At 58.0% G+C, this 42,909-nt stretch carries 42 protein-coding genes, 1 tRNA gene and 1 pseudogene; 24 read left to right on the top strand and 20 right to left on the bottom strand.

The window, feature by feature from the left end; all coding sequences use genetic code 11:
* The 8 genes from ACIP1X_RS16410 to ACIP1X_RS16375 form a co-directional block, all read left to right on the top strand.
* The coding region (locus ACIP1X_RS16410; protein ID WP_400753578.1) for an ABC transporter ATP-binding protein at positions 1-680 on the top strand (680 nt) is incomplete at its 5' end.
* Between the two features lie 13 nt (positions 681-693).
* Complete coding sequence (locus ACIP1X_RS16405) at positions 694-1,443, top strand: ABC transporter substrate-binding protein (RefSeq protein WP_053116574.1); 750 nt, start codon at positions 694-696, stop codon at positions 1,441-1,443.
* 78 nt (positions 1,444-1,521) lie between these two features.
* On the top strand, positions 1,522-2,214 hold the full coding sequence (locus ACIP1X_RS16400; RefSeq protein WP_007909165.1) for an ABC transporter permease: 693 nt from the start codon (positions 1,522-1,524) through the stop codon (positions 2,212-2,214).
* Complete coding sequence (locus tag ACIP1X_RS16395) at positions 2,215-2,904, top strand: ABC transporter permease (protein ID WP_159815479.1); 690 nt, start codon at positions 2,215-2,217, stop codon at positions 2,902-2,904.
* On the top strand, positions 2,885-4,120 hold the full coding sequence (locus ACIP1X_RS16390; RefSeq protein WP_400753576.1) for a methyltransferase: 1,236 nt from the start codon (positions 2,885-2,887) through the stop codon (positions 4,118-4,120). The genes ACIP1X_RS16395 and ACIP1X_RS16390 overlap by 20 nt, the downstream gene beginning before the upstream one ends.
* Positions 4,121-4,464: 344 nt before the next feature.
* Complete coding sequence (locus tag ACIP1X_RS16385) at positions 4,465-5,301, top strand: FkbM family methyltransferase (RefSeq protein ID WP_400753574.1); 837 nt, start codon at positions 4,465-4,467, stop codon at positions 5,299-5,301.
* A gap of 76 nt (positions 5,302-5,377) precedes the next feature.
* A tRNA-Thr gene (locus ACIP1X_RS16380) sits at positions 5,378-5,453 on the top strand.
* A 281-nt stretch (positions 5,454-5,734) separates the two neighbouring features.
* Positions 5,735-6,724, top strand: coding sequence for an Abi family protein (locus ACIP1X_RS16375; RefSeq protein ID WP_400753571.1), 990 nt, complete (start codon positions 5,735-5,737; stop codon positions 6,722-6,724).
* Positions 6,725-6,809: 85 nt separating this feature from the next.
* Here the strand turns inward: ACIP1X_RS16375 and ACIP1X_RS16370 are convergent.
* Positions 6,810-6,920: pseudogene (locus ACIP1X_RS16370) on the bottom strand (transcriptional regulator); the annotation flags it as partial.
* A 472-nt stretch (positions 6,921-7,392) separates the two neighbouring features.
* Between ACIP1X_RS16370 and ACIP1X_RS16365 the strand changes: the two are divergent.
* Positions 7,393-7,674, top strand: coding sequence for a DUF3077 domain-containing protein (locus tag ACIP1X_RS16365; protein WP_400753569.1), 282 nt, complete (start codon positions 7,393-7,395; stop codon positions 7,672-7,674).
* 43 nt (positions 7,675-7,717) lie between these two features.
* On the opposite strand, the gene ACIP1X_RS16360 is transcribed toward ACIP1X_RS16365, so the two are convergent.
* Entirely contained in the window at positions 7,718-8,383 is a 666-nt protein-coding gene (locus ACIP1X_RS16360) for an RES family NAD+ phosphorylase (protein WP_400753580.1), read from the bottom strand.
* Positions 8,384-8,394: 11 nt separating this feature from the next.
* Positions 8,395-8,802 carry an antitoxin Xre-like helix-turn-helix domain-containing protein gene (locus tag ACIP1X_RS16355; RefSeq protein ID WP_400753566.1) on the bottom strand — a complete coding sequence of 136 codons (408 nt, stop codon included), beginning with the start codon at positions 8,800-8,802 and terminating at the stop codon, positions 8,395-8,397.
* Between the two features lie 859 nt (positions 8,803-9,661).
* On the opposite strand from ACIP1X_RS16355, the gene ACIP1X_RS16350 reads away from it, so the two are divergent.
* On the top strand, positions 9,662-10,588 hold the full coding sequence (locus tag ACIP1X_RS16350; RefSeq protein WP_053116561.1) for a LysR family transcriptional regulator: 927 nt from the start codon (positions 9,662-9,664) through the stop codon (positions 10,586-10,588).
* On the opposite strand, the gene ACIP1X_RS16345 is transcribed toward ACIP1X_RS16350, so the two are convergent.
* The 5 genes from ACIP1X_RS16345 to ACIP1X_RS16325 all read right to left on the bottom strand — a co-directional run bounded on the left by ACIP1X_RS16345 (position 10,505) and on the right by ACIP1X_RS16325 (position 14,235).
* Positions 10,505-10,822, bottom strand: coding sequence for an AzlD domain-containing protein (locus ACIP1X_RS16345; protein WP_053116560.1), 318 nt, complete (start codon positions 10,820-10,822; stop codon positions 10,505-10,507). The genes ACIP1X_RS16350 and ACIP1X_RS16345 overlap by 84 nt on opposite strands.
* On the bottom strand, positions 10,801-11,517 hold the full coding sequence (locus tag ACIP1X_RS16340; protein WP_400753564.1) for an AzlC family ABC transporter permease: 717 nt from the start codon (positions 11,515-11,517) through the stop codon (positions 10,801-10,803). The genes ACIP1X_RS16345 and ACIP1X_RS16340 overlap by 22 nt, the downstream gene beginning before the upstream one ends.
* Complete coding sequence (locus ACIP1X_RS16335) at positions 11,514-11,891, bottom strand: GNAT family N-acetyltransferase (RefSeq protein ID WP_053116558.1); 378 nt, start codon at positions 11,889-11,891, stop codon at positions 11,514-11,516. Before ACIP1X_RS16335 ends, ACIP1X_RS16340 begins: the two co-directional genes overlap by 4 nt.
* Positions 11,892-11,970: 79 nt before the next feature.
* Positions 11,971-12,717 (bottom strand): 2OG-Fe dioxygenase family protein, encoded by a 747-nt coding sequence (locus tag ACIP1X_RS16330; protein ID WP_400753561.1) that lies wholly within the window; start codon positions 12,715-12,717, stop codon positions 11,971-11,973.
* Between the two features lie 231 nt (positions 12,718-12,948).
* The gene (locus tag ACIP1X_RS16325) at positions 12,949-14,235 is read right to left on the bottom strand and encodes an OprD family porin (RefSeq protein ID WP_053116556.1); all 1,287 of its coding nucleotides are present in this window, start codon (positions 14,233-14,235) and stop codon (positions 12,949-12,951) included.
* Positions 14,236-14,743: 508 nt separating this feature from the next.
* Here ACIP1X_RS16325 and ACIP1X_RS16320 point away from each other — a divergent pair.
* Positions 14,744-16,840: a TonB-dependent receptor gene (locus ACIP1X_RS16320; RefSeq protein ID WP_400753559.1), complete on the top strand. Its 2,097-nt coding sequence runs from the start codon at positions 14,744-14,746 to the stop codon at positions 16,838-16,840.
* A 97-nt stretch (positions 16,841-16,937) separates the two neighbouring features.
* Here ACIP1X_RS16320 and ACIP1X_RS16315 read toward each other — a convergent pair whose 3' ends face one another.
* From ACIP1X_RS16315 to ACIP1X_RS16295, 5 genes are all read right to left on the bottom strand, one after another.
* Positions 16,938-17,147 carry a hypothetical protein gene (locus ACIP1X_RS16315; protein ID WP_400753558.1) on the bottom strand — a complete coding sequence of 70 codons (210 nt, stop codon included), beginning with the start codon at positions 17,145-17,147 and terminating at the stop codon, positions 16,938-16,940.
* A gap of 264 nt (positions 17,148-17,411) precedes the next feature.
* The gene (locus ACIP1X_RS16310; RefSeq protein WP_053116553.1) at positions 17,412-17,624 is read right to left on the bottom strand and encodes a hypothetical protein; all 213 of its coding nucleotides are present in this window, start codon (positions 17,622-17,624) and stop codon (positions 17,412-17,414) included.
* Between the two features lie 247 nt (positions 17,625-17,871).
* Positions 17,872-18,978, bottom strand: a complete 1,107-nt coding sequence (gene aguA, locus ACIP1X_RS16305; protein WP_400753555.1) for an agmatine deiminase — start codon at positions 18,976-18,978, stop codon at positions 17,872-17,874.
* Between the two features lie 5 nt (positions 18,979-18,983).
* Entirely contained in the window at positions 18,984-19,862 is an 879-nt protein-coding gene (gene aguB / locus ACIP1X_RS16300; protein WP_400753552.1) for an N-carbamoylputrescine amidase, read from the bottom strand.
* A 305-nt stretch (positions 19,863-20,167) separates the two neighbouring features.
* Positions 20,168-23,080: an aminotransferase gene (locus ACIP1X_RS16295; RefSeq protein WP_400753550.1), complete on the bottom strand. Its 2,913-nt coding sequence runs from the start codon at positions 23,078-23,080 to the stop codon at positions 20,168-20,170.
* Between the two features lie 171 nt (positions 23,081-23,251).
* Here ACIP1X_RS16295 and rfbC point away from each other — a divergent pair, with 171 nt between their 5' ends.
* Genes rfbC through ACIP1X_RS16275 form a run of 4 tightly spaced genes read left to right on the top strand, consistent with a single transcriptional unit; the run spans position 23,252 to position 27,481 of the window.
* Positions 23,252-23,797 (top strand): dTDP-4-dehydrorhamnose 3,5-epimerase, encoded by a 546-nt coding sequence (gene rfbC, locus ACIP1X_RS16290; protein ID WP_400753547.1) that lies wholly within the window; start codon positions 23,252-23,254, stop codon positions 23,795-23,797.
* Positions 23,798-23,838: 41 nt separating this feature from the next.
* On the top strand, positions 23,839-25,647 hold the full coding sequence (locus ACIP1X_RS16285) for an ATP-binding protein (RefSeq protein WP_159812021.1): 1,809 nt from the start codon (positions 23,839-23,841) through the stop codon (positions 25,645-25,647).
* Complete coding sequence (locus tag ACIP1X_RS16280; protein ID WP_400753545.1) at positions 25,644-27,029, top strand: sigma-54-dependent transcriptional regulator; 1,386 nt, start codon at positions 25,644-25,646, stop codon at positions 27,027-27,029. The genes ACIP1X_RS16285 and ACIP1X_RS16280 overlap by 4 nt, the downstream gene beginning before the upstream one ends.
* A complete protein-coding gene (locus tag ACIP1X_RS16275; protein WP_400753544.1) occupies positions 27,026-27,481 on the top strand; it encodes a YiiD C-terminal domain-containing protein in 456 nt (151 codons plus the stop codon). Before ACIP1X_RS16280 ends, ACIP1X_RS16275 begins: the two co-directional genes overlap by 4 nt.
* A 278-nt stretch (positions 27,482-27,759) precedes the next feature.
* Here ACIP1X_RS16275 and cysQ read toward each other — a convergent pair whose 3' ends face one another.
* Both cysQ and nudE read right to left on the bottom strand, forming a co-directional pair.
* Complete coding sequence (gene cysQ / locus ACIP1X_RS16270) at positions 27,760-28,593, bottom strand: 3'(2'),5'-bisphosphate nucleotidase CysQ (protein ID WP_400753541.1); 834 nt, start codon at positions 28,591-28,593, stop codon at positions 27,760-27,762.
* Between the two features lie 5 nt (positions 28,594-28,598).
* Complete coding sequence (nudE, locus tag ACIP1X_RS16265; protein ID WP_053116546.1) at positions 28,599-29,165, bottom strand: ADP compounds hydrolase NudE; 567 nt, start codon at positions 29,163-29,165, stop codon at positions 28,599-28,601.
* An 88-nt stretch (positions 29,166-29,253) separates the two neighbouring features.
* Between nudE and yrfG the strand changes: the two genes are divergently transcribed.
* Complete coding sequence (gene yrfG / locus ACIP1X_RS16260) at positions 29,254-29,916, top strand: GMP/IMP nucleotidase (RefSeq protein ID WP_212544767.1); 663 nt, start codon at positions 29,254-29,256, stop codon at positions 29,914-29,916.
* Between the two features lie 114 nt (positions 29,917-30,030).
* On the opposite strand, the gene lysM is transcribed toward yrfG, so the two are convergent.
* Positions 30,031-30,471: a peptidoglycan-binding protein LysM gene (gene lysM / locus ACIP1X_RS16255; protein ID WP_064388966.1), complete on the bottom strand. Its 441-nt coding sequence runs from the start codon at positions 30,469-30,471 to the stop codon at positions 30,031-30,033.
* A gap of 208 nt (positions 30,472-30,679) precedes the next feature.
* Here lysM and fdhD point away from each other — a divergent pair, with 208 nt between their 5' ends.
* From fdhD to ACIP1X_RS16240, 3 genes are all read left to right on the top strand, one after another.
* Complete coding sequence (gene fdhD / locus ACIP1X_RS16250; protein ID WP_212544766.1) at positions 30,680-31,519, top strand: formate dehydrogenase accessory sulfurtransferase FdhD; 840 nt, start codon at positions 30,680-30,682, stop codon at positions 31,517-31,519.
* Positions 31,516-33,864 (top strand): FdhF/YdeP family oxidoreductase, encoded by a 2,349-nt coding sequence (locus tag ACIP1X_RS16245; RefSeq protein WP_400753538.1) that lies wholly within the window; start codon positions 31,516-31,518, stop codon positions 33,862-33,864. The genes fdhD and ACIP1X_RS16245 overlap by 4 nt, the downstream gene beginning before the upstream one ends.
* A gap of 328 nt (positions 33,865-34,192) precedes the next feature.
* Positions 34,193-34,675 carry a glycine zipper domain-containing protein gene (locus ACIP1X_RS16240; protein ID WP_053116541.1) on the top strand — a complete coding sequence of 161 codons (483 nt, stop codon included), beginning with the start codon at positions 34,193-34,195 and terminating at the stop codon, positions 34,673-34,675.
* Between the two features lie 96 nt (positions 34,676-34,771).
* Here ACIP1X_RS16240 and ACIP1X_RS16235 read toward each other — a convergent pair whose 3' ends face one another.
* The 3 genes from ACIP1X_RS16235 to ACIP1X_RS16225 all read right to left on the bottom strand — a co-directional run bounded on the left by ACIP1X_RS16235 (position 34,772) and on the right by ACIP1X_RS16225 (position 38,727).
* Positions 34,772-35,206, bottom strand: coding sequence for an acyl-CoA thioesterase (locus tag ACIP1X_RS16235; protein WP_400753535.1), 435 nt, complete (start codon positions 35,204-35,206; stop codon positions 34,772-34,774).
* 143 nt (positions 35,207-35,349) lie between these two features.
* The gene (locus tag ACIP1X_RS16230) at positions 35,350-36,576 is read right to left on the bottom strand and encodes a 3-hydroxyacyl-CoA dehydrogenase NAD-binding domain-containing protein (RefSeq protein ID WP_400753533.1); all 1,227 of its coding nucleotides are present in this window, start codon (positions 36,574-36,576) and stop codon (positions 35,350-35,352) included.
* Positions 36,577-36,789: 213 nt separating this feature from the next.
* Positions 36,790-38,727 (bottom strand): ATP-dependent DNA helicase RecQ, encoded by a 1,938-nt coding sequence (locus ACIP1X_RS16225; RefSeq protein WP_400753530.1) that lies wholly within the window; start codon positions 38,725-38,727, stop codon positions 36,790-36,792.
* Positions 38,728-39,165: 438 nt separating this feature from the next.
* On the opposite strand from ACIP1X_RS16225, the gene ACIP1X_RS16220 reads away from it, so the two are divergent.
* The 5 genes from ACIP1X_RS16220 (at position 39,166) to nadS (ending at position 41,776) form a co-directional block, all read left to right on the top strand.
* On the top strand, positions 39,166-39,426 hold the full coding sequence (locus ACIP1X_RS16220) for a hypothetical protein (RefSeq protein ID WP_400753528.1): 261 nt from the start codon (positions 39,166-39,168) through the stop codon (positions 39,424-39,426).
* Positions 39,427-39,531: 105 nt separating this feature from the next.
* Positions 39,532-40,674, top strand: a complete 1,143-nt coding sequence (locus ACIP1X_RS16215; protein WP_400753525.1) for a hypothetical protein — start codon at positions 39,532-39,534, stop codon at positions 40,672-40,674.
* A gap of 45 nt (positions 40,675-40,719) precedes the next feature.
* Entirely contained in the window at positions 40,720-40,905 is a 186-nt protein-coding gene (locus ACIP1X_RS16210) for a hypothetical protein (protein ID WP_400753522.1), read from the top strand.
* A gap of 266 nt (positions 40,906-41,171) precedes the next feature.
* Positions 41,172-41,492 carry a type II toxin-antitoxin system RelE/ParE family toxin gene (locus ACIP1X_RS16205; protein ID WP_400753519.1) on the top strand — a complete coding sequence of 107 codons (321 nt, stop codon included), beginning with the start codon at positions 41,172-41,174 and terminating at the stop codon, positions 41,490-41,492.
* A complete protein-coding gene (nadS, locus tag ACIP1X_RS16200; RefSeq protein WP_212549983.1) occupies positions 41,489-41,776 on the top strand; it encodes a NadS family protein in 288 nt (95 codons plus the stop codon). The genes ACIP1X_RS16205 and nadS overlap by 4 nt, the downstream gene beginning before the upstream one ends.
* Positions 41,777-41,936: 160 nt before the next feature.
* Here the strand turns inward: nadS and ACIP1X_RS16195 are convergent.
* A partial coding sequence (locus ACIP1X_RS16195; RefSeq protein ID WP_400753515.1) for a phosphoenolpyruvate carboxykinase (ATP) occupies positions 41,937-42,909 on the bottom strand: 973 nt, incomplete at its 5' end.

Genomic DNA, 42,909 nt, shown 5'->3' with positions numbered 1-42,909 from the left:
ACGGCGATGTGATCTCGATCCTCGGTTCCTCCGGTTCCGGCAACTCCACCGTCCTGCGTTGCATCAACCTGCTGGAAAACCCGCACCAGGGCCAGATTCTGGTGGCCGGTGAAGAACTCAAGCTCAAGGCCGCCAAGAATGGCGAACTGGTTGCCGCCGACGGCAAACAGATCAACCGCCTGCGCTCCGAGATTGGTTTTGTGTTTCAAAACTTTAATCTGTGGCCGCACATGAGCATCCTCGACAACATCATCGAGGCCCCGCGTCGCGTGCTCGGTCAGAGCAAAGCTGAAGCGATCGAAGTCGCCGAAGCGCTGCTGGCCAAGGTCGGCATCTCCGACAAACGCCATGCATACCCGGCGCAATTGTCCGGCGGTCAGCAACAACGCGCGGCGATTGCCCGCACGCTGGCGATGCAACCGAAGGTGATCCTGTTCGACGAGCCCACCTCGGCGCTTGACCCGGAAATGGTTCAGGAAGTACTTAGTGTCATCCGCGCATTGGCCGAAGAAGGCCGCACCATGCTGCTCGTGACCCACGAAATGGGCTTCGCCCGTCAGGTCTCCAGCGAAGTGGTGTTCCTTCACCAAGGCCTTATAGAAGAGCAAGGATCGCCACAGCAGGTGTTCGAAAACCCGCTTTCGGCGCGCTGCAAACAATTCATGTCCAGCAACCGCTAACGGAGCAACATGCATGCAGAACTATAAAAAGGTCTTCCTGGCCGCCGCCGTCACCCTCGCGTTCAGCGCCGGTGCCATGGCTGAAACCCTGAAGATGGGCATCGAAGCGGCCTACCCGCCGTTCAACAACAAAGACGCCAGCGGCAACGTAGTCGGCTTCGACAAAGACATCGGCGACGCCCTGTGCGCGAAGATGAAAGTCGAGTGCAGCGTGGTCACGTCCGACTGGGACGGCATCATTCCGGCCCTGAACGCGAAGAAGTTCGACTTCCTGATCTCCTCGCTGTCGATCACCGAAGAGCGCAAAGGCGCGGTCGATTTCACCGACCCGTACTACTCGAACAAGCTGCAGTTCATCGCACCGAAAAACGTCGACTTCAAAACCGACAAGGACTCGCTGAAAGGCAAGACCATCGGTACCCAGCGTGCAACCCTGGCCGGTACCTGGCTGGAAGACACCTACGCCGATGACATCAAAGTCAGCCTCTACGACACCCAGGAAAACGCCTACCTCGACCTGACCTCCGGTCGTGTCGACGCGATCCTCGCCGACAAGTATGCCAACTATGACTGGCTGAAAAGCGACGCTGGCAAGAACTACGAGTTCAAAGGTGACCCGGTCGTAGAAAGCGACAAGATCGGCATCGCTGTGCGCAAAGGCGACCCACTGCGTGAGAAGTTGAACGCTGCACTGAAGGAAATCGTCGCCGACGGTACCTACAAGAAGATCAACGACAAGTACTTCCCGTTCAGCATCTACTGATCCTGACCTGTGGGACTGGCGCCGTGATGCAACGGCGCCGGCTCCCGACTTTGCCTGCCGCAATTTGAACAGAATTCCATGATTATCGACCTCTACGGATTCGGCCCGGCCCTCGCTGCCGGCGCGCTGATGACCGTCCAACTGGCCCTCACGGCCCTGTGCCTGGGACTGGTGCTCGGTCTGCTCGGCGCCTTGGCCAAGACTTCCCCGTACAAGCCGCTGCAATGGCTTGGCGGCACTTATTCGACCCTCGTGCGTGGCGTCCCGGAATTGCTCTGGGTGCTGTTGATCTACTTCGGTACGGTCAACCTGATGCGCGCCCTCGGTGAGTTTTTCGGCAACCCCGACCTGCAACTCAACGCCTTCGCCGCTGGCGTGATCGCCCTCGGCCTGTGCTTCGGCGCCTACGCCACGGAAGTGTTCCGCGGTGCGATCCTCGCCATTCCCAAAGGCCACCGTGAGGCCGGCCAGGCCCTGGGCCTGTCGAAATGGCGGATCTTCACCCGGTTGATCATGCCGCAGATGTGGCGCATCGCCCTGCCCGGTCTGGGCAATCTGTTCATGATTCTGATGAAAGACACCGCGCTGGTCTCGGTGATCGGCCTGGAAGAAATCATGCGTCACGCGCAAATCGGCGTGACCGTGTCGAAACAACCGTTCACCTTCTATATGGTCGCCGCGATCATGTACCTGGGCCTGACCGTGCTGGCGATGACCGGCATGCACTTCCTGGAAAAACGCGCCGCTCGCGGCTTTGCGAGGAGCGCTTAAATGAACTGGGAAGTCATCATCAAATGGCTGCCGAAACTGGCGCAGGGCGCGACCCTGACTCTGGAACTGGTGGCCATCGCTGTCATCGCCGGTTTGCTGCTGGCGATTCCGCTAGGCATCGCCCGCTCCTCCAAGCTCTGGTACGTGCGCTCGCTGCCTTACGCCTACATCTTCTTTTTCCGTGGCACGCCACTTTTGGTTCAGCTGTTTCTGGTTTATTACGGTTTGGCGCAGTTCGACGCGGTGCGCGCAAGTGCGTTGTGGCCGTACCTGCGCGATCCGTTCTGGTGCGCCACGGTGACCATGACCCTGCACACGGCGGCGTACATCGCCGAGATTCTGCGCGGGGCGATTCAGGCGATTCCTCCGGGCGAAATCGAAGCGGCGCGAGCCTTGGGCATGTCCAAGCCGAAAGCGATGTTCTACATCATCCTCCCGCGCGCAGCGCGCATCGGCCTGCCGGCCTACAGCAACGAAGTGATCCTGATGCTCAAGGCCAGTGCGCTGGCCAGCACCGTGACCTTGCTGGAACTGACCGGCATGGCGCGCACGATCATTGCGCGCACCTATCTGCCGGTAGAAATCTTCTTCGCGGCGGGGGTGTTCTATCTGCTGATGGCTTACGTGCTCGTGCGCGGCTTCAAGCTGCTGGAGCGCTGGCTGCGCGTCGATGCCTGCCAAGGGCGTTGATTCTTCCTACGTGCTGACGGGCGAGGACTTACTCGCCCGCTTCACCGCGCTGGATGCTTTTTTGATTGAGCATCAAGCGCTGTGGAAACCTCGACCGTTCACCCATCTTTCGCTCGCTTGGGAAGCGTCCTACCCGGAGCTAGCCTTGTGGCTACGCGGACGGTCGCTGGAAGACGCGGAAAACGCTCACAACCAACCTGCAGATCTTGTTGATGCGCCGGAGCCGTTTGCTTCACTGGCCGCGTTGTCGGCTGAGTTGAGCGCGGTGGGTGAGCTGCCGGGGCATACGCTGGACGCTGCGGGGCATCGGTTGAATGTCGATGTGCCGGGGCGCAAGTGGCAGCAGATCGAGGCGTTTGCCAGTCGTTTGGCTTTTGCCTCGCAGCCGACGCATTGGCTGGATTGGTGTTCGGGCAAGGGGCATTTGGGGCGGCGCTTGTTGGGATCGGGGCAGCAACTGACTTGCGTTGAATACGATCCTCTGTTGGTCGCCAGCGGACAGGCGTTAAGTCAGCGTCATCACTTGCACGCTTTGCATGTGGAACAGGATGTACTGGCGGCGAACGCCTCTGCTGTATTGAGCGCGAATCACACGCCCGTCGCCCTCCACGCGTGTGGCGATCTGCATGTGCGGTTAATGCAACTGGCCAGCGCCGCAGGTTGCCTGCACATGGCGATCGCGCCCTGCTGCTACAACCGCATCAGTCGTAGCGAGTATCAGGCCTTGTCCTCCGCAGGATCGGCATCGTTCCTACAACTCTCGCTGGAAGATCTCGCTCTGCCGATGAGTGAAACCGTTACCGCCGGTGCACGCGTCCGACGTCAGCGCGACACCTCGATGGCCCGTCGCCTCGCTTTCGACCTGTTGCAACGGCAAGTGCGCGGCGTCGACGAATACTTGCCAACGCCCTCCCTGCCCAGCGCTTGGCTGGACAAACCGTTCGCCGATTACTGCCGCGATCTGGCCGATCTCAAAGAGTTATCCACAGTCGGCACGCCAGATTGGGCCGCACTGGAAGCGGCGGGATGGCAACGACTGGCCGAAGTGCGCAATCTGGAACTGCTGCGCGGATTATTCCGACGACCACTGGAGCTTTGGCTGAACCTCGATCGGGCACTTTTCCTCACCGAACAGGGATACGCCGTACGCCTCGGCACCTTCTGCGAATCAGCGCTGACCCCGCGCAATTTTCTGTTGTTGGCCGAACGCGAATAAACCACCGCCAGCCTGTGGATAACTCTGTTGATGGATTTTACTCGGATCCAATATCCACGCCTGTTTCGGTACTGAAACAGCTCTGGTCATTTTTTGTTCACATAAAGAAAAAACCAATAAAACAGGGATTTGCGAACAAAATGAGAACGCGTCCACAAAAACCGGCCTAAGCACGTCTTCACGGTGCTCGGTTGTGCATAAGCCGCCAATCAAAACGACATAACCGCCGAAAATCAGCAGCGCCCAGGGAATAATTGCAGCAGCTTTCCACCCTTGCTATACAGGTCACAGCGCGCCGGCAGCGCACATTCAAACAAGAAAAATCTGACCGACAGGAAGCGACCGTGACGTTCATTTCTTACGCACAGAATTTTGAAGACGTCCGCCTCTGGCGCGCACTCAAACAGTTCGAGCACGGCTTCTACATCGATGTCGGCGCCAACGACCCGAGCCACGACTCCGTCACCAAAGCCTTCTACGATCACGGCTGGCGCGGCGTTAACGTCGAACCGATGCAAAATTATTACGACGCGCTGTGCCAGGCGCGACCACGCGACGCGACGGTGCAATGCGTCGCCAGCGACCAGCCCGGCGAAATGACCTTCTACGGCATTCCCGGCACCGGCCTCTCCACCGCCGACCCCGCCGTCGCCCAGCAACGCAAAGACCTCGGCATGGACGTGCGCAGCCTTACCGTCAAAGCGCGCACACTGACCTCGATCTGCGAACAATACGCCGCCGACCGACCGATCCATTTCCTCAAAATCGACGTTGAAGGCCACGAGGAAACCGTCCTGCGCGGCATGGACTTCAGCCGCTTCCGCCCATGGATCATCGTCATCGAAACCCCATGGCAACGCGACCACACGTGGGAACACCTGGTCACCGACGCCGGCTACCAGTCGATCCTGTTCGACGGCCTCAACACCTGGTTCCTCGCCGACGAACACCTGAGCCTCAAACCCGCCTTCGACATCCCACCGTGCAACCTCGACAACTTCCAGCTCTGCCAAGGCCACGCCCTCGCCCACCCACTGAGCCCCCGCGAACTCGACACCGCCCAACAACTCGTCGACGCCCTGCACCGCGCCGAGCAGGCCGAAGCGCAGTTGTTGGCCCTGCAAAACAGCCGCACTGTGAAGGCAGTGCAAACGCTGCGAAATGTACTGAGAAAGGCTTGATTTGCAGAGATGCAAAAATAGTCTGAATTCAGGGGTTTACAGAAATTATCCAGTCGCTATAATCGTCGCCCACAACGCCGGTATAGCTCAGTTGGTAGAGCAACTGACTTGTAATCAGTAGGTCCCGGGTTCGACTCCTGGTGCCGGCACCATACAAAACAAAGCCCCTGCAGAAATGCGGGGGCTTTGTTGTTTCTGGCGTTTGGAACTCCTGAGGAGCTTCCACATTGCTGCGACAAAACCACGACGCCTTATCTCAATCACCAGACCGAACTCCGCCCTCCGCACCTCGACCCGTTACAATTTCACATCAGCCCAACATTGACGGGCTCTTGCACCTACCTATAATGCACCCCAACACACCCGCCAAGCCTAGGTTGACCCAGTCAGCAAGCTCAAATCGTGCGGGTTTTTTTTGCCTGGAGAAAACTACATGAGGCCCTTCGACAAGCCGGCCCTCAGCGTAGAACAGCAATTGGAACTGCTAAAGCAACGAGGCCTGCAAGTCGTAAACGACGACCGCGCCATGCGTTTCCTGGAAGTGGTCACGCTGTTCCGCCTGAGTCCCTACATGCGCCCTTTTCAGGAAACAAACCCTGAACACACCTTCAAGCCTGGTAGCACTCTGAAAGCAGTCGTCGACATCTACCGCTTCGATGGCTCGTTGCGACGCATAACCATGGATGCTATCGAACGTGTCGAAGTCGCCATACGAGCGACGATCAGCAATCACATGTGCCCAAAGTACGGGCCTGACTGGCTAGCTGATGCGTCAATCTTCTCCTCCTCATATTCACATGGCGATTTATTGCGGCCCCTGCGAGATCAATTGAGCAAGGAACGCAACAAACTTGGACGTGAGATTGATCGCATAAAAAAGAGCAGCCGAGCAGATCAGGTTCAGCAGCAGCGAATTGAAAATCGCACGCGTGATAACTATTTTCGATTCTACGGATCGACCTATTCCCACCCCGAATTGCCGCCCGCCTGGGCTGTTCTGGAAGAACTCAGCCTTGGAACGGTGTCCACCCTGTTCAATGCCATAGGCAAAAGCGTCGACAAAAAATCGATCGCGAGCAGATTCAATCTCCCCTTCGAAGTGCTGGCCTCCTGGCTCCACACTCTGACCTTCATTCGAAACTGCTGCGCCCACCACTCACGACTATGGAACCGAGAACTCTCGATTCGACCCTCCTTACCTAAAGAATGGGTCATCCAAAATGCGCCTGGCGACCGGCCTCAGCCCAAGCAGCGGCTATATATAGTGTTAACGATGCTGGCGTATCTGACCGATTTGATCAGCCCGGACAGCCAGTGGAAATTTCACCTGGCCGAAATGATGGACGAGAGGGAGCAAGGTTATTTGAAACTTATGGGATTTCCAGATGACTGGAAACGGCAACCGCAATGGTGTTTGGGTTAAGCAGCACTTCTCAGTGCCCTGGGCTGGCGGGCTCGATAGAAATCAGGTTTCCCAATCCAATATCGCTTGATCATCCGATGCTTGGTTCCTCCACCGCAGAGAGCGTCACTTGAGTCACGCGTGCAGCCTTTCCAGCCCTCATCTGACGTACAGATTCCAGCAAGTCCTGCTGGAATTGCTGCAGTTCATCGACCATCGCTGATCTCCTCGTTCTGTTGTTGAATAAAGGTCAAATGCAAGTCGCGACTGAGAATACTTGGCGCGAAATCCTGAGAAATCTGCTGTAACGAGAAGGAAGGCAAGCCACTACTGGCCACGATTGCGCGCCTGCTGCTCCCCAAGCTACCGTCAAACCCGTCGCTGCCAATTCAGCGACCGGGCCTGAGAACCCGCGTAAGATGCAGGCGCACCAGCGCCCCAACTCACGATTGCTGACGCTTTTTTTAGTGTCAGCGTTCACGTGCAATGGCGGCTGTGCGTGGGAGACCTTCGGGTCTGCCGGGTTCCTGTATCTCCGGTTTATCAGCCCGCGCATAGCTGCCACCCATTCGTCTGATAACGAATCGGCAGCTCTCATTTGATACAGGGAGTTCACAAATGAAAGCCATTGATCCGTCAGTAACCCCGGTCACTTCACGCCGCCCTTCTCGAACTGCAGGTGAAGCGAAATGACCCATTCTCAAGATCTGAAAACACTCGGCCTCACCCACTTTTCATTTCAATCCAATCAAGCGATGTTCCGCACCAACCGTGGTGTGCCGGTAATCGCCGCGCTTTCCCACGCATCCCATTTGCTTTACATCTCACGTTTGCTCACTGCGGACACTTCAATCTCGCGAGACCCTGATCTTCACGCTTATGCCTCGCAATATCTGCAGGAGTTAAGCAAAGCGCTGATCGATGATGTAGTGAAAGTGATGGATGCGCCGTCGGACAAGCCGTTGATGTAAACACCGGTGTAAGGCCCTCGCTGATGCGAGGGCTTTTTGCGTTTCAGACCTGACTGATCTCAAGCACAAACGAAATCTTCTGCTGACTCGCACTCCACACATAGCGCAAATGCTTGCCCTGCTTCGGAATCGATACCGCTGGCGGCCGAAACGCGGCGACGCATTCATGGCCCGGCGATCGAACGCTGTTATAGAGCAGTCCCCATGACTCGGTTTCGCGCAGTTGCCGGGCGAAAACCTGAGACGGCCCATAAGCCTCAGGATCCGGATTGTGCAGTTCGGGATGATCGTGACGAATGTCGTGTAACGGTTTAACCACCCGATTGACGTAAGTGCGCATGGTCAACTCAAGATCCGCTTCCTGGGTCGCCGCCAGAAATCGCTCCTGGTGATAACAGGTCTCGGCGATGGCAGCCGCCTGACTGCTTGCGGCGTAGTAAACGCCGAAGGTGCCGTCGCAGAAACGGCTGCGTTTGCCGATATGAGTAAACGCAGCCATCACCGGAGTCGATCCGGGGCCGGAGAGTCGATCTTCGGGACGCACTCGGGCGAGAACCCCGGCCTGCTCTATCAATCGATCATTGGTCAGCGCCTCAATCGCGTAGGCAATTTCCAGGTCTTCGGGATCGAGCACATCTTCAAACAGCGCAATCGGCGGGAAGCTGCTGTTGACGATCCGGTAGGCTCGCGGCCACGGCACATCAACCAAATCGGGCGCCTTCAACCGCGCACCCCATCGAGGTAGCGGCGCACATCGGCGATATCGACCACGCGTCCGGCCAGCATGTAATCCAGCGCCGTTTGCCCATTGAACGGCGCCGCCGTGTTAGGGCTGCTGACCCACGTGTAAGCGCGCTCGCGGCTGTTGCTGAAGATGATGCTCAACGCCTTGTGAATACCCATCAGGTAGGAGATGCGCTCAAGGGTGTCGTTAGGCAGACGTATGTTCGGCAGATGTTTGTATTTGTAAAACGTGGTGTTACCAACGCCGCCGAGTAATGTGCGTTGCTGCTCAGCGCTGCAGCCCCAGCACTCCATGAGGTTGAAGAAGAACTTCAACGCGACGCGACCGGCTTCGGGGGCGTCGAGTTGTTCGCGTGGGGTGAAGGCTTGGGATGAGGTAGTCATTGCGCCTCTCCTGATTTGTCTTGCTTTGATACTAGTACAGATATGAACCAAACTATAAATGTGATTCGCAAGCGTAGAAACAATGACCTGGCTTCTAATTGACAGTTTTACTCGCGATGCCGAGAATCGGCCCAAGAGCGCGAAACCGACTGCCATCAGGTGGCGTTAGTCGGCGTTAGGAACCCCACTGATGACCTGAAGATCAGCGTCCGGGTGAGACCTCTTTCCCTATCTGGGGAGCAAAAAAAGACCGACAGCGATGTCGGTTTTTTATTGCCTGGATTATTTGAGCACTCCGTCGGCTGACTCGAATCGCTGCAAAATAGTTAGTGCTTCCAACATCGCTTGAGCAGTCTTCTCCGAAGGGATTCGTGCAACGGAAGGCCGCTCTCGAATCTCCATAACCTGGTACTGCCGGGTGCCATTTGGGCAGTCCAGATCAACCGCTTCTTGTGATGCACTCACTTCGCTTACCTCATTCAGATCCGCAGCCACATAGGCTTGATGCCTTCCCACTGCTACTTCATCTGCTTTGACGAGTCACCGCAATCAGCTCCATCGCAATTTCGCTTAAGACGCATCCACGTATTTCGCAGGCCAAAACCACTAACGTTGTCAGCCTTTTCCCACTGAAAAATCACTGCCTTGCACCAAAACCAAGCACTTTTTTTGACCCCCATCACCCCCCTCCCCCCAAAAACCCCGATCCTGTGTCAGCCTCCAGCCATCGGCGGGGACATCAATTCGCTACTAAACCCGCGACAACTATGCTCAGGTACAGGAATATACCCAGCATATGGCCGCCGAACCGGCAGTCTCGTAAACAACAATACCCAGCCCACTTTAGAGGGCATTACCCATGGATAGCAGAACCTTACGCAACCTGATGCGCATCGTGCAGACCGGCTCTTTGTCGGCCGCAGCCGAGCATTCGTGCCTGACTGTGCAGGCGTTGGCCGCGCAGTTGAACAAGGTCGAAGAGCAGTTCGGTTTCCGCTTGTTTCGTCGTTCCAACAAAGGGCTGACGCTGACGCCGCAAGGCACTGAGCTGACGCCGTATATGGACAAAGTGCTGATTGCCACGCGACAGATGGAAGAAAAGGTCGAGGCGCTGAAGGTGCCGGGCCAGCGGACGTTGAAGGTTGCGTTGAACAACACGTTGTCGACTGACTTCAACCGGCGAATGATCGGGCGCCTGATCGAGGTGTTTCCCGATTATCAGATGGAATTCAGCTACGCCGAGTCGATGGAAAATCTCAGCAAGCTGAAGAACGAAGACTTTGATCTTGCGGTGCTGATCGGCCCGCAGCGTCCGGGTTTGCCGAGCATTGTCTTGCCCGAAGTGCAGGTGCAGGTGGTCGGCGCGCATTGCGGGCAGGAGAACGATCCGCTGACGTTACTGGGCAACAAGTTTCAGGTACGTCCTGCAGAAGATTGTCCTTATTCCCACAGCTTTTTGCGTTTTCTCGACGCCGGGCTGGGCAATCACGAGAACGGTCAGCGCATGGTCTATTCATGCAGCGAGACGCTGACGTTGTCGTTGATCACGCAGATGGACGCGGTCGGCATGGTCTCGCGTGAAGCTGCGCAGAAAAACGGCCTGACGATTTTCCCGGGGTTCGAGGACTTCCTCGAAGTGCGCCTGGCGGTGAACAACTCGGAGTTGTCGCGCCAGGCACTCAGCGATGTTGTCGATCTGCCGTTACATGAACGAGCCGAGCGCAATGTACGCAGCCGTCCCAACCGCCACACTGAGAAAGAGGTTTTTGCTGAAATACGCACATAACAACGTCGGAATCGCGGCATAGAATTCCGGGCGATCGAGCTGTATGTGCTGATCCTTGATCAACAAGGGAGTCAGGCTGATCGCAGCGACGATCGCCACCGGCAAGTATTCCAGCGCCCGCGCGACAAACGGCGGCCAGTGCTCGGTGTTGATTTGCAGCGGCAAGGCGCGCGGCAGGAAGGTCACGGCCATCATCAGCACCACTACCAGAATCAGGAACGTTTGGTCAGGCATACACCCACTCCGCAGCCCACAAACGTGGCGATAAACACATTAAACGGCGAGCCGCCGACCAGGCTCAGGGCGCCCATGCAGATCACCGCAGCCGCAGCGGCGATCAGTTTGTTGCGCGTGTTGCACAGCGACACCAGCACGTAGAGCATCATCGCCGTCAGTGCGTAGTCGAGCTGATATTTGATCAGGTGCGCCGCGTACTGGGCACACACCGCGCCGAGCAATCCGCCGAGCACCCACGAGGTGTGGCAGAACAGGTTGAAGCCGATCAGATAGCGCACGTTAACCGGCGCGCCGGTGCCGAGTTTCACACTGTGGAAGGCGAAGGATTCATCAGTCAGGCCGCCGGCGTAAGCCCAACGCTCCATGCGGCTCAAACCGAGCGCGCGCAGGGCTTTGGCCATGTACACCGACATCAACATGTGCCGCGCGTTGATCAAAAAAGTGGTCAGCACAATGGTGGTCAGCGACGCGCCGCTGGAGATCAGCGCCAGCGCGGCGAATTGCGAAGCGCCGGCATAGACGAACAGGCACATCGCCACCGGCAGCCACATCGGCAACCCGGCGTTGACGGCCATCAGCCCGAACACAAACGACACCGTGAAGTAGCCGGCGACCACCGGGCTGGCTTCGGCAAATGTGCGCGATGGCTGATGGGTGACCATCAGCGGCGCACTGCCGGACCGTTCATTCATAGATCCCTCTCAAATGTCCGTTCGCCGTGGGGCTCGCAAAAACCCTGGGCAGTCCAAAAACGCTTGCCCGCGAGGTTAGCATCGTCGACGAACAGAAACATCCGCAACACGCCGACACGCTTCATGTCGGACGACGCCGCTTCAACCAGACGCTGACCGACACCCTGGCTGCGATAGCGCGGGCTGACGGCCAGATGATTGATGGTGCCGCGACTGCCGAGCATGCCGCCAAGCACCGCGCCGACGATTTCGCCGGCGACGTCGAAGGCGAGATACGACGTGGTGGTTTTCTGAATCAGCACGCCGCGCAGGCATTTGGCGTCCTGCCATTCGCAGAAAGACACTTCGTCGAACTGGCGGAAGAAGCGCTCCATGCGCTGCGCATCCTTGGCCGTGGCGCGTCGCAGCACCACAGGCGTCGAGCACTCGACGCCATCGATTGGGGTGATCTGATTAGCGAACAATGTCGAAAGCGGTCCCGGGCCGCGAGAAAGAAATCGCCAGAATCTGCCGATACGCCATGGCATGGGTGTGGCTGTTGCGCGCCGGGGTCACGTAGTGGCGCATGTCGCGGTCGAGGAAATAAGTGGTGTCGAGAATTTCCTTGTAAGTGGTCGACGCCAGTTGATGCTCGTGGATGTCGTACAGACGACTCTCGGCACCCTCGACGTTGTTGCGGCCCCAGAAGTGCACACCGCTGAACGGGTAACCGTCGCAGTGAATCCCTTCCGGAGTGATTTCCAGTTGTTTGCCGGGTTTGATCTCGATACGGATCTGATGGATCTGGCACTGCCAGATTTCATCGTGCAGCTCTTCCGGCAACACGCTTTTGTACACTTCGAAATCGGTGTCGATCAGGCTGCGCATTACCGGCGAAGAAATCACTTCATCGGAGAAGTCCTGGAAGTGCCGCACCAGGCCGCCGACGTAGGCATTGTTCTCTTTGGACTGCACGTAGGCGCGATGCTCAAGTTGCGTCAGCTCGCGGGTTTTCGGGTTGTACTCGAAGTCACTGTAACGGCGGTAACGCATGCCGGCTTCGGCCTGACCGTAGTAGCTGTCAGGCTCCATGTTTTCCCAACTTTTGGTCAGTCTGACGAAGTCGGCAAAATGACCGTAGAGATTGAAGTCACCACCCTGGACGTTGACAAATTTGTCGCGCCGTAGCGATTCGCCCACTTCTCTGTTCAAAACGATCATTACCCAATTCTCCACTGCGTTGAGCGGCCTAATCTATTAGGTGGAGAATTTGCGTCCATGAGAAAGAATTTCAGGCATTTAAAGCCCTGTTTGAAACGAAGTTTGAAGCGACTTAAAAACTACTTTTACATGACAAAAACATGGTTTTTTTCTGGTTTTCATCGAAAAACCGTCGAAAAAAAGCCCCGAGCGAATCGGGGCTTTTTTCAAGTTTTTACACTTAAACGATCATCAGAAGATGTTGATCGGGTAGTCGACGAACACACGCAGTTCGTTGCCGCTGACGTTGTACTCGCTGGACTTCTGCGACACGCGCAGGATCGAGCTGCGCAGTTTCACGCTCAGGTCTTTGGCCGGGCCACTTTGCACGACGTACTTGAACTGGTTGAAGATCTCGCGCTCGGTGCCGCCTTCGCTGGTCGAGGTGGTGATGTTGTCGCCACGTACGTAAGCAACGTTGTAGCTCAGACCCGGCACGCCGAAAGCGCTGAAGTCGAGGCCGTAGCCCAACTGCCAGCTGCGTTCGTCTTCAGCGTTGAAGTCAGACCAGTAGGAGTTGGCCAGGTAGATGGTGTTGCCACCGTCGCCGACACGACCCTGATCTTTCTGATAGCCGCCGTAGGCGTAGCCCAGGTTGCTGTCTCCAGTGGAACGCTGGTGCGCCACGGTGAACGAGTGCGGGCCGGTGACGAAAGTCGCGGCCAGACTCCAGATCTTGTTGTCGTCGCCGGTTGCACCGCTTTCGCGGACGTAGGAATTGTCCAGCTTGGTGCGGTAGCCGTTGAAATCGAGGGTCAGCGATTGATCCTTGTCGATCGGGAACACGTAGTTGGCGTTCACGTATTGCTTCTTCAGCACGTCTTCGACGTCGGAAGCGTACAGCGCCGCTTTGAACTGTTCGGTGAACTGGTAGCTACCGCCCAATACGTTGATCGATTTCAGACCACCGCTGTCACGGCCTTCCGCGCTCTTGCGCGATTCGGCGGTGAAACGACCAGCGTTAAGCTCCAGGCCTTTGATCTCTTTGGAAGTGATCAAAGTACCGGTGTAGCTTTCCGGCAGCAGACGCGAGTTGTCGTAGTTCAGCACCGGCAGGGCCGGCATTTGGTCACCGTACGTCAGGGTGGTGCTGGACAGACGGAATTTGACCGCTGCGCCGCCCTTGGACAGGTCGTCGGCCGGAGCACCGCTGGCGCCCTTCTTGAAGAAGTCGATACCGCCGGCGCCGCTGCGATCTTCGCTGCGTTCCAGGTTCAGTGCGTACAGACCGAAAGCGTCGACACCGACACCGATGGTGCCTTGAGTGAAGCCAGACGAGAACGTACCGATGGCCGCTTGGCCCCACTCGGATTTGTCGTCGTTGCCGTCTTTGTAGTCACGATTGATGTAAGCGTTGCGCAGCAGCACTTTGAGGCTGCTGTCTTCTTGAAAACCCTTGGACTCGGCCTGGTCGTTAGCCATGGCCTGTGTGGCGCTCAACATCCCCAGAGCGATCAGGCTGATTCGCTTGTTCAACATTTTATTTTCCTTATTACGGGTTGAAACGCGCTGTGTCGAACGGCTGAAACGGCGCTTTTGCACTCTTTTTTCATCCCGAAACAAAAAGGCCCGCCCACGACCAAGTCGTGGCGGGCCTTTTTATTATTTTGAGTCATGGCGGTTGGCCACAGGCGTTGGGCCGAATCGTAGCCGCGCCCGGAACAATGTGTCAATTTCAAGAATCGTCTTTAAATAGGCGAAATTCGTCTAAGAAACGTAAATTTTGCGATAGCGGGTTGCAAGGAATCGGTGACAACCAGTGATTTTGACGTCGCGCAGAGGAAGATTTTTCAACGGCTTATCGCGTCCATGATTGCCCTCACGAGTTGGTTTATTTCGCTCAACTAGCGCGTTGTACGGGCTGAGACACAATCCGAAACAATCCAGCAGCGGAACTTCCCAGGAATAATTAACGAAAGTAAATAGCAAGCATTATCATCCGCGTCCTACATGCTACAGCCTAAAAATCCTACGGATGTTTTCTTCAATGCCTGCCCCTTTTCGCCTGACGTCCTACAGCTTTGGCCTTTCTGCCCTGCTGTCTGCCGGTTTTTCCTACGCTGCTCCTACAACACTGCCTGAAACATCGATCAGCGCTGCCGAAGCCGAAGACGATGATCCACGCGTAAAGGTCAGCAACACCGCGACTCGCACCTCGACGCCGGTGCGCTACGTGCCGCAGGCCATCGATTCGATCAAGACCGCCAATGTGGCGAACTACGGCACCAACGACATTGGCGATGCGTTGAGCGGCATTCCCAACGTCAGCAGCGGCGCCGACACACGTTTCGACAGCCTGCGCATCCGGGGTTTCGATGCGAGCAACGACTTTTATCTGGACGGCATCCGCGACGACAGCCAGTACAAGCGCGACATGCACAACATCGAACGCGTCGAAGTGCTCAAGGGCCCGGCCGCTGTGTTGTATGGCCGTGGCAGCCAGGGCGGCATCGTCAACCGCGTGAGCAAAATGCCGGAATTCGGCCGCCGCTCAACGATTGAAGCCCAAGGCAGCAGCGAAGATTTGCGCAGTCTTTACGCCGACCTCAGCGCCGATCCGAGCGAGAACATCAGCCTGCGCCTGAACATGGGCAACATGGACGAAAACAGCTTCCGCGATGGCGTCAGTGGCAACCGCCAGTTGTTCGCGCCGTCGATGAACTGGCAACTGAGCCCGGATCTCAACTGGCTGGTGCAGTACGAATACAGCCGCTACAACCGCACGCCGGATCGCGGCATTCCGGGGGTCAACGGTCGTCCGGCCGATGTCGGGCGCGACACCACTTATGGCAACGAACACGATTTCATCGACGACAAAACCCAGTCGTTGCGCTCCAAGCTCACTTACGAAATCAACGAAAACTGGCAACTGCGCCAGACCCTCGGCGTGTTCAAACTCGACAGTGATTTCGACAACACCTACCTCACCGGTTATGTCCCGGCGACCAACAAGGTCACGCGTCAGCACTGGCAGCAGGATCTGACCACCCGCAACATCTACAACAACATTGAGCTGGAAGGCGGTTTCGACACCTTTGGTCTGGAGCATCGTCTGCTGACCGGGATCGAGACCGGCAGTCAACGCCGCGACCCGAAGCTGTACAACGCGGCGACCACGGGCCCCGGCAGCTCGCCAGTGCCGGCGCTGGATCTGTACAACCCCAATCGCGATTTGCGCCACACCGGGCGCATGCAGGTATCCAGCGACACTCACACCGAAGTCGAAAGCCGTGCCCTGTACGTGCAGGATCAATTGCGCCTGAACGATCAATGGCAAGTGCTCGCCGGTTTGCGTTACGACACCTTCGACATCGAGTCGACCAACCAGTTGAAAAACATCAGCGAAGACCGCGACAGCCACAGCACCAGCCCGCGCGTGGGTCTGGTCTGGACGCCGCTGCACAATCACTCGTTCTACGCCTCATGGACTAAAACCTTTTCGCCAGTGGGCGGCGGTCTGATCGGCATCACCCCGGGTGCAGCGGGCAACTCCAATGACCTGAGCCCGGAGCTGACCAAGCAGAAAGAAATCGGCGTGAAGAGCGACTGGCTCGATGATCGCCTGAGCACCACGCTGGCGATCTACGACCTTGAGCTCTACAACCGCCGCACTGCAGATCCAAACGATCCGACCGTAACCGTGCTCACCGGCGTGCAACGTTCACGCGGGATTGAACTGACCGGCACCGGCAAAATCGCCGGCAACTGGTACGTGCGCGGCGGGGTCGGCGTGCAGGACGCGACGATCGAGAAGGACAACAACGGTCTGGAAGGCAAACGCATCAACAACGTCGCCAAGCATAACGGCAGCTTGTTCCTGACCTGGAAACCGGAGATGGGCTGGTATGGCGAAACCGGGCTGACGCTGGTTGGCCAGCGCTATGCCGATAACCTCAATACAACCGTGTTGCCGGGTTATGGACGTTGGGATGCGCTGGTGGGTTACCGGATGGAAGATTGGGATTTGCGCGGGGCGCTGAACAATATTACTGATCGCGAGTATTACGCGTCGGCGACCAGTGCTGCGCAGATTCAGCCGGGGGCGCCGCGAAGTGTTGTGATGACGGGGACGTATTCATTCTGATCATTCGCGGACTCGCAAACCGACTCCTACAAAGTGGCGCGATCTTTTTTGAAGATCGTGCCCACTCTTGGGAACGAAGTACCGCTAGTCGGGACTGTCAGATTTTACAGGTGTAAAAAGAAGCGCCCAGGCAGTAAAAAGTAACAACTTCAATAAAACATGCTGGGGGTGAGGTCATGCCAAACACAGTGAACAGTTCAAACGGATTCGGTGGGTGGAACTCGCCGATATCAGATGGCGCATTTCCACTGCCTTTGAAAATCAGCGGATTCGCTATAGACCCTGATCGCAGGGCCATCATCGTCATTCAACTTTACCGTAACGAAGATAGCGAGATCCCCTACCTTGATTTTAGAGAGGAGTTCACCTCGTCGGAGGGTAACCGTAAGATTTTCGACTTTTCTGTCAACAGTATTAAACCGGGCCCCAACAGTATTCTAGGTAGAGTTCTCTTTGTTACGTGGGATGACCTTCCACGCATAAATTTCTACGTCCTCACACCAGCCGAAGAAAAAGCATAAAAAAAGCGCCGCCATCCCGGCAGCGCTTTCACCCATCCCTGTTGTTCTTCTTATCCTTCCAGCACATCCCACAACGCTTCCAGTTCGTCCTCGCTGAACAGGTCAGCGGGGTAGCGCTCGATCATCATCCGGCGCGGATCAGGAACCCTGATCTGACGCGTTCCATTGGATTTCAACCAGTGCGCAACGCGGTGGAGCGATTCGCCGTTAACGGCCATGGGATGCAAAGTCCGCTCGCTGATTACGTTCACTTCGGCGTTCATTTCAGCGCTCTCTCCCCGTTCGTGAGCGGCTACGTTATCCAAGGTTTATGACAGAACGATTGACGTTCTTTTCCCCCTCCCTAGTGCCCCCTGACGAATACAAGAGCTATGCCAATGTTTCGCATTTGTCGACAAGTGGATACAAAAAAGCCCGCCGTCCTTTCGGGCTGCGGGCCTCTGTTCATACATAGCGAGCTAAGCATTGTCCGGCTGATTTGGTAATCAACTCAAGCTGTTACGACTCAACTCACTCTTTGTGCGGCGCGGGTTGCTGTTGGGTAAGGCAGTGGATGTTGCCGCCGCCGAGTAACAGTTCGCGGCCCGGCACCATGACCACTTCGTGCTGCGGGAACAGGTTCTGCAGAATTTCCAGGGCCGGCGCATCCATTGGATCGTCGAAGCTCGGCGCGATGATGCCGCCATTGACGATCAGGAAGTTCACGTAAGAACCGGCCAGACGCACCGACGGATTACGCTCCTGCGTGCCGTCGACCGGATCGACGCCGGCGCACTCTTCTTCGGTCGCGTACAGCGGCCCCGGAATCGGCATTTTGTGCACCGTGAATGGGCGGCCCTTGGCGTCAGTGCTGCTTTGCAGGACTTTCATCGCAGCCTGGCAGCGCGGGTAGTTCGGATCCTGCGGATCATCCGTCCACGCCAGCAGCACTTCGCCCGGACGCACGTAGCAGCAGAAGTTATCCACATGGCCGTCGGTTTCGTCGTTGAACAAACCGTCCGGCAGCCAGATGATTTTATCCACAGCAAGATTGGCGCTGAGCACCGCTTCGATTTCTTCGCGACCCAAATGCGGGTTGCGATTGCGGTTCAGCAGGCATTCTTCGGTGGTGATCAGCGTGCCTTCGCCGTCGACGTGAATCGAACCGCCTTCGAGCACAAAACCTTCAGTGCGATAGCGTGGGCTGCGTTCGATCTCGAGGATCTTGCCGCCGACCTGCGAGTCGCGATTCCACGGCGAATACAGACCGCCGTCGAAACCGCCCCAAGCGTTGAAGTCCCAGTTCACACCGCGTACTTCGCCGTTGTTATTGATGACGAAGGTCGGGCCGCTGTCGCGTACCCAGGCGTCATCGCTGGACATCTCGACCACGCGGATATTCGGCACGGCGAGGCGTGCACGGGCGTTTTCGTATTGACCGGCGGACACGGCCACGGTTACTGGTTCAAAACGCGCAATGGCTTTGGCCACCGCTGCGTGCGCGGCTTGCGCCGGTTTGCCACCCAGACGCCAGTTGTCCGGGCGCTCGGGCCAGATCATCCAGGTCTGCGTTTGCGGCGCCCACTCGGCCGGCATGTGAAAGCCGTCGGCGCGCGGGGTACTTTTCAATGTGGTCATCGGGATCAGGACTCCAGGGAACCGTCGAGGGTTTTCAACGCGCCGTACAGGTTCGGACGGCGGTCACGGAATGAACCCCACGCGCTGCGAATGTGTTCGAGCTCGTCGAGGTTGAAAGTGTGCACAAGAATACCTTCTTCGGTTTTATTCAGCTCCTGCACTTTTTCGCCGAACTGGTTGGCGATGAACGACGAGCCGTAGAACGTGATGTCGTAGCCGTCCTGTTCTTCGTTGCCGATGCGGTTGCTGGCGATCAGCGGCATCAAGTTAGCGCCGGCATGGCCCTGTTGCACGCGCTGCCAGTGGTCGCGCGACGAGATGCTCTTGTCGTGCGGCTCGCTGCCGATCGCGGTTGGGTAAAACAGAATTTCCGCCCCTTGCAGCGCCATGCTGCGCGCGGCTTCCGGGAACCACTGATCCCAGCAGATGCCCACGCCGATTTTTGCGTAACGCGTATTCCACACTTTGAAACCAGTGTCGCCTGGGTTGAAGTAATACTTCTCGTGATAGCCCGGGCCGTCCGGAATGTGGCTTTTACGATAAATCCCGAGGTTGCTGCCGTCGGCGTCGATGATCGCGATGCTATTGAAACGCGCGCGGCCGGCCAGCTCGTAGAAGCTGATCGGCAGCACCACTTGCAGCTCTTTAGCGATTTTCTGGAAATGTTTGATCGCGACGTTTTCTTCCACCGTCGTTGCCAGTTGCAGATAGTCCGGGTTCGGCTTCTGGCAGAAGTACGGCGCCTCGAACAGCTCCTGAATCAGGATGATCTGCGCGCCTTTGGCGGCGGCTTCGCGTACCAGCCTTTCAGCGATTTCGAGGTTGGCTTCCAGATCCCACGAACACGCCATCTGAGTGGCGGCAACGGTAACGATACGGCTCATGAATCATCTCCGGGCAAGTGCTTTGACGGTCGACCATTCGACCGAAAAGAAAACGCGCGCACCGGACAGCGAGACGCCATGCCGGAGCAATGGCGACTTTATAGCCGATAAATATCGGCTTTAGAAGCGACTAAAATGCATTTCGTCTAATTCAACGCATTAAAGACCGATACAAATCGAACTAACACCCTAAAAACAAATGTGGGAGCGGGCTTGCTCGCGAAAGCGGTGGGTCAGTCACTGAATTGGGTGGCTGATCCACCGCTTTCGCGAGCAAGCCCGCTCCCACGGGGGAATTGCAGCGTTTACAGGCCTTCGGTGAGGACTTGGTCGAGCATGTCGACGAAGAAGTCGACACTGCGACGCGACGTCACCATCGGTGGTTTGATCTTGAGAATATTCAGATCATCCCCGGTCGGCTGCATGAAAATCCCCAACTCACGTAGACGATCACACAGCAGCGCGGTCTCTTCGGTCGCCGCTTCCAGCGTCTCGCGGTTACGGATCAGCTCAAGCCCCAGATAAAACCCGGAACCGTGCACCGCCCCCACCAGCGGATGTTTATCGATCAACGCTTCGAGCCGCGCCTTGAAGTGGCCACCGACCACCTGCGCGTTCTCCCAGAGTTTTTCTTCTTCCATGACATCGAGCACCGCCATGCCGATCTGGCAACTGACCGGACTGCCGCCCGCCGACGAGAAGAAATAACCTTCGGCCTCCAGCGCCTCGGCAATCTCCCGGCGAGTAATCACTGCACCGAGTGGCTGGCCGTTGCCCATGCCTTTGGCCATGGTGATGATGTCCGGCACCACGCCCTGCTCTTCAACGCCCCAGAAAAATTTACCCATACGCCCATAACCGACCTGCACTTCGTCGGCGATGCACACCCCGCCCTGCGCGCGCACCAAGGCATAAACCTGTTTCAGATAACCCGGCGGCAGCGAGATGCCGCCGGCATTGCCGTACACCGGTTCGCAGATAAACCCGGCCAATTGGCGCTTCTGCTCGGCGAGTTTTTCCAGGTGATGCTCAACGCTGCGCACATAATCCGGTGCCGAATCGACGCCACGGAATTCACCGCGATACATGTTTGGCGCAGGCACCGGATGCACCCAGTCCGGGCGGCTTTCCAGGGCTTTCGGGTTGTCGGCAATCGACGTCGACACCGCGTCGGCGCCGACTGTCCAGCCGTGATAAGCCTCAAGTACGCTGATCATGTCGCGACCGCAGCTGTAAGCCCACGCCAGACGGATCGCCAAATCATTGGCCTCACTGCCGCTGTTGACCAAAAACACCCGATCCATGCCTTCCGGTGCCAGTTTCAGCAAGCGCTCGGAAAACTCGGCGACTGCCGCATAGTTGAAACGCGAGTTGGTATTGAGCAGCGACCACTGACGCGCCGCGACGGCGGCCATGCGCGGATGGCCGTGGCCGAGCACCGCAACGTTGTTGAGCATGTCCAGATAGGAGCGGCCCTGCATGTCGATCAGGTGATTGCGCCAGCCACGTTCGATGCGCGGCGGGTCGACGTAGTAGTGTTTTTGCGTGCGGGCGAAACTGGCATCGCGGCGTTCAAGCAGGGTTTTGCCATCCAGCTCCGGCTCGGCATCGCAGGCCAGCCCCAGCAGCGCGGCTGGCGACGGACACAATGCCTGCCAGGCCGCCGCGTGGGTTGGCGTGCAGAACAGCGGTGCTTCCAGCTGCGCGCCACGGCAAAGCTGAACCAACAGCGGGCCACTGACCGAGCCCAGCACCTGACCTTTGACCAGCGCCGCGCCGCTGTGCACCGAAGGCGTCACGCCCCACAAACGTACGCTGAGTTGCGGGCCATCGAGGCGCAACGCGCCATCCGCCGCTTGATGTAGCACGCCGGCAAACGGTGCTTCGACGGCAGTGCCGTTGGGCACGCGTAATTCGACGTGCAGCGGGAAGGTGTCTGGTTCGTCCGCACTGTCAGGGCGCGTGCGCGACAAACGATACTGACCATAACGGCTCGCCGCCAAACCATGCGCCGCAGCGGCTTCGGTCAGCAGGCGCTGATCGATACCTTCCTGCTCCCAGTTGCCCGCCTCGAAATGCGCGCTCAAGACGCCAAGATCGATCAAGGCAAATTCGCGCCCGACCAGGTTCGGCAACAACGGCGCAAAACCTTCGCTATTGATCGCCGGTAAGGAATGACCAACCGCCGTCAAGATCGCCGCTTCCATCAACGCCAGCGGCACCGCGGTCGCCACGCGGAAAATTTCCCACTCGTGGGTGAGGTTGTCGCGGCTGTAGGTATTGGCCGGATCGATACTGACCTGCTGCTCGCCACTTAATACCAGCACCGCCGCCCGCGCAACGATCAGCGGCCACAGCGCCTGCAATTCTTCGTGCTGCAACAGGTTGACCGCGTGATAGGCCTGCACCGCCGGCAGAATCACAAACGGATCGCCGCCGGCGTGATGCAGCAATGCAGCGCAGGTCACCGACAAATCGGTGATGCGCCAGGTGCGCACCAGATCGCCGAAATCGATGACGCCCTGCAATTGCCAATGGCGCCGCGCATCGCGCTGCCACACCGCGTTGTCGTCGGTGATATCCATGTGAATCGCTTGCACCGGCAGCTTCTCGAGCAGCGGCTGCAAGCGGCGCTCAGCCTGTTCGGCTGCGTCAGCGATCAATGCGCGTTGATGCTCATCCTTGATCACCGGCAGCAAATGGCTGACCAACGCGCTGGCGTGGCGCGCATCCCACTGCAACGTGCGCTCAAGGCCCGGATGATCAAAACCGGCCAGCGCCAGATCCATCTCACCGCAGAGCCGACCAAACCCGGCCACGACTTCTTTGCCCAAATGGTCGAGATCGGTCAGCGGCTGGCCTTCGATGTAATCGAGCAAGCGCACGTGCACCGATTCGCCAGCGGATTCCAAGGTCAACAAATCCTGACCATTGTTGGCGACGATAACGCTGGGCACCCTGACTGCGGAATGTTCAGCGAGGTATTTGAGGCCGGCGTGCTGGGCTTGCAGCTCCACCAGCGAATAGTCGCCACGGCAGATTTTCAACACAAACCGGCCGCGCTCACTGTCGACCCGGAAGTTGAGATCCTGCTGGCTGCCCAAGACTTTTAATCGGCCACTGATCCCGTAATGTTCCGCGAGCCATTGCAGGGCTTGCGCCTCAGAAACCTGAGGGCTAGGCAAACTGGCGCGGTGAAACAACGTGGCAAGTGGCATGCAAAAAACCCCTGAAATTTTATTAGGCGCCTATATCGCCATTGCTGCAGAGGATGCGCAAGCCCCTCCTGTTGTTACAGCGTTTCTCGGCAATTTCCACTGCAACACTCGCGCCCCTCGATACTTTGCGCAAGAATGTCGACCATTCACACCCATCACTGGAAAATTCACATGAATGTCATCACCACCGATCTGCCCGGTGTTCTGATCATCGAACCCAAGGTTTTCGGTGACGAGCGCGGCTTCTTCTACGAGAGCTTCAATGCGAAGGCGTTCCAGGACGCAACCGGTCTGGACACACAATTTGTCCAGGATAACCACTCGCGCTCGCAGAAAGGCGTACTTCGGGGTCTGCATTACCAACTGGAAAACACCCAAGGCAAACTGGTTCGCGTCACCGTCGGTGAAGTGCTGGACGTAGCCGTGGATATTCGTCGCAGTTCGCCACATTTCGGTAAGTCTGTGGCAGTGCGTCTTTCTGCTGAAAATCATCGCCAACTGTGGGTACCCGAAGGTTTCGCCCATGGTTTCGTGGTGCTGAGCGAGTTCGCCGAATTCCTGTACAAAACCACCAACTACTATGACCCAACGTCCGAGCGCAGCATTCGCTGGGATGATCCTGCTCTGGGCATCGACTGGCAGTTGGACGAAGCGCCGAAGCTGTCCGCCAAGGATCAGGCTGCCGCGTTGCTCAAGGACGCTGACGTCTTCGCCTGAGCCTAGGCATAATGCGCCTGTTCCCCACAGGCGCATTCGGCATGAAACCAACCCTTCCCCGCAGACCCCGCTGGCGCAGCCTCGCGTTGCTGGCGCTGTGTCTGGCGCCGCTGTTGTGGCCGCTGGAACATCTTGCCGAGCGGTATTACCGCAGTGAACTGGCCGGCCAGAACCGTCAGACCCTCGACCTCTACGTCGCCAACCTGTTGGGCACCCTGCACCGCTACGAAGTGTTGCCGCAGATCCTCGGTGATCTGCCCGCGCTGCGCTCTGTCCTCGGCGCGCCCGATGATGGCGTCACCCAAGGCAACGCCAATCGCCTGCTGAAAAATATCGCCGCGCAAACCGGCGCCGAGGTCATGTACCTGATGGACACCAGCGGGCAGACGCTGGCGGCCTCCAACTGGGATAAGCACGACAGTTTTGTCGGCCGTAATTTCTCCTTCCGTCCGTATTTCAGTGAAGCGATGGCCGGGCGTCTGGGGCGCTTTTTCGGGCTCGGCACCACGTCAGCCAAACGCGGTTACTTCTTCGCCGCCGCCGTGCGCAACGGCGAGAAAATCATCGGCGTACTGGTAATCAAGGTCGATCTCGATCACACCGAAAGTCTTTGGGGCAAAACTCCGGAACAGCTGCTGGTGACTGACCATAACGGCGTGGTCATTCTCACCTCGCGCCCGGAATGGCGTTTCCGCTCGACCCGCGAGTTGAGCGAAGCTGAACGCTCTGCGATCACAGCGATCCAGCCTTATCCAACCCGCGAGCCTCGACCGCTGAATCTCAGCCCCACTGCCTGGCTGATCCAGACCCACGACATCGCCGAAACCGGCTGGAGTGTCAGCATTCTTGCCCCGCGCACGCTGATCGATCGCCCCGTGCGCACGGTCGTAGCCATCGGTGGCGCCACGTTGCTGGTGGTGATGTTGCTGCTCGGTTTGATGATGCAGCGTCGCCGTCATTATCTGGAACGCATCGCTTTCGAAGCCAAGGCGCGCCGCGAACTCGAAGGTCGCGTCGCCGAACGTACCAGCGACCTCGAAGGCCTCAACCGGCGCCTGAAACAGGAAGTGCTGGAGCGCGAACAGGCGCAGCAGGAACTGGTGCGCGCGCAGGACGATCTGGTGCAGGCCGGCAAACTGTCGGCGCTGGGGACGATGTCGGCGAGCATCAGTCACGAACTCAATCAGCCGCTGGCCGCGATCCGCAGTTACGCAGAAAACGCCGAGGTGTTGCTCGATCATCAGCGCACCGACGACGCGCGCGGCAACCTCAAACTGATCAGCGAACTGACCGGGCGTATGGCCTCGATCATCGCCCACCTGCGCGCCTTCGCCCGCCGCGATCGTCATGCTCCGGAAAGCGTTGCCCTGCAACCGGCGCTGGACGATGCCTTGGCACTGCTGGCCAAACGTCGGCGCAGCATGGAAGTCGAGCTGATCCGCGATTTGCCCGCCGCCACGTTATGGGTCGAAGCCGGGGAAACTCGTCTGCGCCAAGTACTCGGCAATCTATTGGCCAACGCCCTCGACGCGCTCACCGAAAAAGGCCCGCCGCGCAAATTGTGGCTGAGTGCCGAATCCACCGCCGAGGGCGTCAATCTGTACATTCGCGACAACGGCCCGGGCTTTTGCATGGAAGCCCTCGGCCGCGCCAGCGAGCCGTTCTATACCACCAAGACCCGCACGCAGGGGCTAGGTCTGGGTTTGGCCATTTGCGAAACCCTGATGCGCGCCTTCGGCGGTGAACTGTCGTTCGCCAACCACAAGCAAGGCGGCGCCTTGATCACCCTGCGGCTGCGCGCCGGTGCGCCCGGGGTCAGCCTGCAACCGTCCGAGGATCGAAGTGCATGACCATCGACAATCGCATTCAGGTGGTGTTGATCGACGACGATCCGCACCTGCGTCAAGCCCTCGGCCAGACTCTGGATCTGGCCGGCCTGAAAATCCTGCCGCTGTCCGAAGCCAAAGGCCTCGCCGCACAGCTTGAGCGTGACTGGCCCGGCGTGGTGGTCAGCGACATCCGCATGCCGGGCATGGATGGACTGGAACTGCTCAGCGAACTGCACGCGCAGGATCCTGAGCTGCCGGTGCTGTTGATCACCGGCCACGGCGATGTGCCGCTGGCGGTGCAAGCGATGCGCGCCGGCGCTTACGACTTTCTCGAAAAACCTTTCGCCAGCGATGCGCTGCTCGACAGCGTGCGCCGCGCGTTAGCCCTGCGCCGACTGGTGCTGGACAACCGCAGCCTGCGTCTGGCCCTCAGCGATCGCAATGAGTTGAGCGCGCGACTGGTCGGCCAATCGGCACCGATGCTGCGCCTGCGTGAGCAGATTGGCGCACTGGCGGCGACCAAGGCTGACGTGCTGATCCTCGGTGAAACCGGCGCCGGCAAAGAGGTCGTCGCCCGCGCGCTGCATGACTTGTCGAGCCGACGCAACGGGCCGTTTGTGGCGATCAACGCCGGCGCATTGGCCGAGTCCGTGGTCGAAAGCGAACTGTTCGGCCACGAACCGGGCGCCTTCACTGGCGCGCAAAAACGCCGGATCGGCAAGTTCGAATTCGCCAATGGTGGCACGCTGTTTCTCGATGAAATCGAAAGCATGAGCATGGACGTGCAGGTGAAATTGCTGCGCATGCTCCAGGAGCGTGTGGTCGAGCGACTCGGTGGCAATCAGTTGATCCCGCTGGACATCCGGGTTATCGCTGCGACCAAGGAAGACTTGCGTCAGGCGGCTGATCAGGGGCGTTTCCGCGCCGACTTGTACTACCGCCTCAACGTCGCACCGCTGCGCATTCCGCCGCTGCGCGAACGTGGCGAAGATGCGCTGATGCTGTTCCAGCATTACGCCGACGAAGCCAGTGCCCGCCACGGTTTGCCGCCGCATGAATTGCAACCGGCACAACGTGCTTTGCTGCTGCGCCACACCTGGCCGGGCAACGTGCGTGAACTGCAAAACGCCGCAGAACGCTTTGCCCTCGGTCTGGAACTGGCGCTGGATAACAGTGCTGTTGAAGGTGTCGACGGTGTGACTGTTGCAGTTGTCGAAGGCGGGCTAAGCGAACAAGTGGAACACTTCGAAAAATCGCTGATTGCCGCCGAACTGACGCGCTCGCACAGCTCGGTGCGCAGCCTCGCCGAAGCACTGGGCGTTCCGCGCAAGACCCTGCACGACAAACTGCGCAAGCACGGTCTGAATTTTGGTGACAGCAGTCACGGGGATGAAAACGAATGAGCACAGACAGTCGTTATCTGGAGTCGGTGCTTCATCACGACATTCCGCTGACCCGCGACATGGGCCTGCGGGTGCTCGACTGGCGCGAGCAGCAATTGAGCTTGTATTTGCCGCTCGATCCCAACGTCAACCACAAGAGCACCATGTTCGGCGGCAGCCTCTATTGCGGTGCGGTGCTGGCGGGTTGGGGCTGGTTGCATTTGCGTTTGAAGGAAGAAGGGATCACCGATGGGCACATCGTGATTCAGGAAGGGCAGATCAGTTATCCGCTGCCGGTGACGGGGGATGCCACGGCGATTTGCCCGGCGCCTGATGCGCGGGTGTGGAAGAAGTTTTTGGCGATGTATCAGCGGTATGGGCGGGCGCGGTTGGTGTTGCAGACGCGGATCGTCAATGTCGGGAGTGAAGTCGATGCGGTGACGTTTAGCGGGCAATACGTGTTGCACCGCTGACGATCAAAAGCCCCTCACCCTAACCCTCTCCCGGGGGGAGAGGGGACTGACCGGGTTGTTCTCTCGATTTGCATCGACCTGAGATATCGAGTCGAACTCAGGTTTGAACTGCATAAAGATCAGCTCCCTCTCCTGAAGGAAAGGGGACTGACCGAGGCGTTGTAGCGGAATCCGTCGATCTGAGATATCGAGTCGAACTCAGGTTTTGAAGCGCATGAAGATCTGCTCCCTCTCCTGGGGGAGAGGGTTGGGGTGAGGGGGATTCTGGATCAGCCCACTTACCCGCGCGCCAACTCCAACAACCTCGCCCGCCAGGGCGCCTTCGCCGGCAGCGCCAAAAAGAACTCGTTCAACAGCGATTCCCGCGCCGGATAACAAAACGCCTCACCGCGTAAATCCAGTACCTCGCCGCCCGCCCCTTCCAGCACACCCTGCGCCGCCGCCGTGTCCCACTGCGAAGTCGGCGCCAGTCGCGGATAGCAATCGGCAGCCCCTTCCGCCAGCAGGCAAAACTTCAGCGAGCTGCCGATGTTCGCCAACTGCAGTTCACCGAGGCTGGCACTCAAGCCCGCCAGCAAACGCTCTTGCTCAGGACTGGAATGCCGACGACTGGCCACCACCGTGAACGCCTCACCCGGCCCAGGCACATCCCGCACCTGAATCGAAACCGGTGTGCCGCCCTTGTCGCAACGCCACGCGCCAAGCCCGGCACCACCGACGTAAAAGCGACCGTTGGTCGGCATCGACACCACGCCAAACACCACCCGACCGTTCTCGATCAGCGCAATGTTGACGGTAAATTCTTCACTGCCGCTGATGAATTCCTTGGTGCCATCCAGTGGATCCACCAACCACCAACGCGTCCAACCCGCCCGCACGCTCTGCGGAATATTGGCGTCCTCTTCGGACAGCACCGGAATGCTCGGATCCAGCGCGGTCAGCCCCGCCAGAATCAAATGGTGCGCCGCCAGATCCGCCGCCGTCACCGGCGAATCATCAGATTTAGCCGTCACTTCAACGCCTGCGCGCCAGAACGGCAAAATCGCTTCGCCGGCCTGCAATGCCAGTGCAACCACCGGCGCCATCAACGGATGGGGGAAATTCATCGACATGTCACTCACGATTGAAAGAACCCGCGCTGGGTCAACAAGTCACGGGTCAGATAAAGCGCCGCCAATGCGCGGCCTTCGGAGAATTGCGGATTTTGCGCCAGCGCCGACAGATCACGCAGATTGACCTTGTCGACCCGCATCGGCTCGGGCTCGTCGCCCTCCAGCCGCTCTTCGTAGAGATCGGTGGCCAGCACCACCTGAATCTTCTGGCTCATGTAACCGGGCGACAGCGACAGCTCGGTCAGATGCTCCAGTTGCCGCGCGCCAAACCCGGCTTCTTCCTTGAGCTCACGTTCAGCCGCCGCCAGTACGTCTTCGCCCGGCTCGATCAAACCTTTGGGCAGCGACAATTCGTACTCATCGGTACCGCCGCAGTATTCCTCGATCAGCACCGCGTGCTCGGCATCGAGCATTGCCACGATCATTACCGCGCCATAGCCCGCGCCCTTGCCGACCAGCCGCTCGTAGGTGCGCTCCACGCCATTGGAAAAACGCAGCTTGAGTTCTTCGACGCAAAACAGACGACTGGTGGCGACGATCTCGCGGGCGAGTACGGTAGGTTTCTGGCGCATGCAAAGCTCCTTGGCGTGAACGCGCTACTATAACGCGGCTTTCCCGATTGTTTACGTCGGATATCTTTCTACCGTTCGAGACGTTGCCATGCCTTCTTTACCCTGGTCCGACATCGATACCGTCCTGCTGGACATGGACGGCACGCTGCTGGATCTGCACTTCGACAACCATTTCTGGCTGGAACACCTGCCCCAGCGCTACGCCGAACTGCACGGGGTCAGCCGCGCGATGGCCGAGATGGAATTGCAGCCGCTGTTCGAACGCCATGCCGGTCAGTTGCAGTGGTATTGCCTGGATTTCTGGAGCAGCGAACTGAAGCTGTCAGTGCGTGAGTTGAAACAGGAAACTGCGCACCTGATCGCCTTACGTCCTGATGCGGATACTTTTCTGGAAGCGATAAAACGCGCCGGGAAACGGGTGATCATGATCACCAACGCCCACCGTGACTCACTGTCGCTGAAGCTGGAACGGATTGAACTGGCGCCGTACTTCGAGCGGCTGATCAGCTCGCATGATTACGGTTTCCCCAAGGAAAACCCGCAGTTCTGGGACGCGTTGCAGGCAGATATCGGTTTTGATCCGGCACGCAGTCTGTTCATCGACGACACCTTGCCGATTCTGCGCAGCGCGCGAGATTTTGGGGTGGCGCACTTGCTGGCAGTCAAACAACCCGACAGCCGCAAAGGCCCGAAGGACACGGCGGAATTCGCGGCAGTCGAAGACTACCGCGACCTGATCTCAGGCCTGTGACAAATCATTGTGGCGAGGGGATTTATCCCCGTTGGGTCGCGTAGCGGCCCCAAAATCTTTGCGACTGCTGCGCAGCCGAACGGGGATAAATCCCCTCGCCACAGGGGTTCCTGTTTACTCAGGAATACGCAGTGTCTGCCCCGGATAGATTTTGTTCACATCCTTGAGCATCGGTTTGTTGGCATCGAAAATCTTTTGATACTTGTTGGCATCACCGTACACACGCAACGAGATCGCGCTAAGGGTGTCACCCGACTTGACCACAACAAACTGCGCAGCCGTCACAACCGGGCCGCTCACGGTGATCTGATCATCAACACTGCCAACACCGGCAATGTTGCCAACAGCCAGCAGGATTTTCTCTTTCTCTTCCTGACTTGCCACTTCACCGGTCACGGTGACTTTGTCGCCGTCCACCGTTGCCTGCACATTCGGATTGCCCAGCCCGACCTTACTGATGTGTTCCTTCAATTGCTCACTGGCATTGGCGTTGCCGGGGGTCAGCAGGTCGAGCAGCTTCTCACCCGCTTCTTTCACAAAGCTCAAAAGACTCATAGCGCACACTCCTTGATTTGGGTTCCAGATGCCCAAGCCTAGACCACGCCAGGCAAACCCGGTTCCGAGCCGACCAATGACTCTGTAACCGCATGCGTACGGAAAAGGCCCCTTGATCGACGGCATCTATCAATACATCGACAGTAGCGATTAGACGCGACAACTTGACGCGCCTAGTCTTAACGTTGATCAAACCGTCGGTGATGCCATGAACGCCAAGCGCCCAACTTGCGCGGCGCCTGCACTCGAAACGCCCGCGCCTGCCGCCAGCCAGACCTACAGTTACAGCGATCTTCCCCGCGAAGAGTCGGCGAGCACTGCTCTCGCCGAGGAAGTCGCGTTGGCGATCGCCTACAACGGCATCAGCCAAGCCGTGATGCTGGTGACGCCGACTGACCTCGAAGACTTCATCGTCGGCTTCAGCCTCGGCAGCGGCATCATCGAAGACGCGACCGACATCTATGACCTGCAACTGACCGGCGCCGGCTCGGCGCAATACGCGCAAGTGACCATCGCCAACCGCGCCTTCTGGAACCTCAAGCAGCAACGTCGGCAAATGGCCGGCACCAGCGGTTGCGGATTGTGTGGCGTCGAAGCGGTGGAACAAGCGTTGCCCGATCTGAAAGTGCTACCCGGCGCGCCGTTGCCACCGATTGAATGGCTTGATGGTTTGCGTCAGCGCATCAGTGCGTTTCAGCCTTTGGGTCAGTACTGCGGCGCGGTACACGCGGCAGTGTTCATGAACGCCAGCGGCGAACTGCTGCTCGGTCGCGAAGACATTGGCCGGCACAACGCGCTCGACAAACTGATCGGCGGACTGATCCGCCAGAAGATATCCACCGAAGGCGGACTGGCAATTGTCACTAGCCGATGCAGCCTCGAATTGATCCAGAAAGTATTGCGCGCCGGCATCCAGACCCTGGTCAGCCTGTCCGCGCCCACGGGCCTCGCCGTGCAATGGGCCCGTCGACACAACCTCAATCTCATCCACCTGCCGCAGAAAAGTGCGCCGCGGGTGTATAGCCCCGCGATGGAGAATCAAGCGTGAGCCAACATCATCAAGCCGACCAGAAACCCGTCCCGCGCTACAAGCCTTACAAAGGCGCAGCAGGCGGCTGGGGTGCCCTGATCAGTGTGGCTCAGGCCTGGTTGACCAGCGACAACGCCCTGAAAAACCTGCGCATGATGCTCAAGACCAACCAGAACGGCGGCTTCGACTGCCCGGGTTGCGCGTGGGGCGATTCGCCGGAAAGCGGCATGGTCAAGTTCTGCGAGAACGGCGCGAAAGCGGTGAACTGGGAAGCGACCAAGCGCCGTGTCGACGCCAAGTTCTTCGCCAAGCACAGCGTCACATCGTTGCTGGAGCAGAGCGACTACTGGCTCGAGTATCAGGGCCGCCTGACCGAGCCGATGGTCTACGACGCCGAAACTGATCGCTACAAACCGATCAGTTGGGACAACGCCTACGCGCTGATTGCCAAGCACCTGCAAAGTCTGCCGAGCCCGGATCTGGCCGAGTTCTACACCTCGGGTCGTGCCAGCAACGAAGCGGCTTATTTGTACCAGTTGTTCGTGCGCGCCTTCGGTACCAACAATTTCCCTGACTGCTCGAACATGTGCCACGAGGCCAGCGGTGTGGCGTTGGCGCAAAGTGTCGGCGTCGGCAAAGGCACCGTGACCTTCGATGATTTCGAACACGCCGATGCGATTTTCGTCTGGGGCCAGAACCCCGGCACCAATCACCCACGCATGCTCGAACCGTTGCGTGAAGCGGTGAAACGCGGCGCGCAAGTGGTGTGCATCAACCCGCTGAAAGAGCGCGGACTGGAGCGTTTCCAGCACCCGCAACATCCGATCGAAATGCTCACCAACGGCGACAAGCCGACCAACACCGCCTACTTCCGTCCGGCACTCGGCGGCGACATGGCGCTGTTGCGCGGCATGGCCAAATTCCTCCTGCAATGGGAACGCGATGCGCAGAAGGCTGGCGCGCCAGCGGTGTTCGATCACGACTTCCTCAATGCTCATAGCGCCAATGTGCTGGAGTATCTCGGTGTCGTTGATGACACACCGTGGGAACAAATCGTCGAACAGTCCGGCCTCACCCTCGTGGACATCGAGCAAGCCGCGCGCATGTACGCCAGAGGCAAAAACGTAATCATGTGCTGGGCGATGGGCATCACCCAGCACCGCCATTCGGTGCCAACCATTCAGGAAATCGCCAACCTGATGCTGCTGCGCGGCAACATCGGCAAACCGGGCGCCGGCCTGTGCCCGGTGCGCGGTCACAGTAATGTGCAGGGCGACCGGACGATGGGCATCAACGAGCGTCCGCCGGTGGCGTTCCTCGATTCTCTGGAGCGGCGCTTCCAGTTCAAGGTGCCGCGTCACAACGGCCATAACGTGGTCGAGGCGATTCATGCGATGGCCGAAGGTCGCGCAAAAGTCTTTATCGGTCTGGGCGGCAACTTCGCTCAAGCGACGCCGGACAGCCCGCGCACCTTCGAAGCGCTGAGCAATTGCGACCTGACCGTGCAGATCAGCACCAAGCTCAACCGCAGCCACTTGGCTCACGGTAAAGACGCGTTGATCTTGCCGTGCCTCGGTCGTACCGACATCGACATCCAGACCGAAGGCCCGCAAGCGGTCACCGTGGAAGACTCGTTCAGCATGGTTCACGCCTCCAACGGCCAGTTGCAGCCGCTGTCGAACCAGATGCGCTCTGAGCCGTCGATCATCGCCGGCATCGCCGCCGCTACTCTGGGCAGCAAACCGGTGGACTGGAACTGGCTGGTGGCCGATTACGCGCGCATTCGCGAACTGATCGCCGACACCATTCCGGGCTTCAAGGAATTCAACGAGAAGGTAAAAAACCCGGGCGGTTTCTACCTTGGCAACAGCGCCGGTGCGCGCAAGTGGAACACGCCGTCGGGCCGCGCCAATTTCCGCGCGAACATGCTGCCGAAAGATCTGGTGCACGAACGCACTCGTGCGACTGGACAACTGCCGGATCTGATCCTGCAATCGATGCGTTCCCACGATCAATACAACACGACGATTTATGGGCTCGATGACCGTTATCGCGGCGTGAAGGGCCAGCGCGATGTGTTGTTTGCCAACGAGGCGGACATCATTCGTCTGGGCTTCCGTCCGGGGCAGAAGGCTGACATCGTGTCGCTGTGGGACGACGGTCGTGAGCGTCGGGTGAAAGGCTTTACCTTGCTGGCGTTTGATATTCCGGCGGGGCAGGCGGCGGCTTATTATCCGGAGGTGAATCCGCTGGTGCCGCTGGAGAGCACCGGGGATGGCAGCCATACGCCGACGTCGAAGTTCATCGCGATCCGGTTGGAAGCGGCGAGTGAGACGGGGTTGATCATGGCCAAGTCGGCTTAACGCGGCGCTTGAACTGGCCCCTTCTCGAACAAGCCCGCTCCCACATTGGAATGCATTTCAAATGTGGGAGCGGGCTTGCTCGCGAAGGCGTCGGTTCAGACAATACATTCCTGCGTTCAAACACTTTCCGATTGCCCACAAAAAAGGCCGCTTTTTCACAAAAGCGGCCTGTCCGAAGTAGTTAAAGACCGGCAAAAAACAGATAAGTTCCGTATACAAAACAGTAACTTGCGAAATTGTATACAAGTCGTGCTATTCGTCGGATTTCGATTGTCACGCTTGTTACACAGCCTCAGGATCGGCGCCGTCATCCCTTTGAGGCTCCTCTATGAAGTTCTCCCAGATTCTCTTGTTGTCCCTTGGCCTGGTCAGTGGTTTTGCGTCGGCAGGCGGCACCACCGAAGCAGGTGTTGGCGGCGCATTGGGCGGGGTTCTTGGCTCGGTCGTCGGTCAGTCTTTAGGCGGCAATACAGGTTCCACCATTGGCGCAGCCTTGGGCGGCGCGGGTGGTAGCGCAGTCGGCGCCGACAAACGCAGCCGTGGCGAAGCCGCCATTGGCGGTGCGTTGGGCGCTGCTGGCGGTAATGTGGTCGGTCGCAGCCTCGGCGGCAGCACTGGCAGCCTGATCGGTTCGGCCGCGGGTGGCGGTGCCGGTGGTGCGTTGGGTAACTACATGGGCAACAAGAGCGATGACGATGATCGTCATTACGATCGCGGTCGTGATAACCGTCGCTACTACCGCGACGACCACCGTGGTCGCGGTCATGCCTACGGTCACCGCAAGCATCACAAGTATTATCGTCACCGCTGATTGCTGATTGACGGCAGGTAGATCAAAAGATCGCAGCCTGCGGCAGCTCCTACACAGATCAATGTAGGAACTGCCGCAGGCTGCGATCTTTTTGCTTTATCCCACCACCAGACGTTCCAGCGCCTGACGCAATTCGCTCGGAATCGGCACCGGCTGATTGCTCGCCCGATCCACAAACACATGAACGAATCGCCCGGCCGCACAGGCCTCGCTTTCGCCGACCTTGAACACCGCCAGTTCGTACTGCACCGAACTGTTGCCCAACTTGCCGACTCGTAATCCGATCTCGATCAGATCCGGGAACGCGATCGAGGCGAAGTAATCGCATGCCGAACTGACCACGAAACCCACCACTTCCCCGTCATGGATATCCAGACCACCGACATGGATCAGGTATGTGTTCACGGCTGTGTCGAAGAAGCTGTAGTAGGTGACGTTGTTGACGTGACCGTAGGCGTCGTTGTCGTGCCAGCGTGTGGTGATGGGCTGGAAGTGCGGGTAGTCGGTGCGTTGAGGCATCGGGTTGGACATTGATCAGCAATTCCTGGAAATAGTGTGGCGAGTCTAATTGAAAATCGTGGCGCCCATTCGCGAGCAGGCTCGCTCCCACAGGAAACCGAGATCCAATGTGGGAGCGAGCCTGCTCGCGAAGACGTCAGTACAGCCGCCAGATCTTAACGATCTGAAAAAACTTTCCCCTGCGCCGCCAACTCGCCAATCAACCGCGCCGGTTTCCACTGATCGCCCTGCCGCGTCTCCAGCGCCAACAGCCGCTGATGAATATCCGCCAGCCCCTGCTGATCCGCCCACGCCATCGGCCCGCCCTTATCCGCCGGGAAGCCGTAACCATTCAAATACACCAGATCAATGTCATGGGCAGACTCGGCAATACCTTCCTGGAGAATCTTCGCCCCTTCGTTGACCAATGCCAGCAGGGAGCGCTCGAGAATCTCCTCCGAACCTATCTCACGACGCTGGAAGCCCAATCCTTCGCTGACCTGCAACACCAGCGCATCGACCTCAGGATCATGCTCTGCCTGACGACTGCCCGGCTCGTAATGGTAATAACCGTTGCCGGACTTCTGCCCGAATCGACCCATTTCGCACAAGCGATTATCCACCTGCACCTCTGGCGCATCCTGGCCCTTGCCGGCCAACTCGCGCGCGCGCCATTCCAGATCGATGCCGACCACGTCGTACATGCGAAACGGCCCCATGGCGAAACCGAAACCTTGCAACGCGGCATCGACCTGCTGTGGATAAGCGCCTTCAAGCAACATCTTGCGCGCCTCCAACACGTACGGATGCAACATGCGGTTGCCGATAAAACCATGGCAGTTGCCCGACACCACACTGACCTTGCCCATGCGTTTGCCCAAGGCCAGTGCAGCGTCCAGAGCTGCTGGTGAGGTCTGCGCGCCGCGAACGATTTCCAGCAGTTTCATGATGTGCGCCGGGCTGAAGAAATGCAGGCCCAGCACTTGTTCCGGACGTTTTGTCGCCGCCGCAATCGCATCGATATCCAGTGCCGACGTATTGCTCGCCAACAAGGCTTCAGGCTTCAGCAAGCCATCCAGCTCGCGGAAGATCCTCTGCTTCAGCTCAAGATTCTCGTACACCGCTTCGATCACCAGATCGACATTGCGAATCGCCGCGTAATCCGCCGCCGCACTGACCCGGGCGATACGCGCATCAGCCTCGGCCTGATCAATGCGCCCCTGCCGCACATTGTGTGCATAAGTGTCGGCAACGGTGGCGAGTGCCTGCTCAAGCATCTGTGGGTTGTTATCTACCCACTGTACTGTCACGCCGGCATTGGCCAGGCACATGACGATGCCACGGCCCATGGTGCCCGCGCCGATCACGGCGGCCTGCTGAATATCGAAGGATGTCTGGCTCATATTGTTCTCTTGTTGGCGATCCAAAGACTGGTCTCACCATAGTCAGCCGACGACGCTTTTTGAAGTTTATTACCGTGATGATCGACATTCAGCGGATGGATAGAGCCTTGCTTGCCCCGATTCCTGTAGGAGCAGAGCTTGCTCGCGAAAGCGATTTAACGGTCAAACAGCTCTGTTGGGATGTGCTGGCCTCTTCGCGAGCAAGCTCGGCTCCTACAAGGGATTGAGGTGAGCCTGAGTCCAGTGACGGACTTCGGCGTAGGGGTATTCTTCCAGTGCCGCATACCCGGGAATCGCCCGCGCTTTGAGCTTGGTAAACAGCGGCACGCTGATCCCGCACAAAAACCGTGTCAACCGCTCCGCCGTCGGAACGACGCCGGTGTGTTGTTCATGCCTGTGGATAAAATCACCACACAGCGCCGAGAAGTTTTTATCCACAAGCGGCGGCAATTCCGGCGGCGCCGGCAAGCGTGCAACCTGCCCATGACACACCGAACAATGCCCACAACGCTCGGGCGCATCGTGGTCACCGAAGTACTCGGCCAGTCGATAACCCAAACACCGCTCGGTGGCGAAAACCTCAAGCATCGCGTGAATCCGCGCCACTTCGGTCTGTTCATGTCGAGTGAAGTAATCGTGCAACTCGCCACTCAACACGTCACTGTCAAAGTCGCTGTGCAGCAGGCTGTAGACCTCGGTCATCTGCTTGCTTTCAAGCTCGACCCAGCCCTTCTCCTGAAAATAATCCAGCGCCGTCACCACGCGATTACGCTCGGCTGAATACTGTTCGTACATCGCGTCGAAACTCACCGTCGCCCATGTTCGTGCGCGATTGGAGGTCTGGATAATCGCCGCGACAAAATCCCTGCGCTCACCCTCGAAACGCGCAAGCAGCGCGTCCGGCTCCACCAAGTACTTGAAACGGTATTCGGCGTAGTAGGCATAGCGCGGCGCGATCAAACCGCGTAGCTCCAACTGCACCAGCAATGTCTTCAGCGGCAACGAACGAATGTTGCTTTGATCCGCCAACGGCCCAAGCAGAAACTCCCACTGCCCGTCCGGCACCGAAGTCTTCAGTTCGTCGAGCACATGACGAATGCCATCGCGCTCTGGCGTATCGCCGTAGACGAAGTTTTCCAGCACGTTGAGGCTGTCGCAGTTGGCCAGCACCAGACAGTCCGAGGGCTGCCCGTCTCGCCCGGCGCGGCCGATTTCCTGACTGTAGTTTTCGATGGATTTAGGCAGGTCGAAGTGCACCACATTACGGATGTCACTCTTATCGATGCCCATGCCGAACGCGATGGTCGCGACGATGCAATTGGACTGCCCGGCCATGAAACGTTTCTGGATCGCTTCACGCTTATCGTGGGGCAAACCGGCGTGATACGCCTCGGCCTGAATGCCGTTGCGTTCAAGGTGTTCGGCGATGTGTTCAGCGGTTTTTTGCAAGGTCACGTAGACGATGCTGGGCTGCCCCGGGCGCTCACTCATCCACTCCACCAGACGCCGACGTTTGTCCTGACCGCGCACCGGTTCCACCAACAGATTGAGGTTGGGCCGGTAGAAACCGGTGGTCACCACATCCTCTGGAGCGATGGCGAATTTGCTCTGCATATCGACGATGACTTTCGGCGTCGCAGTAGCCGTCAGCAGTAAGGTTTGCGGGATATTGAACTGCCGTTGATAGTCCGGCAGCTTGAGGTAGTCGGGGCGAAAATTGTGGCCCCACTCGGAAATACAGTGCGCCTCGTCCACCACCAGCAAGGAGATCGGTACCTGCTGCAAAAAATTGCGGAAACGCTCGTTTTTCAAACGCTCCACCGAGATCATCAGGATCTTCAATTCACCCGTTCGAGCACGCGCCATCACGTCATTGGCGTCTTCGCGGCTCTGCGCAGAATCAATGCTGCCCGCTGAAATGCCGTGGCGTTGCAGGAACGCCAATTGATCCTGCATCAGCGCCAGCAATGGCGAGACCACCAGCGTCAGGTGCGGCAGCAACAACGCCGATATTTGATAGCAAAGGGACTTGCCGGAGCCGGTGGGAAAAATCGCCGCCGCCGAGCGCCCGGCCAGCACCGCGCTGATCGCGGCCTCTTGTCCGGGACGAAACTGTGGATAACCAAAAACCTGTTCCAGGGTGTTGTGCATTCGCTGTCACTCCTTTGACCGCTGCCATGCCAACAGCCTAGCGGGCAATCGCAGCGAGTCGAGAAAAGGTCGGGGCCAAATCGATTCGGAATGATACAGCGGTCAGGTAAATTCTGTGGGAGCAGCCTGCACGCCCGCCGTTTTCCCTTTAAGCGCGTGTCAGACGTTTGCAAACGCCCTACAGATTCTGTCGCGCACCGAACCGCCGTGTACGGCGAATTACCTGACAAGCAGGTAGGAATTTTCCGCGTAGAGGTTTTGCCTCGAATATGCCGAAAAATCACGTAGGGAAAATCCGTAAAACCCGGAAAAACCCCTACAAACACTGTCCATTGCGGCCGTCTTGTCCCGCTGCGCAACGCCCTTCTATAGTGGCCGGCGCGGCTGAAAGCACTCTGTCGGCCGACCCGAGCGTCTTCGAACAGGACAAGCCTCACCATGATCGACCGTTACCAGCCACTCAAAACCTGCTACAGCGAAAAACCCGTGATGCTGATCGACACCGCCGCCAGTCACAGCGATTTGCTCAATGCCGCCGATCAACGCTTGCGCGCCGCCAGTGATCTGCTGGAAACACTTTACTGTATGTGTTTCAAACAGGCCGACGCGAAAGATATTCCGCACATAGTCAATGCGCTTTATTTATTGGTGCAAGATGGCTGCGACCTGCTGCAAGTTGCCAAGCTGCAACTTAAATAACTCGACCTCAATAAAAAACCACAAACCCGGATACAACCCAGCGCTTTATTAATGAGTGGGACGCACACTAACTTGTTGGCTCTTATCACCAACAAGGCCAACATCATGACAGTCGTCACTATATTTTTTTGCGGCACAGGTTCTAACAAGTTCGATACCCAACATGAAAACTTCTGGGACGGCGAACTGGTTTCCACCCTTGCCTCGCGCCATACAGGCCGCGAGTTCGCTGAATGGATCGTCGTCGACGGCCCCGGCAGCGGCAACCTGCAGGCCGATGATCTATTCACCGAAAACAAGGACTACGGCCTCAGCGGCACACTGTTCGGCAAAGGCTGGGAAGAAAACGTGCAACACGCCATGAACATCATCAAGGGCCAATGTGAATGGCAACGTGAACAACTCACCGAAGCCGAATACAACCGACTTAAAGCCGCCGGCATTCCCATTGAAGATGTAAAAGTCGAAGGCTCTTGGTTCTGGCGTAAATATAACTACGGCGACCGCAGCGTCACCCAGCAGAAGTTACAGGAACAAATCATCAAGACCTTCCGTAAAGGCGGCGTTATTCCGACCACGGTTAACCTGGTGGGCTGGAGTCGTGGCGGCATTAGTTGCCACATGCTGGCCAACGCGATGCTCAAGGACAGCGCGCTGAAAAATATCCCGGTGAATATTTTTGCGATTGACCCGGTGCCGGGCATCGCCAACTTTCAGGAGCAACGCGTCAAACTCGGCAGCAACGTCAAAGAGTACGTCGGCGTCTACGCCCGCGACGAGCGCTCCAAAGGTTTCAGCTGCGTGATCCCGCAAACAGCCACCGGCACCAAAACCTCCATTTATCCAATGGCCGGTCGCCATGCCACCCTCGCGGGGAACGCCACTTCCACTGGCGGCGTGCCGACCAATACCAGCGACCTGAAAGTGCTGACCGAACCCGGCCGCATCGTTCGCCACCTGGCTGAGATCTGCCTGAAGCGCTGGGGCACAACACTCGACAAAACCCTCAACCTGACCCAGACCGACCTGGAAAACCTCACCAACGGCATCGCCCGCGACGAGGCCAGATATCAATTAATGCACAACTATTCCTACACCTACTTCACCGAACTGGATCAGGGCGAACGTTATGTTTCCCTCGGCAGCAAAGGCGTGCCGTTCTCGACTGTGAAAGGCCCGATTTACCAACCGGCTACGGGGTTGGCGACGAGTTTGCTGGATATTTCTGCGTATGTGCATTTGCGTTGATTTGAAGGGTGGCGGTAAGCAGGAACAATTACATCGGAGCGCGTTATGAAAGAAATACCGGTTGGCAATATCCCATCGCATCAGGGGAACGATTTCTCCTACGACGCTTGGTTCATTCAGCAGGTGCAAGCCAGCCTCGAAGATTCCCGGCCATCCGTTTCAGATGAGGAAGCGAAACAGTATTTCGCAGATAAGAGAGCCCTGATGAGAAGCCGAGTAAGTCAGGAGTAAAAGGACTATCGAATCTTCACCCATTTCCTACACGACGCGCCTCTTTGTCGGCTATCTCGGCTTGATGTCTCACACCTATAGTCGTGACCACCGGTGCCAAATCAGGGACTAGTGCCTACTCATCGGGAGAAGCTCGGTCAATTTAAAGGCCCACGTGAGATTGGGTGAACAGATCGTTCTCGCTTTGGTGAGAACGGTCTGATGCCAGTCATCCTTTTCAATCATTTCAGCATTGCCCAGAAGTAAGTCAATGGCGTACATTCAAGATGATTTTTATTGAGACATCAGCTTTTACCCGCCGAGCGATTGAGCTATTGGACGACGACACCTATGCCGTATTTCAGAAGCAGTTGGTGGTGAATCCGTCGATCGGAGTTGTAATCGAAGGCTCAGGAGGGGTTAGAAAAGCTCGGATCGCCTCTAAGGGTCACGGAAAACGAGGTGGTGCCCGAGTTATTTACTACCACTTCATTTCGGCCTCACGGATCGCCTTGTTGATGATCTACCCGAAAAATGAGCAACATGACCTGACAAATGATGAACGGAAAGCACTGAAAGCCATGATCGGAAACTGGAGACAACCATGAGCAAGTTTTTTGATGAGCTGATGGAAAGCGTGCAGGAGATGGATGAGATTCTACGGGGTGAGCGGCAACCCTCTCGCGAATTTTATGTCGATGCACTACAGGTCAAAGAAATTCGTAAAGCTACCGGCATGACTCAAGCAAAATTCGCTGAGCTGATCGACGTGCAGCTCGGGACGCTGCGCAATTGGGAGCAAGGTCGTCGGGAGCCGACTGGGCCAGCTAAGGCACTGCTCAAGGCCATCCATAACGATCCCGTTCATGTGCTGAATGCATTAGCCGGTTAAGAAAGAAGATCAATACAGCAGGCGCATCGATGTAGAGAGGACTTGCAGAAATTGTCTAAAGGACTTCTGCTAAACACCCACCTACTCAGTACAGTGCTGAGGCTTCACCCACAAAAAAGCCGCCCCGAAGGGCGGCTTTTTCATTCACATCAAACCAATCTTACAACTTCGGCCCGGCAGCCTTGATCGCGTCGCTCACTTCGAACTTTTTGAAGTTCTCGATGAACAGACCGGCCAGTGCTTTGGCAGCCTCGTCGTACGCAGCCTTGTCAGCCCAGGTGTTGCGTGGGTTGAGCAGGTTGGTTTCAACGCCCGGTACGGCCAGTGGCACGTCGAGGTTGATGGTGTCGAGGTGTTCGGTGTCAGCACCGATCAGCGCGCCGCTCTGGATCGCTGCGATCACCGCGCGGGTGGTCGGGATGTTGAAGCGTTTGCCGACGCCGTAGCCGCCGCCGGTCCAGCCGGTGTTGACCAGGTAAACCTTCGAACCGAAACCGCGGATGCGCTTGATCAGCAGCTCTGCGTATTCGCCAGCCGGGCGCGGGAAGAACGGTGCGCCGAAGCAGGTGGAGAAGGTCGACTTGATGCCGCTGCCGGAACCCATTTCAGTCGAGCCCACCAGCGCGGTGTAGCCAGACAGGAAGTGGTAGGCCGCTTGTTCTTCGTTGAGGATCGACACTGGCGGCAGCACGCCGGTCAGGTCGCAAGTCAGGAAGATCACTGCGTTTGGCTCGCCACCGAGGTTCTGCTCGGAACGCTTGGCAACGTGCTCCAGCGGGTAAGCGGCGCGGCTGTTCTGGGTCAGGCTGACATCGGCGTAGTCGGCGTGCTTGGCATCGTCGATAACGACGTTTTCCAGTACAGCACCGTGCTTGATAGCTTTCCAGATAACCGGCTCGTTCTTCTCGGAGAGGTCGATGCACTTGGCATAGCAACCGCCTTCGATGTTAAACACCACGCCTTCGCCCCAGCCGTGTTCGTCGTCACCGATCAGGTAACGGCTTTCGTCGGCCGACAGGGTGGTTTTACCGGTGCCCGACAGGTCGATGGTCGCAACCATCGAGCTGCCAGTGGCGAGCATCGGGTCGATGATCATCGCCAACCGTTCGTCGATTTCCGGAACCAGTTTTTCC

The sequence above is a fragment of the Pseudomonas sp. NPDC088885 genome, assembly GCF_044750025.1.
GTDB lineage: Bacteria > Pseudomonadota > Gammaproteobacteria > Pseudomonadales > Pseudomonadaceae > Aquipseudomonas > Aquipseudomonas rustica.
The sequence above is the reverse complement of the archived record's forward strand: the minus strand, read 5'-3'. Positions and strand labels throughout refer to the sequence as shown.

What these genes read in the sequence shown, in the direction of transcription:
- ACIP1X_RS16405 (WP_053116574.1), top strand. Translation starts at nt 694, where the DNA reads ATGCAGAACTATAAAAAGGTCTTCCTGGCCGCCGCCGTCACCCTCGCG.
- ACIP1X_RS16400 (WP_007909165.1), top strand. Translation starts at nt 1,522, where the DNA reads ATGATTATCGACCTCTACGGATTCGGCCCGGCCCTCGCTGCCGGCGCG.
- ACIP1X_RS16395 (WP_159815479.1), top strand. Translation starts at nt 2,215, where the DNA reads ATGAACTGGGAAGTCATCATCAAATGGCTGCCGAAACTGGCGCAGGGC.
- ACIP1X_RS16390 (WP_400753576.1), top strand. Translation starts at nt 2,885, where the DNA reads ATGCCTGCCAAGGGCGTTGATTCTTCCTACGTGCTGACGGGCGAGGAC.
- ACIP1X_RS16375 (WP_400753571.1), top strand. Translation starts at nt 5,735, where the DNA reads ATGAGGCCCTTCGACAAGCCGGCCCTCAGCGTAGAACAGCAATTGGAA.
- ACIP1X_RS16365 (WP_400753569.1), top strand. Translation starts at nt 7,393, where the DNA reads ATGACCCATTCTCAAGATCTGAAAACACTCGGCCTCACCCACTTTTCA.
- ACIP1X_RS16355 (WP_400753566.1), bottom strand. Translation starts at nt 8,802, where the DNA reads ATGACTACCTCATCCCAAGCCTTCACCCCACGCGAACAACTCGACGCC.
- ACIP1X_RS16350 (WP_053116561.1), top strand. Translation starts at nt 9,662, where the DNA reads ATGGATAGCAGAACCTTACGCAACCTGATGCGCATCGTGCAGACCGGC.
- ACIP1X_RS16345 (WP_053116560.1), bottom strand. Translation starts at nt 10,822, where the DNA reads ATGCCTGACCAAACGTTCCTGATTCTGGTAGTGGTGCTGATGATGGCC.
- ACIP1X_RS16340 (WP_400753564.1), bottom strand. Translation starts at nt 11,517, where the DNA reads ATGAATGAACGGTCCGGCAGTGCGCCGCTGATGGTCACCCATCAGCCA.
- ACIP1X_RS16335 (WP_053116558.1), bottom strand. Translation starts at nt 11,891, where the DNA reads ATGGAGCGCTTCTTCCGCCAGTTCGACGAAGTGTCTTTCTGCGAATGG.
- ACIP1X_RS16330 (WP_400753561.1), bottom strand. Translation starts at nt 12,717, where the DNA reads ATGATCGTTTTGAACAGAGAAGTGGGCGAATCGCTACGGCGCGACAAA.
- ACIP1X_RS16325 (WP_053116556.1), bottom strand. Translation starts at nt 14,235, where the DNA reads ATGTTGAACAAGCGAATCAGCCTGATCGCTCTGGGGATGTTGAGCGCC.
- ACIP1X_RS16320 (WP_400753559.1), top strand. Translation starts at nt 14,744, where the DNA reads ATGCCTGCCCCTTTTCGCCTGACGTCCTACAGCTTTGGCCTTTCTGCC.
- ACIP1X_RS16315 (WP_400753558.1), bottom strand. Translation starts at nt 17,147, where the DNA reads ATGACGATGATGGCCCTGCGATCAGGGTCTATAGCGAATCCGCTGATT.
- ACIP1X_RS16310 (WP_053116553.1), bottom strand. Translation starts at nt 17,624, where the DNA reads ATGAACGCCGAAGTGAACGTAATCAGCGAGCGGACTTTGCATCCCATG.
- aguA (WP_400753555.1), bottom strand. Translation starts at nt 18,978, where the DNA reads ATGACCACATTGAAAAGTACCCCGCGCGCCGACGGCTTTCACATGCCG.
- aguB (WP_400753552.1), bottom strand. Translation starts at nt 19,862, where the DNA reads ATGAGCCGTATCGTTACCGTTGCCGCCACTCAGATGGCGTGTTCGTGG.
- ACIP1X_RS16295 (WP_400753550.1), bottom strand. Translation starts at nt 23,080, where the DNA reads ATGCCACTTGCCACGTTGTTTCACCGCGCCAGTTTGCCTAGCCCTCAG.
- rfbC (WP_400753547.1), top strand. Translation starts at nt 23,252, where the DNA reads ATGAATGTCATCACCACCGATCTGCCCGGTGTTCTGATCATCGAACCC.
- ACIP1X_RS16285 (WP_159812021.1), top strand. Translation starts at nt 23,839, where the DNA reads ATGAAACCAACCCTTCCCCGCAGACCCCGCTGGCGCAGCCTCGCGTTG.
- ACIP1X_RS16280 (WP_400753545.1), top strand. Translation starts at nt 25,644, where the DNA reads ATGACCATCGACAATCGCATTCAGGTGGTGTTGATCGACGACGATCCG.
- ACIP1X_RS16275 (WP_400753544.1), top strand. Translation starts at nt 27,026, where the DNA reads ATGAGCACAGACAGTCGTTATCTGGAGTCGGTGCTTCATCACGACATT.
- cysQ (WP_400753541.1), bottom strand. Translation starts at nt 28,593, where the DNA reads ATGTCGATGAATTTCCCCCATCCGTTGATGGCGCCGGTGGTTGCACTG.
- nudE (WP_053116546.1), bottom strand. Translation starts at nt 29,165, where the DNA reads ATGCGCCAGAAACCTACCGTACTCGCCCGCGAGATCGTCGCCACCAGT.
- yrfG (WP_212544767.1), top strand. Translation starts at nt 29,254, where the DNA reads ATGCCTTCTTTACCCTGGTCCGACATCGATACCGTCCTGCTGGACATG.
- lysM (WP_064388966.1), bottom strand. Translation starts at nt 30,471, where the DNA reads ATGAGTCTTTTGAGCTTTGTGAAAGAAGCGGGTGAGAAGCTGCTCGAC.
- fdhD (WP_212544766.1), top strand. Translation starts at nt 30,680, where the DNA reads ATGAACGCCAAGCGCCCAACTTGCGCGGCGCCTGCACTCGAAACGCCC.
- ACIP1X_RS16240 (WP_053116541.1), top strand. Translation starts at nt 34,193, where the DNA reads ATGAAGTTCTCCCAGATTCTCTTGTTGTCCCTTGGCCTGGTCAGTGGT.
- ACIP1X_RS16235 (WP_400753535.1), bottom strand. Translation starts at nt 35,206, where the DNA reads ATGTCCAACCCGATGCCTCAACGCACCGACTACCCGCACTTCCAGCCC.
- ACIP1X_RS16230 (WP_400753533.1), bottom strand. Translation starts at nt 36,576, where the DNA reads ATGAGCCAGACATCCTTCGATATTCAGCAGGCCGCCGTGATCGGCGCG.
- ACIP1X_RS16225 (WP_400753530.1), bottom strand. Translation starts at nt 38,727, where the DNA reads ATGCACAACACCCTGGAACAGGTTTTTGGTTATCCACAGTTTCGTCCC.
- ACIP1X_RS16220 (WP_400753528.1), top strand. Translation starts at nt 39,166, where the DNA reads ATGATCGACCGTTACCAGCCACTCAAAACCTGCTACAGCGAAAAACCC.
- ACIP1X_RS16215 (WP_400753525.1), top strand. Translation starts at nt 39,532, where the DNA reads ATGACAGTCGTCACTATATTTTTTTGCGGCACAGGTTCTAACAAGTTC.
- ACIP1X_RS16210 (WP_400753522.1), top strand. Translation starts at nt 40,720, where the DNA reads ATGAAAGAAATACCGGTTGGCAATATCCCATCGCATCAGGGGAACGAT.
- ACIP1X_RS16205 (WP_400753519.1), top strand. Translation starts at nt 41,172, where the DNA reads ATGATTTTTATTGAGACATCAGCTTTTACCCGCCGAGCGATTGAGCTA.
- nadS (WP_212549983.1), top strand. Translation starts at nt 41,489, where the DNA reads ATGAGCAAGTTTTTTGATGAGCTGATGGAAAGCGTGCAGGAGATGGAT.